The organism is Deltaproteobacteria bacterium, assembly GCA_005879795.1.
In the GTDB taxonomy this organism is placed as follows: domain Bacteria; phylum Desulfobacterota; class Binatia; order DP-6; family DP-6; genus DP-6.
Genome location: VBKJ01000130.1, coordinates 1 through 53,481, shown reverse-complemented (window position 1 = coordinate 53,481; position 53,481 = coordinate 1). Strand labels below are relative to the sequence as shown.

Sequence of the window (53,481 nt, the reverse complement as noted above, 5' to 3'; positions counted from 1 at the left end):
CTGCTCCACCACGAAGACCCGGTTGGGATCGAGCCGCGGGGCGGTGACGTGCACGGGATGGACGAGCCCCGAGGCGACGCGGACCGAGTCGAGCGCCGTGCCTGCGACGGTCGGCACGCCGGCGCAGAGGGCCGACGAGTTCTCGAGCTGGCAGGTGGCCGAGCAGCCGTCGCCGCTGTTGGTGTTGCCGTCGTCACACTCCTCGGTGCCTTCCACAATCCCGTTGCCGCAGACCGGGGCGTTACAGCCCTGGGCCTTGATGGAAGGGGGGTCGGTGAGGGCGATAGTCAGCAGGACAGCGAGGAAGAGGACGCACAAGCGCATAGAGCCTCCTTCGTCGGGCGGCAACCGGCCGAGCGCCCGATCGGTCATAACAGGGGGCAACGTCGGCGGTAAATCCCGGGAGACCCTCGGCCGGCGCGCCGCCTCGGAAGCGGACCCACTCGCTCCTCCGCCCGGAACTTCCGGAAGTGCGAGCGCGGGTGCGCCAGCGCCCTCGGATCAACCCCCGCAGGGCTTGGTCGTACTCGTCGTGCTCGACGTCGTGGTCGTCGTGCTCGGCGGCGCGAGGAAGTTCTTCACCTCGGGCGTGCCGAGCCCGGTCACCATGTCGAACCCCGCCCCCGCCATGTAGTCGCCGTTCTCGCCCGACGTCACGTCGTGGAACGCCGACGTGCCGCAGAGCCCGTAGAGCCGGGCGCCCGGGTTCCCGACTCCGCTGCCCCCGAGCTTCTGGTTCAGCAGCGCGACGAAGCCGGCCCACTGCGGCGCGGCGACAGAGGTGCCGCCGACGATGTACCAGAAGCCGCCCTTGCGGACGTAGTTGCCCGGCGAGGGGTTGGCCGCGAGCGCCACGTCGGGGACGAGCCGCTGCGTGCCGGCGGGCACGCGGCAGGCCGTCTGGAAGGCCGGGCGCGCGAACACCTGGCTCACCCCGCCGCCCGACCCGCTCCATCCCGTCTCGGAGCGGTAGCCCGCGCAGGCCGGGCTCGACGGCGTCATCCCGGCGCTGCAGGTCGGCGTCGTCCCGCCGACGCCGGTCACGTGCGGCGAGTTGGCGGGGTTGTCGACCGTGAGGACGTTGCTGCAGTCGCGGCTCCCGTTGTCCCCGGAGGCAGCGAACCAGGACTGCCCCTTCGCGTTGCCGTTCGCGAAGATGTTGTCGTCGGTGTGCTGCGTAGCCGTCGACACGCCCGCCTCGCACACGCCCCAGCTCGTCGAGACGACGTGGCCCGGATTGTCGCTGACGATGCGGTTGTACGCCACCGTGAAATCGGCGAGCGACGTGGAGGCGGCCATGTAGTTGAGGATGCGGGCGCCGCGGGCGGAGCCGTGCGCGTACTCGACGTCGAGCGCGATCTCGATGGAGTTCTGGCTGTTGAACCTGCAGCCCGACGGGTTCCCCGAGCCCGTGCAGACCTGGCCGCTGCCTGCCGGCAGCGCCGGGAGTCCCCACTGCGCGTTGAAGGTCGTGTTGTCGCTGTCCATCCACGCGTAGGCGCCCGCGATGACGATCGTCTGTCCGGTCCCAGTGTACGCGGTCGTGTTGTCGTAGAAGGTAGCCAGGTCGTTCGGACTCAGGTGGCAGCAGTTCGAGCCGAGGGCGGCGTGCGGCGCAGGAACAGGACCGCTCGCGCGGACCCGCGGCTGCCGCTCGACGAGGTCGTCGAGCCCGATCACGCCGACGACAGCGTCGGCGATGTCCGCGGGGAACGTCGGCTCCTCGAGGGCCGCGTAGTGCCGGGCGCCGCGAAACGACACGTCGTGGATCGCCACGCCGAACGCCCGTTCGATGGCCGCAACGCTGCCCCGCGCACCGACGATGAGGCGGTTCGGGGCGCGGTCCGTGATGCGGAGCCCGCTCCGCTCGAGGTGCGAGACGACGGCCGCCTCGGCCACCTCCGTCGGCCCGTAGAGCGCGTCGAACTCCTCCTGGGTGATGAATTGCGCGTACCGCGGCGACGCGGGGTCCTGCACGTCGGCCAGGAAGGCCTCGAGCGCGTCGCGGTCGCGCAGCGCGAGGCCGACCACCACCCGATGCTCCGCGGTGGATGCGGCGCGGCCGAGATCGACTGCTTCCGCGACGAGGGGGGAGACGGACCCTGCCCCCGCTTGCCTGCCCTGCGGCCACGCCCGAGGCACCGGCGCCGCGCCGACGGCCGCCACCACGCTCGCCAGGACGAGAACGCGCTGCACCGGGCCCGTCATGCGGCCGCCACCACTACCCCAACTTCCACGACTCAGGCTAGCATGTCCGGAACGGCGCCAAAAGGGCGGGGCAGAGATCACCCCGCGGACGCACTGAACCGCGCCGAACTTCGAGTTCCCGTCCCATCATGCTCGGCTCCCCGGTCGCAGGCAGGACATCTTCGTCGACGCATCATCGAGCTGCCCCCGGAGTGCCGCCGCACAGCCCGGCGAGAGGTGTTGCTGAGCGGACCCGAGGGCCGCCTCCGCCTGCCCCAGGAGGTGGAGGGCGCGCGTGATCGCGCGCCCGGCGCCGTTACCCGTCCGGCTCGCGCGCCCCAGCAGGCGGCGGGCGCGGCCGAGGCGCCTGGCAACGGACTTCGGCAACCGCTGGCCCGCGCACGCCTCGACCCTGGAGCCCCGCGTCAGCACGCGCCGCACGTCGGCGAGGACGATCGGCCGGTGATCGCATCCGCTCCTGGGGCTGCACGTGTCGACCGTGCAGGCGTCAAAGTCCTCGCAGCTCCGCGGGGCGCCGGCGCGACAGACGCCGCCGGCATCGCAGGCGTCGTCCACCGTGCACGCGTCGCCGTCGTCACAGGGGGTCGCCTCGGGACAGTCGCACACCGCGGTGGTGCACGGGCGCGGCCCCCCGGCCGCGGCGCTCCGGACGAAGAAGTCGTCCACGACACGCCCGCCGATCTCCTTGAAGTAGAAGTGCGCGACAGCGGGATCTCCCTGATAGTCGAAGACCCCGAACAGGGCACCGTAGTTCGCGCCCTGGGTCGACGTGTCGACGCTCGCCCACCAGGGTCCGTCGAGCAGCTGCGAGCGGATGCTCTTGCCTCCGAGCCCCGAGACGAAGACGAAGCTCCGCCCCTCGTCGGCCGGGGTGCTCGGGTCGTCCCGGGAGAGGATGAGCGTGCTGGCGGTGCTCGCCACCGTCTGATCGCGGCAGCTGCTGAGGAGGTAGGTGCGGGAATAAGAGTGCTCGTGGGCGGTCGCGATGATCGCGCCCCCCCGCCGCGACTGCTCGTAGACGCCCCAGCCCGTCTGGTCGTCCTTTCCGCCGACCTGCATCAACTGCATGTCCTCGTGCCAGCTACTGATGCGCCAGGTCGAATCGTCCGCCGCGAGCTCGCGGGCGATGAAGAGGTCGTAGAGCCCGTCGCCGTCGCCGAAGACGTCAGGAGCCGTCAGCACGAAGAAGATACCGCGGTACGTGAACGAGGACTGGACACCCAGATCACCACGCCACGCGATCCCCAGCCGGTTCATGCGGGCCGCCAGGAACTCCTGGTAGCCGCCCGGCCCATAGAACCGGGCCGCGTCGTGATTGCCCGCCGATGCGAAGTACGGGAAGTCGCGGCCGAGGATGCCGCTGATCTGGTCGTCCCAGGCCTTCGGGTCGTCCTGGTAGTCGAAGTCGCCGCTATGAAGCACGACGTCGGCCCCTTCGCTCCGGATCAGGGTGAGCACCGCCTGCGCGTTCGAGCCCAGGCCCTGGTCGCCGATGAAGGCGATGGTGAAGTCGACCGGCGGCGCGGCGGACTGCGCCCGGACGGACTCCGCCGCGATCACGGCGGACAACGCCAGGGCGGCCACCGCGGCTCTCATCCGGTCCCTCCGCGCGTGGGAGCGCGCCGACCCAGGCGGCCCGAAGGGCGTCGAGCCCCACGAGATCGCCCCGTGGCGGCGCCCTCTTGGGAAGCTCGCCGCCAGCGCCTGGAGCCAGCCCCACTGCATGAGTTCGTCCGGGCCCGACCGCGTGCCCCGTAAACCTGTATCATACGGGCGGGGAGCCGGGGAGGTGGCAGCGCAGCAATGGCAGGGCAGCGATCCCCATCCTCGCGCGGTCGATGCCGTCAGGCGAGGAGACGCGTCAGCCGCAGCGCCTCGCCCACCGACCACGCCTGGAACGGGCAGCCGCGCGGCGTGTGCGGCGGGTCGCCGTCGGCGATCTCCGGGAGATGCCCGAGGCCCGCGTCGTCGAGGTGCGCGAGCAGCGGCTCGAGGAAGCGCCCGCGCGCCTCGGCGCGCGCCGCCGGCGTGCCGCCCCGGACGCGCACCCAGGCCTCGACGAACCCGCCCATGAGCCACGGCCAGACCGTCCCCTGGTGGTACGCGCCGTCGCGCTCGCGCGGACCGCCCGCGTAGCGCGGCGTGTAGCCGGGCTCGCCGGGCGCGAGCGAGCGGAGGCCGAGCGGGGTCACGAGCCGCGCCTCGACCGCGTCGACGACGCGGCGGGCCCGCTCCCCTTCGAGGACCGCGAACGGCAGGCCGCCGACGGCCAGGATCTGGTTCGGCCGGAACGTCGCGTCGACCGTGCCCGGCCGGTGGTCGACGTCGACGACGTCGGCGAGATGGCCGCGCGTCTCGTCCCAGAAGCGCGCCACGAAGGCGCGCCGCGCCCGCTCGTGGAGATCGGCCCAGCGCTCGGAGAAGCCGCTCCCGATGCGGAGCGCGTTCAGCCAGAGCGCCTCGACCTCGACCGGCTTGCCGATGCGCGGCGTGACCACCCAGTCACCCACCTTGGCGTCCATCCAGGTGAGCTGGACGCCGGGCTCGCCCGCGGCGAGGAGGCCGTCGTCATCGACGTGGATGCGGTAGCGGGTCCCGGCCGCGTAGCCCGCGAGGATCGCCTCCACCGCGCCGACGAGCGTCTGCCGCTCGCGCGCCGCAACATCCCCGGTGAGCTCCAGGAACTCGTGCACGGCGACCACGTACCAGAGCGCGGCGTCGACCGCGTTGAACTCGGGCGCCTCGCCGCGGTCGGGAAAGCGGTTCGGCAGCATGCCCTCGGAGACGGCACCCGCCCACTCGACGAGGATCGCGCGCGCGTCGTCGAGGCGGCCCGTGGCGAGGCAGAGGCCGCGCATGGCGATGAACGTGTCCCGTCCCCAGTCGGTGAACCACGGATAGCCGGCGACGATCGTCTTCCCGCTCCCGCGCCGCACGAGGTACGCGTCCGCCGCCCGGTGAAGGCGCGAGGGGAAGCGCCGCCGGCGCCGCTCCTCCGCGGCGCGCACGGTGGCGAGGTCCTCCGCGGGCTCGTGCCCTTCCGCGGCGAAGACCAGGACCGCCTCGCCCCTGTTGAGGTCCCAGCGGAAGATGCCCGGCGAGGCCAGGTCCTCGACGTGGTCGAGGCCGCGGTCGCGCTCCTCGGTGTAGAGGAAGTTGCGGTACCAGTCCGGCTGGTGCACGTACGTGCCGTTCGTGCGCGCGACGATGGCGGGCAGTCCGGGATACGGCCGCCAGAGCACGCGCCCGTCGGCGACCTCGGCGTCGAAGCGGAACGCCGGGTTCTCGTGGTGGAGGGCGTGATAGTCGCGCCCCGAGACGAGCGGCCGCACGGCGAGCGTCCCGCCAGGTCTCTCGTGGAGCCGCCAGTAGAGGGCCACCGCCGCCCGCCCGGGCGCGACGAAGAGCCCGTGCTCGATCAGGGTGCCGTCGGGCAGACGGAACGTCCACCGTGGCCACGGCTCGGCCGCGAAGCTCTCGATGCGCTCGGCGCCGTCGGGGTGAATGACGTCCGGCGCGTAGCGCTGCGAGGAGAGCGCGACTGCCCCGCCCGGGGTCTCGACCCACGCCTCGAGCCCGTTCACCAGCACGACGCGGCCCGCGGGCGGGGCCGTCGCGGCGAGGAGGAGCGCGTGGTAGCGCCGCGTCCGGACGCCGCTCGCGGTGCCGGAAGCGAACCCGCCGAGGCCGTCGGCCTCGAGCCACTCCGCGCGGCTATGCGAAGGTGAGGACGTTCTTTATCCCGCGCGCCGGGCCGAGCAGCAGGTCGCGGTACGCTTCCACCGGGTAGCGGCCGGTGATCAGCGAGCGGACGGCGGCCGGCCAGCGCTGCTGGAAGAGCGTCAGGTCGCGGATCGCGGCCTCGAACGCCTCGTGCCCCGCGTTCACGGTCCCGAACACGACCTGGTTCTTCAGCACGAGGTTCCGCATGATGACGTCGGTGTCGACCTCGATCGGCGCCTTCCGCCCCGGCACGCCGGTGAACACGAAGACGCCGTTCGTGCCGATCACCTCCATCATCTGGAAGGCGATGGATGAGGCGCCGGTCGCCTCGTACACGAGGTCGATGTTGCCGACCTGCTCGGCGAGCCGCTCGATCGAGGTCTCCTCGGCCGAGTAGTAGTGCCCGCCGATCGCCGCGACCAGCTCGGCCTTCGGGTTGGGCGCCCGCTCGCGCGAGTAGACGGAGGTGTCGTAGCCGGCCGCGGCGAGCGCCATGGCGCCGAGCAGGCCGACAGGCCCGGCGCCGAGGACGACCGCGCGGTGGCAGGCCGTCCGCGGCCTGCCCGGCTCGACCGCGCAGGCCCACGGGAGCCGCTGCTGCACCTGGTCCACCTGGATGAGCGCCTTCTCGGCGATCGTGAGCGGCTCGACGAGGACCGCCACGTCGCGCAGCGACGGCGGGACGAGGTGCATGTAGCGCTCCTCATCGACCACCGTCTCGGTCATGAAGCCGTGCAGGTTCTTGATGCCGCGCTCGGAGAAGTCCCCGGTGAAGCAGAAGTCCTGCCGCCCCGCGCGGCAGGCCACGCACTCGGCGTGCGGGCAGGGACGGCGCACCATCGTGATGACGAGGTCGCCCCCCTCGAGGCGCGTCACCTCCGGCCCGACCTCGACCACCTGCCCCAGCGACTCGTGGCCGATCACGAGGTGCTCGGAGCCGGCCGGCGGGGTGCCGTACTGGAAGGCGCAGATCTCGCGGTCGGTGCCGCACACGCCGACCTCGAGCATGCGGAGTTTGACCTGGGTGGGCGAGGTGAGGCGCGGAGGCTCCTGGTCGATCAGCTGGACTTGACGCTTGCCGGGGACGACGGCGACGGCTTTCATGCGGAGCTCCTTTCGGGGCACACCACCACGTTCATGCGGGTTCGATGCGACGGCGCGGGCACGGGTTTCGGCCCGCCGATCCTACGCCGTCGCCGCGAGCGGCACACGCCACGGCGGGACGACGCGCAGCGCGGCCAGGGTGCGCTCGATGGCCTCGGGGGTGCCCCAGTCGCTCCAGCCGAGGTCGTCGGCGCGCGCGACCATCAGGTGCTCCGGGACGCGCGCCAGGAAGTCGCGCGAGAAATTCCACGAGGCGAGCCGCTCGTACGCGGCGCCGAGCGCGTCCGGCTCTGCGGGTATCGCCGCGAGGGCCGCGACGTCGGCGGGACGAACCTCGCGTACCAGCTCGAGCATGCGCGCCACCCGGCCGACCATCACGAACGAGTTCCAGAGCCCCCCGCGCCCCATGATCCGCGCCGCCTGGGCCGGAGCCGGCTTCTCGTGGAAGGCCACGACGCGGAAGGCCTCGCCGGGGCCGACGAGCGGACGCCCGGGCGCGATGTAGCCGTAGCCCGACTCGGGGCAGTCGGGACGCGCGCCGAGGAGCGCGATCCGCTCGGGATGCGCCGCGACGAGGAACGCCATGCGGGCCACGTGCCGGCGGAAGGCGGCCTCGTCGCGGAAGTCGTGATCGCTCGGGAAGACGGCGACCGTGGCCGCCGCATCGCGGCGCGCGAGCGCCAGGAGGCTCACGAGGAGACCGGGCCCGGTGTCCAGGTTCCGCGGCTGCACGACCACGTTCGATGCGGGAATGGCGGCGAGCTGCGGCCCCGCCAGCGGGAAATGCCCCCGGTTCACGATCGCGAGCGTCCGCTCCTGCGGCACGAGCGGCGCGATGCGCGCCAGGGTCGTCTCGAGGAGGGAGCGGTCGCCGAGGATCCGGCAGTACTGCTTGGGGATGGGCGCGCCGGCGATGAGCCGCGTGAGCGCCTGGAGGCGGGTGCCGTCGCCGCCCGCGAGGACGAGGGCCCAGAGGTGCTCCGTCGGCGCCATCCTGCCGCTTCGATGCAGGTAGCGGTGCCGGCGTTTCGCCGAGCCGTCGCTGTCGGGCCCACGAGAAAGGGCTTATGCCTCTGGCAGGGGGATGGACTCTGTCTCACCCGGGATCGCCGCGAAGCGACGGGCCTTCCAATCTGCCTTGGCCTGCTCGATGCGCTCGCGCGAGCTCGAGACGAAGTTCCACCAGACGTGGCGCGGCCCGTCCAACGGCTCGCCGCCGAAAAGGAGAAGACGGGCGCGCACCGGCGCCGTCACGGAAATCTCGTCGCCGGCGCGGAAGACGAGAAGCTGCCCTGCGTCGAACGATTCTCCCGCGACGTCGAGCCGTCCCTCGGCCACGTGAATGGCACGCTCCTCGTAGTCGGCGGGAAGCGACAGCCGCGCACCGGCGTCGAGGACCGCGTCCGCGTAGAACATCGGCGAGAGGGCGGGCACGGGGGAGCGCCGGCCGTACAGCGCCCCGGCGACGACGTGCACCCGCGCGCCTTCGCCCTCGACCAGCGGAAGCGCGTCGGGCCCGTGCTGGCTGAAGCCCGGCTCGCGCTCCTCGTGCGCCCGCGGCAGCGCGACCCACGCCTGGATCCCGAAGATCGGCGAGCTCGCAGCGCGAGCCTCGGGCGGCGTCCGCTCCGAGTGCACGATGCCTCGTCCCGCCGTCATCCAGTTGACCGCGCCCGGACGGATCGTCTGTACCGAGCCGAGGCTATCGCGGTGCACGATTTCGCCCGCGAAGAGATAGGTGACAGTGGCGAGGCCGATGTGCGGATGCGGTCGGACATCCACGCCGCGACCCGGCGCGAACGTGGCCGGCCCCATCTGGTCCCAGAAGACGAAGGGGCCGACCGCACGCCGCCGTGTCGAGGGGAGCGCCCGACGCACCTCGAAGCCGCCCAGGTCGCGCGTGCGCGGCGAGATGACGGTTTCCAGACCGCGGCAGGTGCCGGCGTCCGCGACGGGCTCCGGGACGGGCTGCCAGCTCATCGACCCGACGATGGCCCATCGGAGTGGGTCGATGCAACCGTGCTCCCGTGATCCATCGGGTCGGCGCCTCGCGCAGCGCACGGGGTTTTGGCTATAGGGCGGCGGGGGGGCGAAAGGAGGCACGCGATGAGCACCGACGACCGCACCGTGTGGCTGGCCGCGGGCGTGCGCACGCCGTTCGTGCACGTCGACGGGCCCCTCGCGCATCGCGATTCGCTCGCCCTGTCGGTGCCGGTGGTGCAGGCGATGGCCCAGCGGGCGAGCGGGCCGGTCGACTTCGCGGTGTGGGGGGCGGTGGTGCTGAACCTCGCCTACAACAACCTCGCGCGCGAGGTGTGGATCGAGGCCGGTCTCGATCCGCACGTCCCGACCTTCACGACCATCATGCAGTGCAGCACCAGCATGGTCGGGGTCTTCCAGGCGGCCGGCATGCTCGAACACGGCGGCGGGGCGCTCGCGCTGGCCGGCGGCGTCGAGAGCATGAGCCGGGTACAGGTGGGCATCGGGCAGAACCTCTCGGACTGGCTGCGCCGCCTGGTGCAGGCGCGTGACCTCGAGAACTGACGAGGTGAGCGCATGAAGCCCAAGTCGCGCAAGCTCGATCTCGAGGCAGCCGCACGGCTCGTGCAGCCACGCGATTCGCTGCTCTGCGGGTTCGTCGCGGGCCAGCCGGTGGGTTTCCTCGACGCGCTCGGCGCACGGACCGACCTCGAGGACGTCGCGCTCTACACGGGGCTGCTCGTCCGGCCGTTCACGCTGCTGCAGAACCCGGGAGTGCGGGTGGTGAGCGGCTTCTTCGGACCGATCGAGCGCATGGCCCGCGCCGCCGGCGCCCGGGTCAGCTACCTGCCCGCCGATTTCAACGGTCTCGAGCGCCGGGCGCTCGCCATGAAGCCGCGCGTGGCGCTCGCCGTCACCTCGCCGCCCGATCGCGAGGGGTGGCTCAGCTTCGGCGTGCAGGCCGGGGCGAGCTACCGGCCGTTCCTCCAGGCCGCGAGCGACCCCGAGCGGCTGGCGATCGCCGAGGTGAATCCGAAGATGCCCCGCATCGACGGGTTCCCCGAGCTCGGCGGCAACCGCGTGCACCTCTCCCAGGTCGACGCGTGGGTCGAGCACGAGACCGAGCTGGTGACGCTCCCCGAGGAGCAGCCGTCGCCGGAGGAGCTCGCGATCGCCCGCCAGGTGTGCGACCTGATCCAGCCCGGAGCGATCCTCCAGTTCGGCATCGGCGCCATTCCCGACGAGATCGCACGCATCCTCGCCGAGCGGCCCGCGGGCGGTTTCGGCATCCACACCGAGATGATCTCGGACGGCGTGATGCGCCTGCACGAGGCGGGCAAGGTGACGAACCGCAAGCCCGTCTACGACGGCTTCACGGTCGCCACCTTCGCGCTCGGCAGCCAGACGCTCTACCGCTGGCTCGACGGCAATCCGTCCGTGCGCATCCTGCCGGTGACCGACGTGAACGAGTCGCGGGTGCTCTGCCGGCTCCCCCGCCTGACCAGCATCAACGGGGCGCTGTCGATCGACCTCGCGGGACAGGTCGCCGCCGACTCGGTCGGCGGCCGGCAGTACTCCGGCACGGGTGGCCACGAATCGTTCGTCAGCGGCGCCGCGGAGGCGCCCGAGGGGCGGAGCTTCCTCTGCCTCAAGTCGACGGCGAAGGTCGGCGGCCAGCGCGTGTCGACCATCGTTCCCGCGTTCAGCGCGGGCACGCGCGTCACCACGCCCCGCCATCACGTGCAGTGGGTGGTCACCGAGCACGGCGCGGTCGACCTGTCCGTGCTGAGCGACACCGAGCGTCCGCCCGCGCTGATCGCGCTGGCGCATCCCGACTTTCGCGAATCGCTGCGGGCCGCGGCGCCCTGAGCTACGGTCCCGGCCGCACGAAGCGGAGCCCGCTTGCGGTGCGGGCGACCTCCTTCTCGATCGGCGTCTCCCGGGTGACGACGCGGCCTCGCGGGTCGCGGAACCGATCGCGGCGGATGAAGCGGACCCGGCGATGATGGCCCCGCGAGCGCACCTCGAGGAGCTGCACCTCCACGTCGAGGTCCCGGACCGTGGCGAAGTAGTGGCGCAGGGCCCGGGCCTGAGCCTCGCTGGCCACTTGCCCCATGCCGCGCAGCTCGTCCACGTCGTGCCGGCGCCAGGCCAGGGCGTAGCGCTGGAGCAGGGCCTCGACCTCCGGGTTCGTGATCTCCGCGCCGGCTCGCAGTGACGGCGTCGGCGGCGCCGGGACCGTCGTCGGAGGCGATGGCGGCAGCGTCGGTGGCAGCTCGGCAGTCGTCGGGGGGGCCGCCGCGATCGCGGCGGGGCGAACGTCGATCTCCCACTCGCGCGCGGTCGCGGATCCCAGGCTGCCGATCGCGAGCGCACGCGCCCGGACCCTACCCACGCGCGAGGCCGCCACGCGCAGCGTCTCCCCCTCACCCGCCGGCACGCCGTTGACCGTCCAGGAGGTGCGCACCGTCTCGCCGCCGGCCGACGGTCGCGTACGCAAGACCAGCTCCACGGTCTCGTCCGGCGCGACCTCGAGCGCCGGGGCGGCAGGACTGGCGACCACGACGGCGGGCGGCCGCGGGGGCTCGACGCGCACGGCCCACCAGCGCTCGGTGGCACCGGCACGTCCCTCGATCCGCAGCGTCACGCGGTGCGTGCCCACTTGCGCGGAGGTCGGGACGAAATCCCACTCGAGCGCCGTGGCCGGAGTGGTGTGGCCGTCCAGCCGCCAGGTGCAGCACTGTCCGCCCATCGGCGGCGCCGCGAAGCGCTGGCGCTCGCCGACGTGGAGACGCACCTTCCGCGCGCGCGGGCTCGCGTCGGCCAGCGACGGGGCTTCGGCGTGCACTCGCGCCGGCAGGAGGGCAACCGCCACGAGGGCGGCGAGCAGCAGCGACGTCAGAGACACGCGGAGGGTAGCCCGCTCGGGTGCTCCCACGCAACGGCGCACGTGGGAGCGCGGATGTCGCACCGACGGTCGCGAGCCGCACGTGGGTCGGCCCCCCGTTGCGCAGCCCGCTCGCAAGTCGACTATAGTCGGGCGGCGTGCCCGGCGGCTCGCCGTCGCTCTCGCCGCCGAGGGAACCTTCTGAGGACCCGCACACCGTACGTCGAGTTCTTCGGGCTCGGGGAGGCGCCGTTCCCGACGACGGCGGATCCCGGGCGCGTCTTCCCCGCGCCGTCGTACGCCGCCGTCCGCGCGGCGCTGATGCGCGGGATCACCGAGCGGCGCGGCCTGCTCTGCCTGCTGGGCGAACCGGGCACCGGCAAGACGCTGCTGCTGCGCGAGCTCCTCGAGGCGCCGCCGCCGGGCGTCCGACCCGTCATGCTGCTGAAGCCGCGCATCGACTTCGAGGAGCTGATCGAGTTCCTCCTCCGGCAGCTCGACCGTCCAGCCGAGACGGGGCTCGCTGCCCTGCGGACGGCGCTCGCGGCAGAGGCCGACGCCGGGCGCAGCGTGGTCCTGCTCGTCGACGAAGCGGAGGCGCTTCCGTCGGGTACGCTCGCCGCGTTGCCCGAGCTGGTCCTGCCCCTCACCAGCTCGGCCAGGAGCGCCGTGCAGGTGCTGCTGGCGGGACAGCCGCCGCTCTCGACCGCTCTAGCGGCGGCCGGGCTCCTGGACCGCATCGGGGTCCTCGCGCACCTCCGGCCGCTCGCCCGCAACGAGGTCGCCGCCTACATCCACTACCAGCTCGCGCGCGCCGGTGCCCGGCGAGAGCTCTTCACGCCGGGTGCCGTGACGACGGTCGCCCTGCTGACCCGGGGTGTGCCGCGGCTCGTGAGCGCAATCGCCGACGCCAGCCTGCTGATGGCCTTCAGGGCCCGCGCGCGCGCCGTCACCGAGCAGCACGTGAGGGCCGCGTGGAAGCGTTCCTCGCTCCTCCGAGCGACGCCCGCGCCGCGGGCCCTGCGCGAGGAATCGATGGCGCTCCCTCCGCCGACGAGCCGGACGAGGGCGCTCCACGAGCCCCCCCGCGCCCTGCCCACCCGGACCGCAGGTCCACGCGAGCACCGTCCCGCCCGGGCGCTCGCCCTTTCCGCGGGCGCGCTCGCTGCAGCGCTCCTCCTCGGGATCATCCTCGCGCGCCCGCCGTCGTGGCAGCGGGGCGGCCCGTCCGCGGCGACGCCGGCGCTTCCCCAGCCCGAGCCCGCCCGCGAGCCGCTGCCGTCGGCCGCCGAGGCCCTCGACGTCGTCGACGCCTTCCGGCGTGCCTACGAAGCGAGGGACACGGAGGCGCTCGAGCGGCTCCTCGCCGTCGATGCCGCCGCCCGCCTCGCCGCGGTCGCGCCCGACGTGCGTGCTCTCGACCGCCTCGCGGAGGTCGCCTACGTGCAGCCGGCGGCGGAGGTGGAGCCGCGAGGCCCGGCCGTGGAGGTGCGCGCGCCCTTCGTGATCCGCTACCGGGACCTGGAGGGCCACACGGGGGAGCTGCGCGGCACGGCCGTGTGGCAGGTCGCCCGCCGGGACGGGGCGGCGCGCATCGTCGGCCTGGCGCGCGAGCTGGCCCCGGGCTCCGCGCTCCCGGACGACCGGTCCTGAGGGACGTGGGCCGCCATCCTCCGCGAGCGCCCCGCGCCGGTTGGATCGCCCTGCCCTTTTCGTCTATAAGATACATGGGTGGTAAGGGGGAGGACGGCGGGGTGTACGAAGCGTTCTTCGGGCTCGCCGATGCGCCGTTTCGGCTGACACCCGACCCGCGCTACCTCTACCTCTCCCCCAAGCACGCGGAGGCCCTCGCGCACCTGCGCGCCGGGCTCATCGAGCCGGGCGGGTTCGTCTGCATCAGCGGCGACATCGGCACCGGCAAGACGACGCTGCTGCGCGCCTTCCTCGCCGACCTCGGCCCCGAGGTGGCGACGGCCTACGTCTTCAACCCGACGCTGTCCTGGCAGGACCTGCTGCAGCGGATCACGCGCGAGCTCGGGGTGCCGACGGCCGGCGAGAGCCAGATCGACGTCATGGATGCCCTGAACGCGCATCTCCTCGCGCAGTGCAAGGCGGGGCGTCTGTCCGTGGTCGTGATCGACGAGGCACAGGCCATCCCCATCGACGTGCTCGAGCAGCTCCGGCTGCTCTCGAATCTCGAGACCAGCACGGAGAAGCTCCTCCGCCTCATGCTGGTCGGCCAGCCCCAGCTCGCGGCCGTCCTCCTCGACCCGGCCCTCGCCCAGCTGAACCAGCGCATCACGCTCCGCTGGCACCTGGGACCGCTCACCTACGCCGAGACCGTCGCCTACGTCCGCCACCGCCTCGGCGTGGCGAGCGGGGGAAGGGCGAAGGGCCTGCTGACCGGACCCGCACTCGTCCTGGTGCACCGGTTCTCGAAGGGCGTGCCGCGCCTCGTGAACATGATCGGACACCGGGCGCTGCTCGCGGCCTTCGTGCGCCGCCGCCGCCGCGTGACGGCGGGCTCCGTCCTGCGTGCCTACCGCGAGATCCGCGCCGTGCCGCTGCATACGAGGGCGCCGGCGCGGCGCGCCAGGTGGGCGGTGGCGGCCGCCGCCATCGCCCTGGTCGTGACGCTCGGCGTGCCGCGGCTCGAGCGCCGGCTCCAGATGGCGGTCCAGGACGCCGCGAGCGTGCCGGCGCCGACGGAGGCGCCGGCCCCCGGGACGACGGCCGCCGAGCCGGCGGACGCACCGGCGCAGCGGACCCGAGGCGCGGCGCCGGTCGTCCCCACGGCGGAGCTCGAGCGACGCCTCGCGCAGGTCGACCCCCAGCGGAGCGCCAGGGCGGCCGTGGACGCGATGCTCTCCGCGTGGAAGGTCGCGTCGCTCCGTCCCGACGAGACGCTCTCCCCCGATCGGCTCGAGCCGATCGCCTGGGAGCGTGGTCTGGAGGACCTGGTTCTGACCAGCAACCTGAGCATGCTCCGCCTGCTCGACCTCCCGGCGCTGCTCGCGTTGCGCCTCCCCGGCACGAGCGGGCCGCGCTACGTCGCCCTCACCGGCACGGACGACGAGCGGGTGGTCCTCGCGGTCGACGGCGAGGCGCTGGCGGTCGACCCGACCCTCCTCGAACGCCTGTGGTTCGGGGAGGCCCACGTCTTCTGGCGCGACTTCGAGGGGCTCGGGCGAACCTTCGGCAACGAGGCCCGCGGCCCGCAGGTCGCCCGCATGCAGCGTCTCCTCGCCCGGGCCGGCGCCTACCAGGGGGCGACGACGGGCATGTTCGACGGCGCGACCGAGGCCGCGGTCCTCGGCTTCCAGCGCTCGCGTCTCCTGGTGCCCGACTGCCGCGTCGGGCGCCTGACGCGTATCGTCCTCTACGCGGCGGCGGGCGGCTACCAGCGGCCGACGCTCGCGGCCGTCGGCGGAGGCGCGTCATGAGCTCGATTCTCGAGGCCCTGCGCGAGCTCGAGCGTCGCCGCCCGCCGGCCACGCAGAGCGCGGCCGCCGCCGCCGAGCCGCCGAGCAACGTCAATCGTGCGGTCGCAACGCTCGGGATCGGCGCGATCGGCCTCGTCGTCGGCGCCCTGGTGCTCCTCCTCTCCATCTGGATCTCGAGCCTGGTGCGCGCGCCCGCGCTCCCGCTCGCGCCCGCGCCTCCCGCCCAGGCGCCCGCACCTCCCACCCAGGCGCCCGCGCCTCCCACCCAGGCGCCCGCGGACGACGCGCAGGCGCCCGCGCCCTCGCACCTCGCGTGGCTCGACAAGGTGGACCCGCCACGGGCGCGCATCGACCGGGGAGCACCGGCGGCACCCGAGCGGCCGGCGCGGAGCCTGGCCGGGCGGCAGGACCGGGTCATGGCCGAGCCGCCCGCGAGCGACGCCGAGACTCCGGCCTCCGCACCGGGGCAGCTCGAGGTCGCCACGATCGACTACTCACCCGACGCCGCCCGGCGCGCCGTGACTCTCCGGCTGAACGGCGCCAGCGTGGTCACGCTGCGCGAGCACGAGTCCGCGCACGGCATCGAGGTGCAGCTGATCCAGCCGGACGGCGTGTACGTGCGGCGCGGGGCGGAGGTGTTCATGCTCGCGCCGCGGCGCTGAGCTGTCTTCCGGGAACGGCCCCGCAAGCCGGGCTCAGACTCTCAGGCCGAGCGCGGGTCCCACCACCGCGAGAGGCGGCTGCGGGGCGGCCCCGGCGAGCCCGCGTAATGGGAGACGTCGTTGAACAGCATCAGGCGCGCGCGCACGGGGTCCTTGAACTCGAGGATGTTGAGACAGCACGGGAGCTGGTCGAGCCGATCGCGGTAGCCCCGCGCATCGAAGCCGAGCAGGCTGCTGACCAGCAGGCGGATCGTCGCCTTGTGCGAGACGACGAGCACCTCGGCACCGGCGTGCCGGCGCACGATCTCGTGGAGCACGGGCAGCGAGCGCGCCATGACGCTGAGACCGGTCTCACCTCCCGCCGGCGCGCAGGTGAGGGGGTCCATCTCCCACGCCGCGTACTCGTCGGGGAGGCGCTCCTCCACCTCCTGGCGACGCAGCCCTTCCCAGCGGCCGTGGCCGATCTCCCTCAGGCCGTCGCGGGCGATCGGGTCGAGGTCGTGCGGATCGGCGACGATCGCCGCCGTCTCCATCGCGCGCTGCATCGGGCTCGCGTACGCGGCCACGAGCGGCTCGTCCGCGAGACGCCGTGCGAGCCGCCTTGCCTGCTCGCGCCCCTCGTCCGACAGCGGCACGTCGGTCGAGCCGGCGAAGCGGTCCTCCGCGCCGAGGACCGTCATCCCGTGGCGAACCAGAAGGATCCGGGTCGTCTCCATCGTGTCCTCGGTCATGAGCGTGTCTCCGCGCCGGCGAGGTAGGCGGCGGCGCCGCGGAGCGCCGTCTTCGGGTCGAGGATGACCTTCACCGGCATGCGGCCGAGCAAGTCGGCGAAGCGGCCCTTGTCGGTGAACGCCCGCATGAACGTGCCGTCGGCGAGCTTCGGCAGGATCTTCGGCGCGATGCCGCCGCCCACGTAGACGCCGCCCGTGGCGAGCGCCTTCAGGGCGAGGTTACCCGCCTCGGCGCCGAAGGCCGACACGAAGATGTCGAGCGCGCGCACGCAGCGCGCCGACGCTCCCGCGAGCGCCAGCTCCGCGATGGTCGCGCTCGCGTCCTCGGCCGCCGCGATGCGGGCGGCGACCTCCGGCGCCTCGGGCGCGTCGAGCGCGCCGTAGATGCTGTGCAGCCCCGGCCCCGAGACGACGCGCTCCCAGCTCACGTGCCCGAAGCGGTCGATCAGTCGGGTGAGGATCCGGATCTGCTCGGCGTCGCGCGGCGCGAAGTCGGCGTGGCCACCCTCCGACGCGCTGACGCGGTGGCGCATCCCGTCCCAGTAGAGGACCGCCTCGCCGAGCCCGGTGCCGGCGGCGATGAGGGCGGCATTGCCGGTGGCCCGTGGGGCGCCGGGGTTGAGGACCGTGACCTGGTCGGGAGGGAGCACGGCAATCCCGTACGCCGTCGCCTCGAGGTCGTTCAGGAGCACTACCCGCTCCAGTGCGAGCCGCCGCCCGAGGTCGAGCGCGTCGATCAACCAGCCGAGGTTCGGCATTCGCGCGCGGCCGTCCGCGACCGGCCCGGCGACGCCGAAGCAGGCCGCCGCCGGCACGTACGCGCCCCGCGCGAGGAAGGTGCGCACGACGCCGTCGAGGCCCGCGTAGCCCTCGTTCACGAAGTGCGCCTCGGCGACCGGCGTGAGGACGCCGCCCGCGGCCGTGAAGAGCGCGAGGTTCGTCTTGGTGGCGCCGACGTCCCCGGCGAGGAGCAGCATCACGATGCCTCCGGCCCTTGCGCCGGCGAGTGCCAGCCGCCGACCCCGGCCGTCAAGCGCGCGGCCTCGTCCGGCCCCCAGCTGCCGGGCTCGTAGATGTGGATCGGCGTCGTGCCGCCGAGGATGGGCTGCACGATCGCCCACGCCGCCTCGACGCCGTCCTCGCGCGCGAAGAGCGTCGCGTCGCCGTGCATGGCGTCGCCGAGCAGGCGCTCGTAGGCGTCCATCTCCTCGCCATCGGGCTGGTGGACGAAGCGGAGCTCGGTCGGGTCGGTGGTCATCTGCTCGCCCGGCCGCTTCACGCGCGCGCCGATCGCGATCGTCACCTCGGGGCTCAGGCGGAAGCGCACGTAGTTCGTCTCGTGCGGGCAGAGCTTGCTGAGCGGGGGCCGCCGCAGCGTGACCAGCACCTCGGTGGTGGTGGCGGCGAGGCACTTGCCCGCCCGGATGAAGAACGGCACGCCGTCCCAGCGCCAGGAGTCGACGTGCAGGCGGACGGCGGCGAACGTCTCCACGGTCGAGTCGGGCGCGACGCCCACCTCTTTCCGGTAGCCACGGAACTGCCCCCGTACCAGGTCGGCGGCGCTGAGCGGGCGGATCATCCGGAAGACCTTCACCTGCTCGTCCCGGATCGACTCGTGGTAGGTGGTCGCCGGCGGCTCCATGGCGAGGAAGCCGACCACCTGGAGCATGTGGTTCTGGATCACGTCGCGGATCGCGCCCACCTCCTCGTAGAGCCGCCCCCGCCCCTCGACGCCGAAGCGCTCGGCCATCGTGATCTGCACGCTCTCGACGTAGTTGCGGTTCCAGATCGGCTCGAGGAAGGTGTTGGCGAAGCGGACGAGGAGGAGGTTCTGCACCGGCTCCTTGCCCAGGTAGTGGTCGATGCGGAAGATCGACGCCTCGTCGAACACCCGGTGGAGCGTCGCGTTGAGGGCCTGCGCCGAGGGCAGGTCGCGGCCGAACGGTTTCTCCAGGACCACGCGCGCGCCGCGCGCGCAGTCCGAGCTGGCCAGCCCCTGGACGACGGTCGGGAAGAGGCTCGGCGGGATGGCGAGGTAGTGGAGCGGCCGCACCGTGTCGCCCAGCGCCTGGCGGAGGGCCGTGTAGGTGGTCGCGGCGTCGTAGTCGCCCCCGACGAAGCGGAGCCGGCTCGCGAGCCGCGCGAAGGCGGTCTCGTCCACGCCCCCGCCGTGACGCTCGATGCTCTCACGGGCGCGCGCCCGCAGGCGCTCGAGCGTCCAGCCGCCCCGCGCCACCCCGACGAGGGGCACGTCGAGGTGGCCGCGGCGGGCCATCGCGTGCAGCGCCGGGAAGATCTTCTTGGCGGCGAGGTCGCCGGTCGCCCCGAAGAAGACGAGCGCGTCGGAGGGGGGCGCGCTCATGTCCGCGGGCCCTTCTCCACGTGGCCGCCGAACTCGAAGCGCATGGCGGACAGCAGCCGGTCCTGGAAGTCGGCCTCGCCGCGCGAGGCGAAGCGCTCGAGCAGCGCGGCGGCGAGGACGTGCGCGGGCACGGCTTCGTCGATGGCCGCATCCAGCGTCCAGCGCCCCTCGCCCGAGTCCGACACCCGTCCGGTGAAGCGCGCGAGCGTCTGGTCGCTCGCCAGCGCCGCGGCCGTCAGGTCCAGCAGCCACGAGGCGATCACGCTGCCGTGCCGCCAGACCTCGGCGATGCGGACGAGGTCGAAGTCGTACTGGTAGTACTCCGGGTTGCGGAGCGGCGTCGTCTCGGCGTCGGCGGCGCGGGCCCGCTTTCCGACGTTCGCGTGCCGCAGGATGTTGAGGCCCTCGGCGTAGGCCGCCATGAGCCCGTACTCGATGCCGTTGTGCACCATCTTCACGAAGTGGCCGGCCCCGTGCGGGCCGCAATGGAGATAGCCCCGCTCCGCCGTGCCGGCCGCCCGGGTGAGGCCGATCGAACCGGCGCCGGGCGCGAGCGTCGCGAAGAGCGGGTCGAGCCGCTGCACGACCTCCGGCTCCCCGCCGATCATGAGGCAGTAGCCCCGCTCCACGCCCCACACGCCGCCGCTCGTGCCGCAGTCGACGTAGCGGAGGCCTCGGGTCGCGAGCTGCTTCGCGCGCTCGATGTCGTCCCGGTAGTACGAGTTCCCGCCGTCGACGACGACGTCGCCCCCCGCGAGGCGCGAGACGAGGTCGCGGAGCGTGGCATCCACCACCGCGGCGGGCACCATCAGCCAGACGACCCGCGGCTTCGCGAGGCGCGCCGCGAGGTCGTCCAGCGAGACCGCCCCGACCGCGCCCTCGCGCGCCAGCGCCTGGACGGCCTCGGGCGAGACGTCGTGCACCACGCACTCGTGGCCGCCGCGCAGGAGACGTCGCACCATGTTGGCGCCCATCCGACCGAGACCGATCATGCCGACTTGCATCCGATCCTCCTCTCGACGACGTTCCCCGTGCGCCCCGACGTGAACGCCCTGCTCGCCCTGCGTACCTCAACCCAATCCCCAACTCCACTTAGGCTCACGCCCTTCCTTCACGCCAGTCCGCGTGCCGCTGCTCCTGGGCTCCGCAACCTCCGTGCCGCACGGAGGGCCACCGGCACCGAGACCATCGACGCAGAAATGGCGAGATCTCGGGCTCTTGGCGCGGCTGCCAACGACGCGCGAGGGGCTGCGTGCCGACGGCCCGGCACCGGTGCCGCGCCGTCGGCAGCGTCAGAGACCCTCGTTGACCAAGGTCCCCACCCCACCGATACTCGCCCACCGGTGAGCGACCCCCACGACCCCGGGTTCCGCGTCGAGCGGGTCGACCTGCAGGACGGCCGGTCCGAGCTGCGCTTCGGGGGGCAGCTTCGCTTCCGGCAGTGCTTCGCCTCGTGGCAGAGCGTGCGCCGCCTGGCTCGTCCTCCGGCCGCGCGCCTGGCGCTCGACCTCTCCGGCGTGGACACGCTCGACGGCGCCGCCACCGCGCTCCTGCTCGCGCTTCGCGACGAGGTCGCCGCGGCCGGCGGCGAGGCCGAGATCGTCGGCGCGCACGGCCGCGTCCGCGCCATGCTCGATCTCTACGGGTTGCACCCACCCCGACCGAGCCTACACCGGCCGCCGGCCCGGCTCGGCATCCTCGACGAGATCGGCCGCGAGACCCTCACGATGCTCAGCGAAAGCCATGGGCTCGACTTCATCGGCGACGTGGCGGTGGCTGGCGCAAGGGCGGTCCGCGCGCCGTTCTCCATCAACTGGGGCGACGTCCCGCGGCTCGTGGAGCGCGCCGGGGCCGACAGCCTCCCGATCGTCCTCGTGATCAACTTCCTGGTCGGTCTCGTGACGGCCTTCCAGGCCGCCGTGCAGCTCAAGCAGTTCGGGGCCAACATCTTCGTGGCCGACCTGGTGGGGCTCTCGGTCACGCGGGAGCTGGCGCCGCTCATGACGGCGATCATCGTGGCCGGCCGCTCGGGCGCAGCGTTCTCGGCCGAGCTCGGCACGATGCGGGTCTCCGAGGAGATCGATGCGCTGCGGACGCTCGGCCTCGACCCGTACGGTTTCCTCGTCTTCCCGCGCGTCGTCACCCTCGTGCTCGTGCTGCCGCTGCTCACGATCCTCGCGGACGTGATAGGAATCGCTGGCGGGCTCCTGGTCGCGATGCTCGGCCTCGACATCACGTCCAACGCGTACCTCATCGAGACGCAGAAGGCCCTGGGGCTCTGGGACGTCTTCTCGGGGTGCCTCAAGACCGTGTTCTTCGGGCTCGGCATCGCGCTCATCGCGTGCCAGCGCGGCCTCGCCGCGCGCGGCGGCGCCGAGGGCGTGGGCCGGGCGACGACCTCGGCAGTGGTGACGAGTCTCTTCGCCATCGTGGTCGTCGACGCGATCTTCACCGTGCTCTTCAATGCCTTCGGCCGCTGACCCACCCATGATCGAGGTCGAGCGCCTGACGCTCGGCTACGGCGACACGGTCGTGCTCGAGAACCTCGACTTCACCGTGCCCCGCGGCGACGTGTTCGCCATCCTGGGCGGGAGCGGGAGCGGGAAGTCGACCTTGCTCCGCGCGCTGATCGGCCTCGAGGAGCCCCTGCGCGGCACGATCCGCATCGCGGGCGCGCCCCCGCCCCGCGAGGGACCCCCGTGCTACGGCGTGCTCTTCCAGTCGGGGGCGCTCTTCGGCTCGATGACCCTCGCGGAGAACGTCACCTTGCCGCTCGCGAAATGGACCAATCTCGACCGCACCGCGATGGACACGATCGTCCGGTCGAAGCTCCGCCTGGTGGGACTCGAGGGCTTCGAGAACCACCTCCCGGCGGAGATCTCGGGTGGCATGAAGAAACGTGCAGGGATCGCGCGCGCGCTGGCGCTCGACCCGCCCCTGCTGTTCCTCGACGAGCCATCGGCGGGCCTCGATCCAGTCACCTCCGCGGAGCTCGACGACCTCATCGCGACGCTGAATGCGAGCCTCGGCATGACGACGATCGCGGTCACGCACGAGCTGCGGAGCATCTTCGCAATTGCCAGGCACTGCATCATGCTGGACGGCCAGACGCACGGTATCATCGCGCGGGGTGAGCCCGCGGCGCTCCGCGACGGGAGCGCCGATCCGCAGGTCCGCGCCTTCTTCAATCCCCGGTCGCGGGCCGCTTGAGATGGCGACCACCGCCACCAACCACTGGAAGCTCGGCCTGTTCGTGTTGCTCGCCGTCGGCGCGACGCTGGGCACGCTCTTCTGGCTCGGGGCGCGGCGGTTCCGTCGCGAGTCGTTCCCGGCGATCAGCTACTTCGACGAGTCGGTGCAGGGGCTCGACGTGGGCTCACCGGTCAAGTTCCGCGGCGTGACCGTCGGCACCGTCGCCGACATCACGATCGCGCCCGATCACCGCCACGTCCAGGTCACTTCCGATATATACGTCGACGCGCTCGCCCGCCTGGGGCTTCGGACCCGGGCACCCAGGTCCGGCGAGGAGTTCATCGATCCGAGATTGCGTGTCCAGCTCGCCTCGGCCGGCATCACCGGCGTCCGCTTCATCCAGACGGACTTCTTCGACCCCGAGCGCTATCCGCCCCCGCGCCTGCCCTTCGAGCCGCCGTGGAACTACGTGCCCTCGGCGCCGTCGACCCTGAAGAACGTGGAGGAGGCGGCCGTCGAGATCATGAACCGCCTGCCGGTGCTCGCGGACCGCGCGAAGGACGCGTTGGCCGACGTGAAGAAGACGCTCGCGTCGATCGACCGCCTGGCCGCCGACCTGGCGGGAGAGGACGGGTCCTTCAAGCAGGCGCTGCAAGAGCTGCGTACGGCGGCGGCGCGCGTCGACAAGGCGCTCGACGAAGCGAAGCTCGGCGCCACCGCGGCGTCGATCCGGGACGCGTCGGCGTCCGTCGGCCAGGCGGCGGCCAGCGTGAGCGACGCGCGCGAGGAGCTGCAGGCGAGCCTGCGGGCGGTGGGCGAGGCGCTCGAGTCAGTGCGCACGCTGGCAGACTCCCTGGAGCGCGATCCGAGCATGCTCCTGCGGGGTCCGCGGGCCGACGGCGCGGTCCCGGCAAAAAGTCGATGAGGAGCCGTCCGTGGCTCCTGGCGGGAACGGCGCTCCTCGGCGCCTGCCTCCTGCGCAATGCCGACCCGCCACGCTTCTTCCAGCCCGGCTCGGTGGCGCTGGATGCGACCGGCGAGGTCGGCGCGTCGCCTCCGGCCGCCGGTGGGGTGGCGATCCGCCTCCGCGCGGTCCGGGGCGCGCCTTTCCTCCGTCACCGCATCGTCTGGCGCGTCTCGGAGGTGGAGTACGGCCTCTACGAGCAGCGACAGTGGATCGACCTGCCGGCGCACTACGCGGAACGCGCGCTCAGGACGCGGCTCGGCGAGACGGCCGGACTGCGGCTGACGGAGGACCCCCGCGCAGCAGCGCTGCGCGTCGACCTGCTCGCATTCGACGAGGTGTTCGCGCCGGCGCACGCGGCCGATGTCACCCTCGCCGTCTCGCTGTGGGACCCGGAGCGCGGGGGCCTCCTCAACCGGACGTTCAGCGCGCGAGTCGGCATCGCCGACGATGAGCCGGCGTCGATGGCGCGGGCGATGGGCCTGGCCCTGGACGACGTCGTCGCGCGGGTGGCGGACGCCGTGGTGATCAGCGTGCGGGCGCGTTGATCGGGAAGCCGTCCGTCCCCCGCATCGCCTCGTGCGGCGGCCGCGCCGCGCGGGCCGGCGGCGCCATGAACTCGGCGCCCACGGGAGCGGTCACGGTCTCGCGCAGGAGCGCGTCGATCGCCCGCTTCGCGTCCGCGTCGAGCGACCAGCCCAACACCTCGTCGAGCGGCTCGAGCTGCTCCGGACTGCGGGCACCCCACAGCGCAACCTGGACGCCGGGCTGGTCCAGCACCCAGCGCACGGCGAGGGCGAGGACGCTTCGCGCGTACCACTGGCGCGCGACGCGCTCGAGCGCGGCAACGGCGCGCAGGTACTGCGCGTAGCGCGGGGGGCGGAACTTCGGGTCGGTCTGGCGCAGGTCGTCGCCGCCGAAGCGGGTGTCCGGCCCCATGCGCCCGGAAAGGAGCCCGCGGCAGAGCGCGCCGTAGGTCAGCGTGGTGATGCCGTGCCACTGGCAGTAGGGGAGCACCTCCTCCTCGGCCTCCCGCTCGAACAGGTTGTAGGGCGGCTGTGCGGTATGGAGCGGTGCCACCTGCCGGAACGCGTCCATCTGCTCCGGCGAGTGGTTGCTGACGCCGATGGCGCGGATGCGCCCGTCCCTGTACAGCCGGTGGAGCGCTTCCGCCGTCTCCTCGATGGGAACCAGCGGATCGGGCCAGTGGACCTGGTAGATGTCGATGTAGTCGGTGCGCAGGCGCCGCAAGGACGCGGCGATCTCCTGCATGATGCGCCCGCGGCTCGCGTTTCGGGCCACCGCGCCATCGCTCCGCCACTCGAGCCCGACCTTGGTGGCGAGGACGACGCGATCGCGGCGTCCCCAGCGCGCCAGCGCCTTGCCCACGATCTCCTCGGACTGACCCTGGCCGTACGCGGGGGCCGTGTCGATCAGCGAGATGCCGCGCTCGAGGGCCGCGCAGATGGTCTGGATCGAGCGCTCCGTGTCGGTTCCGCCCCACATCCAGCCCCCGATCGCCCAGGTGCCGAGCCCGATGCGGGACGGCGAGAGACCCGTGCCCGGAATCTTCACGTATTCCATCAATCGTCTCCCTTCGCAGCGCCGTTCGGGCCGCCGCGCTCGCGTGACTTCGTGCCGATCTCCTCCAGGATCGCCCGCGTCATGCAGCCGGAGGCCGCGAGCACCGCCCCCTGCTCGTGCATCGCCCAGAGCAGGGCCTTGCCGGCAGTGTCGATGAACGTCACGGCGTGGAGGTCGATGCGGATCGAGCGGGCGCCCGGGGCGGCCACCAGGCTTCGCCAGCACGCCCGGAGCTCGTCCACCCAGGGCCCGGCGAGTCGTCCCTCGAGCGCGACCGTCGCCCCGTCGGGGCGTGTCGTCACGGTGATTCGCAGCATCGCCCTGCCTCCCACGTCACGCGGTGCGCTTCAGCTCCGTATCGTAGAGCCGCACCTGGTGGCGTGTCCCGTTCTGGTCGCGACGAAAGGGAAGCCTTCGATCGGCCTCGGCCTCGAGCCGCGCGCGCCAGCGCGGCAGGCCGGTGCGGACGTAGGCGGGGTCGAGATTGAGCGTGTGGCAGATGCTCACGAACGCGAAGGGCCAGTCCGTGGCGTCCGACGCGAACCAGGCGTCCACTTCCGCGACGAGACGCCGCGCGCGGGAGCCATCGTTGCCCACGCATCGGTGCAAGGTGAGGACGGCATCCTGGAGCACGGCGAGCTGCAGGCGCTTCTCGGGCTGGAGCCGGGCCGTGTCGAAGAGCGCGTCGCCGAGCTGGCAGGGGAGCACGGTCTCCGGCTCGAGCTCGCCATCCGGTCGATCGGCGGGGACCCGCATGGGACTCGGCATCGTCATGGGCCGATGGAGCTTTCGGGGTCCTGCCGCGGACCAGGCGCGCCGCGCGGCCTCCTCCCGACGCCGGCGTCGGGGGCGTTCGCCGGCCCGCTCTTGCACTCGAGCCGTTCGACGTTGCAGATGCCGACGTCGCGATACCCGAGCGCCCTCGCCTCCGTGCATTCCTCGTGAAACTTCCGGCAATCGTCCTCGCTCGCTCCCGCTGCGAGCGAGCCACGGCCGGCGGCGAGGACGGCGGCACACGCAACGACGCCGAGCAGCGCCGCCCGGATTCGAGCCCGGCCTGGCCGAGGCGGTGTCGTGGCGGTGATCGGCAGCATGCCTCTCCGTGAAGGCAACTTCCGTGCCCGTGCCGCGGGGGGCGTCAGGACCGCCGAAGTCTACCCGTCGGATCGCGGGTCGGGCGTCGAGCCCGTGGGGCAATGCCGAAACGCCGGTGCCGGCATCTCGGCACGCGCCGAGATGTCGGCGGCCAGCTCACGCGTCGGGGCGGCGGATGCCGATCCTGGTCATCCGTGACTGGAGGGTCGTTCGCTTGAGCCCCAGCCGGGCGGCGGCCCCGTGTGGACCGCCGAGCACCCAGTCGGTCTCGCGCAGCGCGCGGAGGATGGCCTCGCGCTCCGTCGCCTCGAGCGTCGCGTCGCCGCGCGAGGGCACGACCGCGCCGCGGCGGAACTCCGCTACGGGCACGCGCAGGACGGGCCCGCTGGTCAGGATGACGGCGCGCTCGATGGCGTTCTCGAGCTCGCGCACGTTCCCCGGCCACGCATAGCGGCAGAGCGCCGCCATCGCCTCCGCCGGGATGGTCTCGATCGGCTTCTTCATGCGGCGCGCGAACTTCTGCACGAAGTAGCGGACGAGGGACGGGATGTCCTCCGGCCGCTCGCGCAGCGGCGGGAGCAGGATCGGGAAGACGTTCAGGCGATAGTACAGGTCGTTCCGGAACGTCCCGGCGGCGACCATCTCCTCCAGCTCCCGGTTCGTCGCCGCCACCACGCGCACGTCGACCCGCTTCGTGTGCGTGCCACCCAGACGCTCGAACTCCTGCTCCTGGAGCACGCGGAGCAGCTTCGGCTGCAGCTCGAGCGGGATGTCGCCGACCTCGTCGAGGAAGAGCGTCCCGCGGTCCGCCAGCTCGAAGCGGCCGATCCGCTGCGCGATGGCGCCGGTGAAGGCGCCGCGCTCGTGGCCGAACAGCTCGCTCTCGAGGAGGCCCGTCGGGATGGCGGCGCAGTTGATCTTGACGAACGTCCTCCCCCGGCGCGCGCTCAGGTCGTGGATGGCGCGGGCGATCAGCTCCTTGCCCGTGCCGGTCTCGCCGCCGATCAGCACCGCCGAGTCGGTCGGCGCGACCGTCTCCACCTGGCGCAGCAGCTGCTTGAGCGCCGGCGAGTCGCCGATGATCTCCTCGAAGTTGTAGTCGGTGCGGATCTCGTCCTCGAGGTAGACCTTCTCGGCCGCGAGCCTGTCCTTGAGCGCGGCGATCTCCTGGAACGCGCGCGCGTTCTCGACGGAGAAGGCGACCTGATTGGCGACCGCGGCGAGCACCTCCGCGTGCTCGGCGGTGAAGGGCTCGCTGCCGAGCCGGCCGATGTTGAGCGTCCCCAGCCGCCGGCCGTGGAGCGTCAGGGGCACGCAGCACATCGACTGGATGCCCTCGGCGAGCAGCAGGCCGGCGGCGTCGGCCGAGAGCTGCGCGAGGTCCGCTCGCTCGAGCCGCACGGGCGCGCCGGCCGTGAAGGCGGCGCCTGCAGGCGACCCCTCCACGGGGACGGACATGTGCTCTCGCACGAGGCCCCGGCCGGCGAACTCGATCGCCCACAGGTCGAACGCGTTCTGCGCGCCGTCGTAGACCGCGAGGCTCGTGTAGTCGTGCGCCACGACGCGCCGCAGGCACGCCGCGATGGCGCTGAACAGCGCCCGAGGTTCGAGGTTGGAGATGAGCGCGTTGTTCACGTCGAGCAGGAGCTGGAGCCGATCCCGTTCCCGGGCCAGCTCCTGCCGCGCCCGCTGTGCGGCTTCGTGATGAAGCGTGTTGTCGACGGCCAGCGCCACCTGGCTGGTGACCTGCTGCAGGATCTCGACGTCGGCCGCGGAGAAGGCATCTTCGTCCCGGCTCGAGAAGGTGAGCCCGCCGAGACGGCGGAGCGGCGTCGTGAGGGGAAGGACGCAGAGCGACCGCATTCCCTCGGCGCGCAGGATCCGTCTGACCTCGGCAAACCGCGTCTCGCGGTCGATGCTCGGCACGACGAGGGGCCGTTGCGTCTCCCACGCTATACCCGCGGGCGACTCCGGGACGGGCAGCTCGATTTCCGCGATGGCGGTGGGCGCGAGGGAGGCCAGGGTGTGAAGGCGCATGAGATCGCGCTCCGGATCGTGCAGCACGAGCCCGAGACGGTCGAAGCGGGCGACGCGGCCCAGGAGTCCCACCAGATCGCGGAGCAGGCTCGGCAGGTCCCGGTGCGAGGCGGTGGCGCGCGAGACATCGAGCAGGATCCGGTGGACATCGCCCGGGGCGCCTGCGCAGGCACGGTGAGGAGCGCGCGCTGCCCTCGCCGTCGCGTCTGCGATCGTCGGGAGTTCGTCCGCCATGCAGGTGTCGCCCCATGTAGCGTGGCCTTCACGCTGAATCCATGGCCCTCGGCGCCGTACGTGCGCTCGCCGGGCCGGCGCGGGACCACGTGCGTCGACGCTCGATGCCGTGTCGGCCCTGCTCACTGCACCGTGATCGTGCCCTTCGTGCCGAGGGCATCGTCCGCCCCGGGGAAGCCGACCTGCCTGACAACGAAAGTGTACTCCCCGGGGATGAGCGAGCAGACGCTCGCGAACCTTCCCGGTGGAATGGTCGCCGTCAGCTGGTTGTCCAGACCCCAGTCGTAGAGCGGCCAGCGCGCCTGGTCCGGGCCTGCGGGCCCGGGATCGGCCGGGTGGCAGCGGATCTTGTCGACCTGATCCCGCGGCTCGACGAAGGCGAGCGTCATCGCGTGGCCGGAGTTGTTCTCGAACTCCAGCACATCGTCCTTGCTCATCATCAGTGCCGCGGGGCGGATCAGCTCGCTGTCGACCACGATGATCTTGTGTGCGGTGCCAGTGCGGTTGCGCGTGTCCTCCGCTGCGGACGCGACCCCGGCCGCGAGCGCCAGGGCCAGTGCCAGGGTCACGATGCCGCTCCCTCTGATCATGGAGACCGCCCGCGCACGCATCTCGGTGCTGTCCTCACGACGTTCTTGTTCCATGTGCGACTCCCTCCTTGCGACCTTCACAATGGCCGTTGGCCGCCATTCGCAACTGCCGTGCCGCGCCCGCGCAGGGACGACGTCGCCCGCAAAACCAGGGAAACCCGCGGGCTCACGGCGTGCTCGACGATGTGGCTCCGCGAGCTGCTCGCCGACATTTCGGCACGGTGCCGACTGCTCGGCAGGATGAGCTGCGCTTGCGCTCTTCGACGAAGCCCTTCGTCGAGGCGGGAACGCGCGACGGACGATGGCGCAGATCATGCACCAGAGCGGCCACGAGGAGGTCACGCTCATGAGGCCATTCCTGCCCGGTTTGATCGCGTTCGGCCTGCTCTGCGCCGCGACCCGCGCGCCGGCGGCCTGTCGTTGGTTCGGGACCCAGCTCGAATGCGACCTCGGCGGCAACCAGCTGGTGATCGGCACGCAGACGGCGGCGGATCCCGGCTACGCCACGCCCGTGCGGCCCCAGCCCTTCGGCGGCGGCCTCTTCGACGGCCGCGCCGTCCCCGACCGGCCGCTCCGGCTCGAGCTCCAGAACGTCGGCACCGACCCCGGGCTCTGCCGGAAGTTCGGAAACGAGACCTACTGCTACTGACGTGGGGGCACGAGCCGCCGGCGTCCTCCGTGGGCGCCGGCCGCCCGGGCGCTCACGCCGTCGATCGCGTCGATCACCCGCGGCCACACGGCGCGCGGGAGGTCGTGCCCCATGCCCTCGATGACGAGGAGCTCCGCCCCGGGGACGAGCGCGGCGGTCTCGATGCCGTGCGCGACGGGAACGAGCGGATCCTCGGTGCCGTGGATCACGAGCGTCGGCACGCGCACGTGCCGGAGCGCCGGCGCGCGGCTCCCCGCGGCGAGAATGGCGAGCATCTGGCGCGCCACGCCGGCGGGGTGAAAGCAGCGGTCGTAGGAGCGTCCGGCGCGCTCGCGCACGCGCGCCTCGTCGAAGGGGAAGCCCGGGCTGCCGATGGTGCGGAAGACCTTGGCGGCGCGTGCCATCGCACCGTCGCGATCGCGCGGCGGGGGCTCGAGGAGCGCGGCCACCGCCTCGGGGCGCGCGCGCGGCAGCTCGCGGTCGCCGGTCGTCGACATGATCGAGGTGAGCGACAGCACGCGTGCCGGACGCTCGATCGCCAGCGTCTGCGCGATCATGCCGCCGAGCGAGGCGCCGACGACGTGTGCGGCCGCGATGCCGAGCGCGTCGAGCAGCCCCGCGGCGTCGGCCGCCATGTCGGAGAGGGTGTACGGCGCGGCCACCGGGCGGCCGAGCGCGGCCGCCGCCATCGCCGCGGCCAGGTCGAGCGCGCGCCAGCCGTCGATCTTCGTCGACAGCCCGACGTCGCGGTTGTCGAAGCGGATCACGCGGTGGCCGCGCGCGGCGAGGGCGGCGCAGAACTCCTCGTCCCAGAGGATCATCTGCGCGCCGAGCCCCATGATCAGGACGAGCGGCCGCCCGCCCTCGGAGCCGAAGAGCTCGTACTCGAGCTCGATGCCGTTGGCGCGGGCGCGGGGCACGGTCAGAGCCCGAGCGTGAGGCGCGCGATGCGGTCGCGCACGACGGTCGGCACGAGCTGATCGGCGAGCGCGAGGACCTGCGCGTCGTAGCCGACGAGGTAGCGGGCGCAGGGGAACCAGGCGCCGAGCGCCCGCCCGATCACCGCGGCGACGCTCGCCGGGTCGCCCATGAACGGCTGCCAGAGGCGTATGCCGGTGCGCGAGCGCCGGTAGGCGGTGGCGTAACGCGAGCCCTGCCGGCTCTCCGCCTCGCGCTCGGCCTCCTCCCAGATGCGGGTGCGGAAGCCCCCGGGCTCGACCAGGATGACCGCGATGCCGTCGCCGGCGACCTCCATGCGGAGCGCGTCGCTGAGCCCCTCGAGGGCGTGCTTGGCGCCCTGGTACCAGCCGGTGAGCGGCGTCGTCGTGCGGCCGTAGATCGAGGAGACGTTGACGATCCGCCCGCCGCCCACCGCGCGCATGTGGGGGAGCGCGAGGCGGGCGAGCCGCATCGGCGCCATGACCATCGTCTCGAGGAGCCGGCGCGCCTCCGCGTCCCCCACGTCCTCGACCGCGGCGTTGAGCGTGTAGCCGGCGTTGTTGACGAGCCCCCAGGGTCGGAGGTCGTCGATCATCCACTGGCAGCGCGCGGCGTCGGTGACATCGAGGAGCACCGTCTCCACCTCGAGGCCCGCGGCGGCCGCCGCCCGCTTGAGCGCGCGCGCCTTCGCCTCCGAGCGCACGCTGCCGACGGAGCGGAAGCCGCGCCGCGCGAGCTCGAGGGCGGTGGCGAGCCCGATGCCGGAGTTCGCGCCCGTGGTGAGGACGGTACGCGCCATGGGGGCGCGAGGGTAGCCGGCCCGGGCGGGTCGCGGCAACGGCGCCCGGGCGTCCGCTCAGTACGCTCCCGCGTGCTCGTGGCGGGCGGCGTCCGGAGCATGCGGGCCGTCAGTGGCTGAGCCCGCGACGGTGGGATTGCTTTCGTGATCGCGCTGGGAGACACGAGGTCGAGGGCGACGCCGGCCGGCTCGAGGTGATCACGACCTCGCAGAAGCTCGCACACCGGACGACTCTCAAGAAGACCTTCGGCGGCCGCGCCTCCTACGCCTGGTCGGATCGCGACGGGAGCCTCTTCGCCACCTGGGAGCGCGACGCCGACCAGGCGTGAGCGCAGGCGGCCCGGCGGGCTCGGCTTCGACGGTTGTGGCGCGTCGGCGTGCGATGCTTGCGTCCCCTGCCCCGCTCCGACATCACCGAGCTGTGACCCCCGACGAGCCGGACCCCGCTCTCGCCGACCGCGCGCCTGTAGCCACGCGCCACGACCTGCAGCTCGGACGGCGGCTCTTCCATGTCGTGAATGGGGTGTCGACTGCCACGGCCTACACCCTCTTCTTCACGCACGAGCAGGTGATCCACGTCTTCGGGACGATCGCGTGCGTCGTCTACGTCGTCGATCGCGTCCGGATCGCGTATCCGGAGGCCGTCGCGCGCCGCGCGCCGTGGGTGAACCGCCTGCTCGTGCGCGCCGAGGAGCGGGTGCGCGAATCGGCGATGATCCCCTATGCGATCGCCGTGCTGTTGACGATTCTCACCGTCCCCAAGCCGGCCGCGCTGGTCGCCATCTACACGCTCGCCGTCGCCGACCCGCTCGCCGCCGTCGTCGGCATCCGCCATGGCCGCCGACGCATCGCGCACAACCGGAGCCTCGAGGGCTCGCTCGCCTTCTTCGGGGCGACAGTCGTGATCGCGGCGCTCGTGCTCGGCCTGGGCGCCGACGCCTCGCCGCTCGCGATCGCCGGGGCATCGGGCACGATCGCGCTCACCGCCGCGGGATGCGAGCTGCTGCCGCTGCGCATCGACGACAACTTGACGATTCCGCTCTTCGTGGGCTTCACCACCTGGATCGTCGCCGCGCTGTTCGGGGTGCCGCTCGGTTGAGCGACCGCCGGGCGCCCAAGGCCGCCGGGCTCGCCACGGGCGTTGACGCTCTCACGTCCCCGCGCGCTACAATCGCGCGCGGAGGGACGAGCCATGGCGCGCATCGACGGCGGCGAGATGCTGGTCCGCGTCCTCGAAGCGCAGGGCATCCGCGAGGTGTTCACCCTGCACGGAGGCCATCTCGACGCGATCTACCAGGCGGCGCGAGGACGCGGCATCCGCTGGATCGACACCCGCCATGAGCAGGCCGCGGGCCACGCGGCCGACGGCTGGGCCCGCACCACCGGCCGCGTCGGCGTCGCGATGGTCACGGCCGGGCCGGGCGTGACCGACGTCGTCACGGCGGTCGCGAACGCGTACCTCGACTGCATCCCGACGCTGTTCATCGCCGGCGCCGCGCCGCTGCGCGACGCCGAGACGCTGCCGCTGCAGGGAGGCTTCGACCAGGTGGCGCTCCTGCGGCCGATCACCAAGTGGGCGCATCGCGTGACTCATACCCACCGCATCCCGGACCTGGTCGCTCAGGCCCTCCGCACGGCCACCACGGGCCGTCCCGGTCCCGTCTTCCTCGAGATCCCGATCGACGTGCTCTTTGGGCGCGCCGACGAGGCGAAGGCAGTCTTCCCGCAGCACGTCTGCCCCGAGGCCGCTCCCACGCCGGCGCCTGAGGCCGTGATCCGCGCGCTCGACTGGCTCGCGGCGGCCGAGCGGCCGGCGATCATGGCCGGCGGCGGGGTGTGGTTCTCCGGGGGCGGACCGGCGCTCCTCGCGTTCGCCGAGCGCGCCGGGGTGCCCGTGTTCGCGAACGGCAAGGCCCACGGCGTCGTGCCGGCGGACCATCGCCTGTGCGGCGGCGGGTTCGGGACGCTCGCGGTCCTCCTCCAGGGCGGGACGCCGCCCGACGTCGTGCTCCTCCTCGGCGCGCGGCTTGGTCTCTTCACCGGCGGCCAGGGCGGGGGATTCCTCGCCCGGACGCCCCGCCTGATCCAGGTCGACATCGAGGGCGCGGAGATCGGGCGGAACCGTGACGTCGCGCTCGGTATCGTGGCCGACTGCCGCGAAGCGCTGCGGGCCCTCGAGGCCGCCGCCGGCGAACGCCGCTGGCCGGACCGGACCGCGTGGCAGCGCGCCGCGCGCGAGGCCCGGGAAGTCCCGCGCCGTCTCTTCGCGCCTGCGCTCGAGAGCGACGCGGCTCCCATCCACCCCTTCCGGCTCGCCCACGAGGTGGCGCGTGCCGCCGGGCCCGAGGCGATCCTGGTCGCCGACGGCGGCGAGACCGCGAGCTGGCTGGAGCTCGCCGCCGACGTGCGGGGCGGCGGCCGCTGGCTCTCGCACGGCTACCTCGGCTGCCTCGGGACGGGCATGCCCTTCGCCATCGCGGCCAAGGTCGCGTACCCGGCGCGGCCCGTCGTCTGCCTGGTCGGCGACGGCAGCGTGGGGCTCAACTTCGCCGAGTTCGACACCATGGTGCGCCACCGGCTCCCGATCGTGACCGTCGTGAACAACGACCGGCAGTGGGGCATGTCGGCCCACGGCCAGGATCTCATCTATGGCGAGGGGCGGCGCGTCGTGACCGAGCTCGCCCCCACCCGCTACGACCTCGCGGCGGCTGGCTTCGGCTGCCACGCGGAGCACGTGGAAGAGCCCGGCGCGCTCGCGCCGGCGCTGGCGCGGGCGCTCGCCGCCGGCCGCCCCGCCTGCGTGAACGTCCTCACCGACCCGAGCGTCATCTCCCCGATCACGATTGCGATGGTGGGCTCGCCTCGGCCGGCGCCGGCGCCGGCCTCCGCCGAGAAGGAGCGTATCCAGGTGCCCTACTACCCGGACCTGGAGCAGGAGTAGGACGCCCGGCGGCGCCGCGGAGTCTACCCCCTCGACGATCGACACAGCATGACGCCGGGGCTATCTCGGCGGCGCGATGGCGATGGCGGCAACGAGGCCGGTCCTCATCGAAGCCGGCTCACGCACCGGCACCCGACCCCGACTCGGGTCCGTCGACCTGCTCCGCGGCCTCGTCATGGTCATCATGGCCCTGGATCACGTGCGGGATTTCTTCGGGAACGCCCATTTTCCGCTATCCACCGCTACCGCCGCTGCTGCTGCGGCTGGGCTGGCGATCAGAGGCCGCCCGAGACGATCCGCTCGGGTGGCTCTTCGGACCGGCGAAGCGGCGCCGCGCCGAGACTCGCCAGTACGCCGCGAGGGCGATCGCGAGGGACAGCATCGTCCACAGCACCAGCTCGTTCGGGGGTAGCGCGAAGACGACGACGATGAAGACGACCCAGAGGATCGCGACCACGTTGAGCGCGACGCCCCAGCGCCCGAGACTCCAGGGAGCGTTCGCGGGCTCGGTGTACTCCCCCCGGCGCCGGTGGCGGTTCCGCCAGTTCAGGTAGATGGGGATCACGTACGCGAGGTACAGCGTGATCGTGCTGATCGACGTGACCACGGAGTACGCCGCGGCATAGGCTGTCATGAGGACGGCGAGGAGGCTGGTGGCCACGATCGCCGCCGCCGGCGTCCCGTGGCGCGGACTCACTCGCTTCAGGAGGCCCGCGCCCGGCATCCCGTCGTCGCGGGCGAACGCCCACCACATCCGCCCCATCGAGGTGATCGACGCCAGACCGCAGAGCCACATGGCCCCGCCGATGACGATCGCGATCACGTTCGCGAAGACGCGCGACAGGTTGCCGTAGACGATCTGCAGCACGGGATACGCGTCGTTCGCCGTCGCCGCGATGTCGCCGCCGGGGATGCTCCACGTGAGGATCATCAGGAGCACGTAGCCGACTACCGCCGACACGGCGACGGAGAGGAACACGCCCCAGGCGGAATTCAGGCGGGCCATGACGGTCTCCTCCGCCACGTGGGCGGAGGCGTCGTACCCGGTGTAGGTCCACTGCGCCTGGAGCAGGCCAAGGACGAACACGAGCGCGAAGGGCGCGGCGGCGTACGCCGACGCGAGCGCGGGGAGCAAGGCGAAGAGCGGCGACGGCAGCTTCAGGTCCGCGATGACTAGCCCGGGCCCGGTCCGTCCGCCGCCGAGATCGGCGGAGACCGCCTCCAGCGGGCTCACGACGGTCGCCCTGTGGAGGAGGAACCCGGCGCTGTTGTGATGGGTCCCGAAGAAGGTCAGGAGCGCGGTGATCAGCACGACGCCGCCGACGTGCCACCACACGCTCAGGGCGTTGAGTCGCGCCGTCAGCCGGATGCCCACGATGTTGATGATGACCTGGGGAATCATGATGAGGACCATCACCACGAGCTGGAAGTACCAGCTGGTCGCGCTGCCGAACACCGGGACGGCGACGCCGGCGGGCACGCCGGCGATGCGGGTCGCCGCGCCGATGATGTAGGTGGCGGCGGCGACGTTGATGCCGGCGGTGATCGTGACCTGCCCGATCATGTTGAGCCAGGCGGTGACCCACGCCCACGTGCGGCCGCCGAGACGGAAGGCCCAGAAGTAGAGGCCGCCGGCCGTGGGATAGGCCGAGGCCAGCTCGGCCATCGAGGCGGCGACGCAGAGGGTGAAGAGGCTGACGACCGGCCATCCGACCGAGTTGATGATCGGCCCGGCGAACTTGAGCCCGTACCCGAAGAGCAGGACGGCGCCGGTGAGGACCGAGATGATCGAGAACGAGATCGCGAAGTTGGAGAACCCGCCCATCTCGCGGAAGAGCTGCTGCGCGTAACCGAGCCGGGCGAGGTCGCGAACGTCCTCCTCGATGATCTCCTGACGCGTGCGTCCCGACACAGAGATCAGCCCCGCGCCAGAAGAGGACGGGCGACCGGGCACGAGAAGCTCACACGGGTCGCCCGGCGGACCGATCGGTGCTCAGGGCAGGAACCGGGCCTTCTCCTCCGCGGACGGCACGCGACAGCTGTCCCGGCGCCCGAACCAGCGGTACCGGTTGCGGGCGACGAGTCGGTATGCCGGGGTCCGAATGAAGCGCGGCACGAGGCGCAGCAGGCTGAGCAGCCACCACACCCCACCGAGGCGCCGATAGACCTCGAGCGAGGCGTCCGACTCCTCGTGGACGCCCCGCTCGTCCAGGTAGATCATCGACCATTGCCGCGGGTCGCCGGCGAGGGGCGGCAGCAGCTCGCGAGCGGTCTCTCCCTGCAAGGGGGCGAAGCGGAAGACCTCCCGCCGGTCTGCCCGCAGGATGAGATCGACGAACCGGTTGCACATGGCGCATACCCCGTCGAAGAAGATGATGGGGTGCTCGAGCGCGCTCGACCGCGAGGCCCCGGCCGTCATCATGGTCGTTTGCTGCGCGCGACCCGTCACGACGTCTCACCATGCCAGATCTGCACGACGCGCGCGAGGAGCAGGAGACTCCTAGCCGACCACGTCGTAGGGTCGCATCATCTGGTTCTCTTCATGCTCCACGATGTGGCAGTGGAAGACGTACCTGAATCTGTCGCCGGGATGCACGGGAGTGCCCGACGGCAGGTCGAACTTCGCGATTATCCGCGTCACCTCTCCCGGGAACGACTGTACCGTGTCCTTGCATCAGGGACAGTTGACCGGGCACCCGCAAGCGTTGGGGATACCGTTTTCATCAACTCCACAGCTTCTCCCACCCGTGCAATCGGTGCCATCTGGACAGAAGCAGTTGCAGTTTCCACCTCCAGGTATCGTCGTAGTCGTAGTACCCGCGTTGCAGTCCCGACCACATACGCTGCCGGCGGTGCAACAGACGAGTGGGGCGCCACAGGCTACGGGTCTGTCGGCGGGACAGGGATCAGTGCACCCCCCCTGACCGCAGACACTTCCCGGTGTGCAGCAGTATCCGTCACAAGCCACCGGAAGCTGCGCAGAGCAGCACCCGGCAGTATTGCATGTGGCATCCGAAGGACAACAGAATCCCCCTTGTCGACATTCGAGGGGGAAGTCAGTCGGGCATCCAGCAGGTGGGAGTGTCGTCGTGGTTGTAGGAGGATTCGGCACGCACGTCGATGTCCCATGGTCGCAGTAGGGGCTCCCGCGTGGACAGAAGATGGTTCCACAAGCTTCCGTTGTTGGTGGCTTCGGCCGCTTTAGTGGAGGCAACGGGCACTTCACTCCCGGTGGCGGCTGTATGATGCACTGCCCTTGAGAGCACTGCTGACCACCTGGGCAGGGATTCAGTCGGCTACAAGGTCTGGCACATTGTGCGTCAGCCGGATTGCCGAGGCAGCTATACACCATTTCCTTCAGGCACCGCTTGAACAAGCACCCCTTTACGAAGACGTTGCGGCAACGGTCTCTATAGAAGGGGCACGAGGTGTAGCACATGACACGACGGACGTGGTTCTCATGGTGGACTGTCCGACGTAACGACGCGGGCGCAACGGTGGTGCTGAGGAGCAGAGCCAACGCGACGAGTACCTTCTTCATCATCCCCCTCGTGTCTTGTAGTCACCTTATCTGGGAGTCGTGGTGCTCACATCCGTGGACGGGGCCGGCGATCCTGCGCCGGCGGCGATGCCGGCGTGAACGGGCAAGGCGGCGGCAAGGGCGAGTCTCAGAACCATCGATCGCTTCGAGCGAAGACTGCGAGCTCCTCCCCCCGAGTGGTCCGAGCTACTCGCCCCGACGTGGGTCCGAAGCAGCCTGCCTACCCGATCATCTGCCCTCGGTGGCAAAACCCGTGCCGCGCGGCGCTAACGTGCTATCAGCCTAGAGGCGAGCGCGGAGGCCCCTGAGCCAGCGGCTGCTACGGCATCTTTGTGACGGGGCGGCAGCGGGTTACCGGGTGGTTCGCGCCCAGAGGCAAGACGCCTCTCCTCGTCGCCGGTATCGACCACCCCCCGATCTTGGAACCCGCAGTCCGTCGCCCGGCGAGGTCAGGGGTTTCGGGGAACACAGCTTGGTCACCGTGATCCGCGACATGGTTCGGGAACGGGTGCGGGAAGCGGTCGGCTCTCTCAGCTCGAGATCCCGGCGGGTCGAGCGGCCGCCGTCGGGAGCCCGCGCGTGCCATCGAGACCCGCAGAACGCGCGTCGCGTCGGTCGTGAGGTCGTCCCGCGAAGCGCCCTCCGCGAGGCCGACGGCCTCCTAGCTTCTCTCCTCCTCCGCCTTCGTCACGCTGGCGGCGGTCTGACCGAAGAGCATCTTGCGGGCCTCGTCGTCGAGGGGCGCGGTGCGCCGGAGCTCCTCGCCGGCGGCCCGGCCCTTCCGTACGGCCGGCCGCCCCGCGACACCGTCCCACCAGCGGGCGACGTGGGGGAAGTCGGCGAGAACCCGCTTGCCCTGGTACTCGGGAAAGACCCACGGCCAGGTCGCGATGTCCGCGATCGAGTACTCGCCCGCGAGGTAGGGCCGGTCCGCGAGGCGCCGTTCGAGGACCCCGAGCAGGCGGTTCATCTCGTTCGCGAAGCGCTCGATCGCATAGGGGATCTTCTCCGTCGCGTAGTTCGCGAAATGGTTGAGCTGCCCGGCCACGGGGCCGAGGTTCGCGACCTGCCAGGCGACCCACTGGAGCACCTCGTACCTGCCGCGGACGTCGCGCGGCATGAACCTGCCCGCCTTCTCGGCGAGGTATTGGAGAATCGCGGCGCTCTCGAAGATCGCCACCGGATCGCCGCCGCCCGGCGGATCGTGGTCGACGATCGCCGGCATGCGGTTGTTCGGAGAGAGCCTCAGGAAGGCCGGCGAGAACTGCTCGCCCCGGCCGATGTTCACCGGCTTCACGGTGTACGGGAGGCTGCACTCCTCGAGCATAATGCTGATCTTCCAGCCGTTCGGCGTGGGCCAGTAGTAGAGGTCGATCATGGGAGCGCACCTATCCCGGGCACACACCTCTGGCAAGGGTGCCAGCTCATCTGACCAGAGTCCGGCGACAAGGCGCACCGCGCAACGTCTGACAGGCGGGATTCGGTCGTCGGCCTCGCTGAGGCCGCCGCAGCGAGGACGCGGAGGGGGTTCACGCAGCGCCGACGATCGACACGAAGCTCACGCACCGCCCCGGGGCCCCGCCCAGGTTGTGGGTGAGACCGAGCTTCGGCTGCGCGATCTGACGCGGCCCGGCCTCGCCCCGGAGCTGGAGCCACATCTCGTACATCATGCGGAGCCCGCTCGCCCCGATCGGGTGGCCGAAGCTCTTGAGCCCGCCGTCCGGGTTCACCGGCTGCGGGCCCTCGCCGTCGAAGCGGCCGTCGAGGACGTCCCGCCACGCCTGGCCGCGCGGCGAGAAGCCCATGTCCTCCATGAGGACGAGCTCCGTCGGCGTGAAGCAGTCGTGCACCTCGGCCATGCTGATCTCGGCGCGCGGGTCCTTCACGCCCGCCTGCCGGTAGGCGTCCCGCGAGCTGGCGACCACCTCGGGGAAGGTCGTGAAGTCGTAGTCCTGGCTGTAGTAGCCCTCCGCTGGCCCCGCCGCGAAGGAGAGCGCCTTGATGAAGATCGGATGCTTCGCGTAGCGGTGCGCGTCCTCGGCCCGGCAGAGGATCGCCGCCGCCGAGCCGTCGCTCACGCCGGAGCAGTCGAAGATGCCGAGCATGCCGGCGACCGGGGGCGACTTGCAGATCGTCTCGATCGGCACCTCCTTCCGGAACTGGGCCTTCGGGTTCTTCGCCCCGTTCTTGTGGTTCTTCCACGCGATGCGGGCGAGCACCTGCTTGAGCGTGTCCTCCTCGACGCCGTACTTCTTGGCATACGCCGGGGCGAGCAGGGAGAACGTGGCCGGCGCGGTCATGTTCGAGAGCGTGCCGTCGTTGGGCGGGTTCGCGCCGACCAGCCCCGAGTAGCCCGAGTCCTTGAGCTTCTCCACGCCGATCGCCATCACGAGATCGTAGGCACCGCACGCGACCGCGTAGGCGGCGTTGCGGATGGCCTCGCTGCCCGTGGCGCACATGTTCTCGAGGCGCGTCACCGGCTTGTAGGGGATCTTGAGCGCCTCGGAGAGCATCAGGCCCGAGAAGCCGCTCGCCATCGTGCCGAGCCAGTAGGCGTCGACCTGCGCGGGGTCGATGCCCGCCGACCGGTACGTTTCCGTGGCGGCGTCGACGAGGAGGTCCTCGGGCCCCTTGTCCCAGTGCTCGCCGAACGGCGTGCAGCCCATGCCGACGATCGCGACGCGGTCCTTGATCCCGTTGCTGGCCATGATCCCCTCCTTCAGCGCCCTGGACGGGCCTTCCAGAAGTAGTTGTGCACACCCTGCGCGGTGAACAGGCGCCGGAACGTCATCTCCAGGTGATCGCCGATCGCGACCCGCGCGGGTTCGACGTCGGTCAGTTCGCAGGAGAAACGGCCCCCGCCCTCGTAGTCGACGAACGCCGCCACCACGGGCGGCTGCAGCGAGTAGGCGAGGTGATCGAGCGTGTAGGTCGCGACCCGGCACGAGGTGTCCGCGAAGCGCTCGTCGCGCATCCGGTCGACCGCCCCGCACTTCACGCACACCCGCTGCGGCGGCAGGTGCCCGGTCTGGCACTCGAGGCAGCGCGAGCCGACGAAGGCGAGCTTCCAGCGCTCGTGCCGGCGCATCGGAGGGGCCGCCGGCCGCTCGGGGTCGGGACGTCGCGGCGGCTCGAACGGCAGGATGCCGCGCCACTTGAGGTAGGTGTTGTACGCCAGCTCGTTGCGTTTGGACGCGATCCAGCGGTCGACCTTGCGCACGGGCCGCATGCCCTCGATCGCGTCGGTCACTTCGAGGACGAGGGCGTCGGCGCCGTCGGCCTCGCACACGACCAGGATGCGGTCGCCCGGCTTCGCCCGGTCGAGCACGCGCGCGAGGAGGAGGCCCGCGTGGGCGACGCCGGTGCGACCGACCGTCGCGGCCAGCGGGTCGGCCACCTGCTCGGGCCGGAGGCCGAGCGCCTTCGGGAGTCCCGCCATGCTGCGCGGGTTGGTCCCGTCGAGGATCACCGTGGCGAGGGCCGACGCCTCGACGCCGGCGGCCCGGAGCGCCCGTCGGGCGGTGTCGGTGATGGCCGGGGCCATCGTGTCGGCCGTGAAGCGCTCCTCCCACTGCTTCGGGAAGCGCTCCTCCGGAAGGCGCCACACGTCGAGGATCTCGAGCGTCGCCGAGGCGCGGCCGAGCATCCGGGCGATCGCCTCCCGGTGATTCCCGGTGACGAACGCCACCGCGCCGTCGCCGCCCTGGCTCTCGCGTGGGCCGCCCGGCGCCCCGACGATCACGTCGCTCGCGCACACGAGCGTGCGCCGCCCCGCGGCGGCCAGATCGAGGCCGAGCAGCAGCGCCGCGAGGCCCATGCGCGACGAGCCACCCAGCTCGACCGAGCTCACGGTCTCCGGGAGGTCGAGCGCCGCCTGGATGGTCGCGGTGTCGAGCTTCTCGGCGTAGGCGGGGCTGGTGCTGGCGAACAGCACGGTGTCGACGGCGACGTCGCCGCGGACCGCGTCCCGCGCCGCCTCGACCGCCATCGACACGGAGTCCTCGTCGTAGCTCGCGACCGCGCGCTCCCCCTTCCCCGCCCCCATGGCGGCGCGCGAGAGGCGGAAGTAGGGGACGTAGCTCCCGTAGCGAACGATCCCTGCCAACTTGGCCCCTCCTGCGGCCCTCCCGGCCGCACGCGGCGACATTGCCACAGGCGGCGGGCCAGAACCATACGACCTCTTCTCAGATCCTGATCGTCAGATCAGGCCCGGCCGGTGAGCCGGGCACGCTCGAGGACGGCCTCGAAGATACGCACCGAGGCGGCGTCCACCAGGATGCCGCCCGTGCCCGCCGCGCCGGCGCCGCCCCGGGAGGCCCCCTCGTAAGCCTCGCACATGCGCCGCGCGAGCGCGATCTCCTGCTCCGTCGGCGCGAAGACGTCGTTGGCGATCTCGATCTGGCTCGGGTGGATCGCCCACTTGCCGACGAAGCCGAGCGTCGAGGCCCAGGCGGCCTCGCGGCGATAGCTCTCCGGATCGTGGTAGTTCGCGAACGGGCCGTCGATGGCGTCGAGGCCGTGGGCCCGCGCCGCGACGACGACGCGTGCGCGGGCGTAGTGCCAGAGGTCGCCCGGGTAGCCCGAGGCGAGCGCCAGGCGCACCCCCTGGCTCGCCGACAGGTCGCCGAAGCCGAGGATCAGCGCCTCGAGCCGGGGCGAGCAGGCGGCGATGTCCTCGACCCGAGCCAGCGCTGCCGTCTCCTCGATCAGCGCTTCGAGGCCGATCCGCTTCCCGAGGCCGAGCTTGGCCTCGAGCTGCTCGAGGAGCGTCTCGAAGAACCACACGTCGCGCGGCGCCTTCACCTTGGGGAGGATGAGAAGGTCGAGCTGTGCCCCGGCTCCCTCGACCACGGCGATGACGTCGTCGTGCGCCCAGCGCGTGTCGGCGCCGTTCACGCGCACGGCGCGGAGCGTCCTGCCCCAGTCGAGCTCGCGCAGCGCGCGCACCACGTTGTCGCGCGCGGCCTCCTTCTGCGGGGGGGCCACCGCGTCCTCGAGGTCGAGGAAGACGAGGTCCGCCTCGCTCCGCGCGGCCTTTTCGATCATCTTCTGGCTCGAGGCCGGGGTGGCGAGCTCGGATCGTCGGAGCCTCGCACTCATGGCTCCTCCTTGCCGGGCCCGGCGGGGCGACGGCGCGGAGCCCCCGTCGGCACGGCGTCGATGCCCGCCTCGGCGAGCACCTCGGCGGTGTGCTCGCCCAGGCGTGGCGGGCGGCGGTAGACCGCCGCCGGTGTGGCAGCGAGCTTGATCGCCGGACCGGCGAGCACGACGGGCGCGTTCTTTCCGGGCTGCTCGACTTCGACGAGCATGCCGCGAGCCCTCGCGTGCGGGTCCTCGAAGATGTCCTTCGCGGTGTTCACCGGCCCGACGGGCACCTTCCCGCCGAGGGCCGCCACCACCTCGCGCCTGGTGTGACGCCCGGTCCACGCCGTGATCAGGCGGCGCACCTCGTCGGCGCTGGCGACGCGCTTGTCGTTATGGTCGTAGCGGGCGTCGGCGGTGAGCTCGGGCCGCCCGATCGCCTCGCACAAGAGCTTCCAGTGCTTGTCGGTTGGCGCGGCGATCGCGACCGCGCCGTCGCTGGTCGCGAAGACGTCGAACGGGCAGAGCGAGGGGTGCCCGGTGCTCCGGGGCCCGAGCACCCGCTGCTCGTACGAGTAGTAATAGATGACGCTTTCGCAGAGGCTCAGGAGGGCGTCGTACATCGCGACGTCGAGGAACTGCCCGACGCCGCTGCGGCGTGCGGCGTGGATCGCCGCGACGATCCCCAGGGCGGCGAGCGTCGCGGGAAAGAGGTCGCCGATGCTCGCGCCGCACGGGACGCCGCCCGTGCCCGCCGCCCCGGTCGTCCCCACGATGCCGCCCATGCACTGCGCGACGATATCGAAGGCCGGCCACTCGGCGTAGGGACTGGCCCCCGTGCGGGGATCGCCGAAGCCGCGGATGGCCGCGTAGACCAGGCGCGGGTTCCGCTCGCGCAGCCGCTCGCAGCCGACCCCGAGGCGGTCCATCACGCCGACGCGGGCGTTCTCCACCACGGCGTCGGCCCGGTCGACGAGCCGGAGGAGGATGTCGCGATCGCCCGCCCCGCGCAGGTCGAGGACCACGGAGCGCTTGTTCCGGTTGATGCTCGCGAAGTAGCCACCGTAGTCGCAGCCCTCGCGGTCGGCGGGATGGGGCGGCATGGTCCGGGTCATGTCGCCCTGTGGCGGCTCGATCTTCACCACGTCGGCACCGAGGTCGGCGAGCAGCATGGTGCAGAAGGGCCCGGCGAGCGCCTGCGTCAGGTCGAGGATGCGGACGTCCGCAAGCGGTCCCGTGCGGGCGGCGATCATCGCGGCGTCGCCTCGCCCCGCGCCCAGTGGCTCCGCCGCTTGAGGAGGACCTCGCGCTCGCCCTCGAAGACGATCGTCCCGTCGTGCTTCACGCCCCAGTGCCGGAAGCGGACGACGCCCGCATCGTCGCGGTCGGCGTCACGCTTCGCGATCACCTCGCTGTAGGCCGTGAGGGTGTCACCGTGGAACACCGGGGCGCGGAAGCGGAGCCGGTCGAGGCCCAGCTCCGCGATCGCGTGCTCCGCGGTATCCTGCGTCGCGAGGCCGATCACGATCGAGCCGGTGACGAGGCCGAAGACGAGCCGCTGCCCGAAGGGCGTGGCGCGCATCTTGTGCTCGTTGTAGTGCGCGTCGGCGGTGTTCATCACGAGCTTCGTGACGAGCTGGTTCTCGACCTCGCCGATCGTCGTGCCGCGCGCGTGATGCATCTTCTGGCCGACCTCGAAGTCCTCGAAGTAGGTGCGCTCCGTGCTCATCCCTTCGGCCTCGGGAGGAAGGCGTCCGAAATGATCCGCTGCTGGATCTCGGAGGTGCCCTCGAAGATCCTGGTCAGACGCGCGTCGCGCCAGTAGCGCTCGAGCGGGTACTCGCTCGTGTAGCCGGCGCCGCCGTGGATCTGGATGCCCTCGCTGGTCACCTTCTCGGTCATCTCGCTCGCGAAGAGCTTCGCCATGGACGCCTGCACGTCGGCGCGCCGCCCGCGGTCGAAGTCGTCGGCGGCGGCGTAGGTGAGCGCGCGCGCCGCCTCGATCTCGGTCGCCATGCAGGCCAGCTTGAACCGGATCGCCTGGAAGTCGCCGATCGGCCGGCCGAACTGCACGCGCGTCTGCGCGTAGGCGACCGAGTCCTCGAGCGCCCCGCGGGCGAGACCGACCGAGCGCGCGGCGGTGTGGATGCGTGCGACCGAGAGCCCCATCGCCGTCCGCTTGAAGCCTTCCGAGGAGCCGCTGCGCGCGGAGTGGATGAGGATGTTCTCCTTCGGGATGCGGAAGTTGTCGAAGGAGAGCTCCCACGTCTTCCAGCCGTGGTAGCCGATCTTCCGCATCGCCGTACCCTCGATTCCCGGCGGGAACTTGCCGCGCTCCTTCTCGATCAGGAACTGGGCGATGCCGGCGTGACGGTTCTCCGGGTCGTAGGGCGTGGCCCGGGCGACCAGGATGATGAAGTCGGCGCCGTCGGCGAACGTGCACCACATCTTCTGGCCGTTCACCACCCACTCGTCGCCGGCCAGCTCCGCGCGGCACCGGATCGAGGCGACGTCGGAGCCCGCGCCGGGCTCGGAGAGCGCGAAGGCGCCCAGCCACTCGCCGCGCGCCATTCTCGGAAGCATCTCCCTTCGCTTGTCCTCGCTGAAGCCCGCGCCGATGCCGTTGCCGCGCGCGATGATGCTCGCGACGCTCATCCACGCCCGCGCCAGCTCCTCGGTGACGAGCACGTACTCGAAGATGCCGAGTCCGAGGCCGCCGTACTCCTGCGGGATCAGGATGCCGAAGTAGCCGAGTTCGGCCATCTTCTGCCGGAGCTCCATCGGGATCTCGCCCTGCACCGGGTCGAGCCGGTTCGCGACCGGCAGGACCTCCCTCATCGCGAACTCGCGCGCCGTCTCGAGGATCGCCTGGCGCTCGTCGCTGTAGTACGCCGCGGGGACGCGCTCGACGATGCCGGTGAGCAGGCTCATCACGCCCTCCGCTTCGCGACCAGGTTCGTGCGCCGGCAGCTGACGACGACCTCGCCCCGCTGGTTTCGACCCTGCGTCTCCCAGGTGACGACGCCGAAGGCGGGGCGACTCTCCGACTCGCGCTTCGCGACGACGCGGCTCCGGGCGGTGACCGTGTCTCCCGGATAGACCGGGCGGAGGAACGCGACGTCCTCGACGCCGAGGAACGGGCCGCCCGCCTCGGAGAGGTCCTCCACCGAGAGACCGATCACCGTGCACAGCACGAGGAGCGGATCGACCACCACGCCCGGGTGGCCGTGCGCGCGCGCGTACTCCGCGTTGAAGTAGAGCGGGAGGAAGCGCAGCGCCATGGTCGCGAACAGCGAGTTGTCGCCTTCGTTGAGCGTCCGCCCCCAGTGGTGTTCGAAGACCTGGCCGTCGTGAAAGTCCTCGAAGGCGTGGCCCTTGGGGACGAGTGCGAACGCGGCGAAATCGGGGTCCGCCATGGAGGCGGCCTCCCGCTAGCACAAACTTATGGGTTGATCAATAAGTAAATTTCCGCTACAGGGCGGCCATGACGGTAACGGACGAGGGCCGCCCCCGCACCGCGCGCGAGGGCTGACGATGGCGCGGACGGCCCCGACTGCCGCCGCAACCCGGCGCCCGGGGAAGCCGCCCCGCCGGCGCACCCAGGCCGAGCGGTCGGCGCTCTCGGAGAAGCTCATGCTGCGCGCGGCGGTCAAGCTGATCGCCCGCCAGGGCTACAGCCGCACCACGCTGGCCGAGATCGGCAAGGTGGCGGGCTACAGCGGCGGGCTCGTGAGCCACCGCTTCGGCTCGAAGCAGGACCTGCTCCGCGCCCTCGTCGAGAGGATGACGACCCGCTTCGCACACGACCAGATGATCCCGGCCATCGAGGGCCGCGCCGGGCTCGACGCGCTCTGCGAAATGGGCGACACCTACCTGCGCGAGCTCGCTGCCCGCGAGGAGCGGCTGCGTGCCCTCTACGTCCTCATGGGCGAGGCGCTGGGACCGGTACCCGAGCTGCGCAGCGTCTTTGCCGAGCTGAACGAGTCCATCCGCTCGGCGGCCGGCGGCTGCATCCGCCGGGGCATCGAGGAGGGGCGGATTCGAGCCGATGTCGATCCCGGAGCCGGGGCCGCCATGTTCCTCGCTCTGCTGCGGGGGGTGGCAATGCAGTGGCTCGTCGACCCGGGGGCCGTCGACCTGGCGGCCCTGCGCGAGTCCGTCAAGGAGACGATACGACGGAGCCTCGCGAGATGAGTGCAGGTGCCACCCTGGCGCTCGTCCGCGCCGTGCGGGGCATCCGCCACGACGCGATCCCCGCGGACGCGCTCGAGGTGGCCCGCCACTGCCTGCTCGACTTCCTCGGCTGCGCGCTCGCCGGGTCGCGCGAGCCGCTGACGGAGATTCTCGTCGAGTCCGTCGCGCGGACCGAGGACGGCGCACGGGCGACGCTGATCGGCCGGTCCGAGCGCGCCGGGCGGCTCAGCGCGGCACTCGTCAACGGGGCGGCGGGGCACGCCCTCGACTTCGACGATACCCACACGGTGATGAGCGGCCACCCCTCGGTGCCGCTCCTGCCGGCGCTCCTCGCGCTCGCGGAGAGCGAGGGCGCCGACGGCCCGCGGCTCCTCGCCGCGCTCGTGGCCGGCATCGAGCTCGAGTGCCGCCTGGGCGCGCTCCTCGGGCCCGGGCACTACGCGGCGGGCTTCCACGCGACCGCCACCGTCGGAGCGTTCGGTGCTGCGGCCGCCTGCGCGCATCTCCTCGGGCTCGACGAGGAACGGTGGCTCCACGCCCTCGGCATCGCCGGGACGCAGGCGGCCGGCCTCAAGTCGGCGTTCGGCTCGATGGCCAAGCCGCTTCACGCCGGCCGGGCCGCCGAGACGGGGCTGCTCGCGACGCTCCTCGCGCGGGGTGGCTTCACCGCCAGCCCGTCCGTCCTCGAAGCGCCGCAGGGCTTCGCCGCCACCCACGCGGGCGCGGAGCCGAGGAGCGACGCGCTCGATCGCTGGGCGGGCCGATTCCTCGTCCGCGATACGCTCTTCAAGTACCACGCGGCCTGCTACCTCACGCACGCCGCGATCGAGGCGGCGGGCGCGCTGCGTACGCGCCACGCCCTCGCGCCGGAACGGATCGCCGGCGTCGAGGTTCGTGTCGATCCCTCGCTCCTCGCCGTGTGCAACATCGTCGAGCCGCGCACCGGGCTCGAAGGGAAGTTCAGCCTGCGCGCGACCACGGCAATGGCACTCCTCGGCGCCGACACCGCCGATCCCGAGACGTTCACCGACGCGCGCATGTGCGACCCGGGCCTGGTGCGCCTCCGCGACCGGGTGACCGTGGTCCCGGTGGCCGGCACGCGGGCCACCCGCACGACCGTGACCGTCCACACGGAGAGCGGGCAGCTCGAGGGCGAGGCCGACGTCGGCATTCCAGCGTCCGATGTCGGAGCGCAGCGCGAGCGCCTGAGGACGAAGTTCCTCGCCCTCGCGACCCCGGTCCTCGGCCGCGCCGGGGCGGAGGCCCTCGGCGCCGCAGCCCTCGGCGCGCACGAGCTCCGCGACGCGGCGGAACTTCTTCGTCTGGCGCGGACGGGCTGAGTTGCGCTACATCTCACGCACGAGTTCGGCGATTCCGTGCTGATCGAGAGCCGGTCGCGAGTCTCGGCCTGCGCGCCGGTCTTCTCTCGTCGGGCTACCGCCTAACTGGCCAGGTCCTACGACGCGTCCGCCGCCGCCTTTTGCGCTCTCCCGGGGCCGGCTGCCCGCTGCTCGACGAGGGAGCGGGTCTTGAACGCCTGCGGGGTGAGCCCGATGTCCATGGCGCCCCTCTCGAGCCACACCTGCTCGCCCTGCATCACGCTGGCCGCCACGCCGTTCTTGCGGATGTCCTCGTTGGCCCACAGATCGCGGAACAGCCGCCGCACCTTGCGGCGGGCCGTGCGGCAGAAGAGGTCGGCCAGCTCCAGCGCCCGCTCCGCATCGGGGTCGCGGTCATCGACCATCTGCCGAGCCCGGGAGATGGTCGCCGCCATCGCGAAGAGCTCCATGACGACGTCCACGCAGCGGAAGAGGAAGCCCTGCTTTCGCTCCATCTTCCCCTGGTAGACCGTCATGCCGTGAAAGCTCTCGCGCGCGAGCTTGCGGCAGCTCCGCTCGACGAAGCGCAGGTGCGGCGCGAGCCGTCCCCAGTCGCGGTAGCGAAGCGGACCGGCAAGGCCCCGCAGCCAGAGGGGCGGGTACCATTTCGCGTAGTAGCCGAAGATCCCCGGAAGCGCGCGGAGCTTCTCGCCCCTGCCCTTCTTCGCGTCGATCAGCGCACCCGCCACCTGCAGGTGTTTGTCCACCGCCTCGCGCGCCATGAAGAGGTGCATGATCTCGCTCGAACCCTCGAAGATGAGGTTGATGCGCACGTCCCGCATGAGCCGCTCGACGGGAATCGGGAACTCGCCGCGCCCCTCGAGCGAGCGCTCGGTCTCGTAGCCGCGGCCCCCGCGGATCTGCAGGGTCACGTCGACGATCTCCCAGGCGCGGACCGTGTTCCACTCCTTCGCCGCCGCGGCCTCGAGGCGGATGTCATACCCTCCGCGATCCGACATCGCGCTCGCCAGCTTGGAGACCGAGTCCATGGCGAAGGTCGTCGCGGCCACGTCCGCGATGCGGTGGGCGACGGCTTCATGCTTCCAGATCGGGACGCCCCATTGTTTGCGCTCGTTGGACCAGCCTCGGCAGATCTCGAGACACTGCTTGGCGACGCCTGCGCAGGTGGCGGGCAGAGTCAGCCGTCCGGTGTTGAGGGTGACGAGCGCGATCTTGAGCCCCTTCCCCTCCTCGCCGATCAGGTTCTCGCGCGGCACCTGCACATCCTGGAAACTGATGATGCCGTTGGCGAGCGCCTTGAGGCCCATGAAGCGGCAGCGGTACTCGACCTTCACGCCCGGCCAGTCGGTCTCGACGATGAAGCAGCTGATCCTCTTCGTCTTGGGGTCGCGCGCCATCACGACGAGCAGCTCGGCCATCGTGCCGTTCGTGCACCAGAGCTTCTCGCCGTTCAGAACGAAGGTGTCGCCGTGCAGCTCCGCCGTGGTCGACAGGCTCGCCGGGTCCGAGCCGACGTGCGGCTCCGTCAGGGCGAAGGCCGAGATGGCGCCGGCCGCGCACCGGGGGAGGTACTTCTTCTTCTGCTCCGGCGTGCCGAAGAGCTTGAGCGGCTGTGGGACGCCGATCGACTGGTGCGCGGAGAGGAGCGCGCTGATGTTCGAATCGTAGCTCCCCACCAGCTGCATGACGGTCGTGTACTCGCTCACGCTGAAGCCGAGGCCGCCGTACTCCTTGGGGATCTTGATCCCGAAGGCGCCGAGCCGTCTGAGACCGTCCACCACCTCTTCGGGGTACTCGCCGGTCTCGTCGATGGCCACCGGGTCGACCTTCTCGCGCAGGAACCGCTGTACGTCGTCGTAGAACTTCTTGAACTCCGGCCGCTCCCCCCGCAGCACGGGGAACGGGTGGATGTGATCGAGGAGGAAGTTCCCGAGGAAGAGCTCCCGGAGGAAGGTCCGCCCCGCCCACTCCTTCTCGCGGGACTCCTCCGCGATCTTCCGAGACTCCTGCTCGCTCGTGAGCTTTGCGTCGGTTGCGCTCAAGACGGTCCCTCCTTGTCGGGCCTGGCTCTTTACCAGCCGCGGCGCGGCAAACACCAGCTTACCATCGGTGGCCGGGAGGAAGGTACCGGGCGGCGGGCCTTACCGTCCCCCCTCGGCGCCGTGGGCTCTCACCGCGAGCTCGATGAGACGGAGGGCCCGCTTCGGTCCCGGCCCCGGCCTGGTGGCAGGAAGAAGCGGACCGGGAGGACGCGCTCTCTGCGGCGCTCGGCCTCGAGGGTGCGCATGCGGGCCGCCAGGAGATCGAAGAGAGCGATCATGCCGACCAGCTTCCCGCCCTCGCGCTCGATGACCGGGAACCGGGTGAGGCCGGTCTCTGCCATCCGGTACACGACCGCCCGGAGCGGCTCGTCGGGGTAGGCGACGGTCGGGTTGGGCTCGATCAGCGGCGAGAGCGGAGGACCGTCGGCGTTGGCGCGGTGCCCGTCGAGGAGCTGCTGGAGGTCGGTGCGGGTCACCACGCCGACCAGGCGGCTCTCGGGGTCGATCACCGGATAGAGAAGCTGGTGGCGCCGCGCGCCGCCGGCCCGCAACGAGTGGCGGAGGGCCTCGAGCCCGATGTCGGCCGGCAATGCCACGATGTTCCGCCGCATCACCTCGCGCACGAACAGGATCTCGAGCGGATCGATCGCGTACTCGCGGGTCAGGTGATACCCGCGCCGGCTCACCTTCTCGGTCAGGATCGACCGGCGGAGCGCGAGGACCGTGACGCCGTGCGCGATGGTGACTGCGACCAGCAGCGGCAAGAGCGCGTTCACGTCGTGCGTCAGCTCGAGGGCAAAGACGACGCCGGTGAAGGGCGACCGCATCGTGCCGCCCAGGATGGCCCCCATGCTGACCAGCGGCCAGAACCCAGTCCCCTCGTTCGGCAGGAACATCGCCTCGACGCCGCCCAGCGCACCCCCCATCAGGAGCAGCGGGGCGAGGACGCCACCCGACGTGCCGGATCCCAGTGACACGCTCCAGATGACGGATTTGACGAGCAAGGTGCCGACGATCACGCGGGCCGGTACGTCGCCCTGCAGCAACGCGCCGATGACGTCGTACCCGACGCCGAGCGCCTGGGGAAAGACGAGGCCGCCCACGCCCACCACCAGGCCGCCGAGCGCGGGCCACCACATCCAGTGGATCGGGAGCAGCCGGAAGGCGTCCTCCGCCGCGTACACCGCCAGCGTGAGGAGGGCCGACAGCGCCCCCGCCAGCAATCCCACCACGGCGCAGCCAACCAGCCCCGCCGGTCCGATGAACACCGGGTGCGGGGGTACGGGGAAGAGCGGTCCCAGCCCGATGATGTAGCGGCGCGTGGCTGCGGCCGTCGCGCTCGCCAGCGCCACAGGGATCATGCTGCGCGGCTTCCACTCGAAGAGGAGGAGCTCGACGGCGAGCAGGACCGCGGCCACGGGCGACGCGAAGGTGGCCGACATCCCGCCGGCGGCCCCGGCGACCAGCAGGGTCTTCCGCTCGGCGCTGGTGAGCTTGAAGAATTGGGCCAGCATCGAGCCGAAGGCTCCGCCGGTCATGATGATCGGGCCCTCCGCCCCGAAGGGGCCGCCGGTGCCGATCGAGATGGCGGCGGAGAGCGGTTTCAGGAAGGCGACCCGCGGCTCCACGCGGCTCCCCCCGATGAGGATGGACTCGAGGGCTTCCGGAATACCGTGGCCGCGGATGCGCTCCGACCCGTAGCGGGCCATGAAGCCGATGATGAGCGATCCGGCGACCGGGACCAGGACCTCGAGCCAGCCGAGCGCGTTGCCCGCCGGGGAGACGAGCGCGACGTCCCAGCGCTGGAAGAAGGCGAGGTTCGTGACCAGGCCGATCAGCCGGAGCAGCGCCAGGGCGACCCAGGCACTCAGGAACCCGATCCCGATTGCCGCCGCGGACATCGGCACGAGCCGCCAGCTCGTCGTGAAGTCGCCGAGGTGGTCCGAGCCGTCGTGCTCGAGCCGGCTGAGCGCCCCCGTCATCTTCTGCCAGAGTCCACTCCAAACCACGTTGACCCCCGCGCTCCGCATCCCGCTCGCGCGCGCGGCCGGCTCGCCCGGCGTCACCCGATCGCGGACGCCCGCGCGGTGGTGGCGCCCGGGACGAAGGCGTCGAGCATCCGGCGGAGCCCCGGCGCCACCGAGCGCAGCTCGGTGCGATGGGTGTGTGACAGCCGCGGGAGTACCGCCTCGGCGCGCCGCGTGAGGTGCACGAACACCCGCCGCCGGTCGGCCCCGGCCCGCGACCGGCGGACCAGGCCTCGGGCCTGCATGCGGTCGACCAGCTCGACTGCGGTGTGGTGCTGGACCTGCAGCCGCTCGGCGAGGAGCCCGATCGTGGCGTGCACCCCCGCGGGCATGCCCTTCACCGCGAGCAAGAGCTGGTGTTGCTGCGGCTCGAGACCGACCGCTCGGGCCGCGCGTTCGCTGAAGCGATCGAACCGCCGTAACTGATAACGGAACTCCGCCAGCGCTCGGTAGTCCGTCATCGTGAGCCGGTCAGTCGGCACACGGTAACTATATCGTGCTACGATAGGACTGTAAAGTTACCGACTCGCTCGGAACGTCGCACCGATTCCGGAATCGCCTGTCCGCTTCCGTCCGGACGACTCCTTTGACGCGGCGGCACCGTTGGGGCGAAGATTGGCGCACCCAACCACCTGGACGATCGCCCGGGGACGCGCCCTCCCGGAGGCTTACGGGAGCCTCCGTCCCCTGGCGTCTTTAGGCTCGAGGAGACGACGATGAGCGACAAGAAGAAGACCCTTTACGAACGCCTTGGTGGTTACAACGCGATCGCGGCCTTTGCAGATGACCTGCTGCCCCGGCTCCGGGCGGATCCGCAGCTCGGCCGCTTCTGGGCGCATCGCGGCGAAGACGGTGTCAAGCGCGAGAAGCAGCTTCTGATCGACTTCCTCTGCTCGAGCGCGGGCGGACCGGTGTACTACCGCGGCAGGGACATGTTGCTCTGCCACCGCGGCATGCGCATCAGCGAGGGTGACTGGAACGTCTTCCTAGGTCATGCCGGCGCGGCCCTGGCGAAGCTGCAAGTGCCCGAGGCCGAGCAGCGCGAGGTGGCCGCGTTCGTCCAGAGTCTCAAGCAAGAGATCGTCGAGTAGCGGACACGCCAGATAGCTGTTCTCGACGCAGCCCCAAGGC

Annotated in this window: 48 protein-coding genes and 1 pseudogene; 15 read left to right on the top strand and 34 right to left on the bottom strand. The window is 71.9% G+C overall.

Annotation, left to right across the window (positions count from 1 at the left end; translation table 11 throughout):
• The 7 genes and pseudogenes from E6J59_08315 to E6J59_08285 all read right to left on the bottom strand — a co-directional run.
• The coding region (locus tag E6J59_08315) for a DUF4215 domain-containing protein (protein ID TMB20585.1) at window positions 1-372 on the bottom strand (372 nt) is incomplete at its 3' end.
• Between the two features lie 129 nt (window positions 373-501).
• Window positions 502-2,208 carry a hypothetical protein gene (locus E6J59_08310; GenBank protein ID TMB20584.1) on the bottom strand — a complete coding sequence of 569 codons (1,707 nt, stop codon included), beginning with the start codon at window positions 2,206-2,208 and terminating at the stop codon, window positions 502-504.
• A gap of 126 nt (window positions 2,209-2,334) precedes the next feature.
• Complete coding sequence (locus E6J59_08305) at window positions 2,335-3,804, bottom strand: hypothetical protein (protein ID TMB20583.1); 1,470 nt, start codon at window positions 3,802-3,804, stop codon at window positions 2,335-2,337.
• A gap of 248 nt (window positions 3,805-4,052) precedes the next feature.
• Window positions 4,053-5,915: pseudogene (locus E6J59_08300) on the bottom strand (glycogen debranching protein).
• Window positions 5,916-5,922: 7 nt separating this feature from the next.
• The gene (locus E6J59_08295; protein TMB20582.1) at window positions 5,923-7,035 is read right to left on the bottom strand and encodes a zinc-binding dehydrogenase; all 1,113 of its coding nucleotides are present in this window, start codon (window positions 7,033-7,035) and stop codon (window positions 5,923-5,925) included.
• 81 nt (window positions 7,036-7,116) lie between these two features.
• Window positions 7,117-8,028, bottom strand: coding sequence for a hypothetical protein (locus E6J59_08290; GenBank protein TMB20581.1), 912 nt, complete (start codon window positions 8,026-8,028; stop codon window positions 7,117-7,119).
• A 72-nt stretch (window positions 8,029-8,100) separates the two neighbouring features.
• Window positions 8,101-9,015, bottom strand: a complete 915-nt coding sequence (locus E6J59_08285) for a pirin family protein (protein ID TMB20580.1) — start codon at window positions 9,013-9,015, stop codon at window positions 8,101-8,103.
• A 126-nt stretch (window positions 9,016-9,141) separates the two neighbouring features.
• On the opposite strand from E6J59_08285, the gene E6J59_08280 reads away from it, so the two are divergent.
• Entirely contained in the window at window positions 9,142-9,579 is a 438-nt protein-coding gene (locus tag E6J59_08280) for a hypothetical protein (protein TMB20579.1), read from the top strand.
• A 12-nt stretch (window positions 9,580-9,591) separates the two neighbouring features.
• Window positions 9,592-10,884: an acetyl-CoA hydrolase/transferase family protein gene (locus E6J59_08275; protein TMB20578.1), complete on the top strand. Its 1,293-nt coding sequence runs from the start codon at window positions 9,592-9,594 to the stop codon at window positions 10,882-10,884.
• Window position 10,885: 1 nt separating this feature from the next.
• Here E6J59_08275 and E6J59_08270 read toward each other — a convergent pair whose 3' ends face one another.
• A complete protein-coding gene (locus E6J59_08270) occupies window positions 10,886-11,923 on the bottom strand; it encodes a hypothetical protein (protein TMB20577.1) in 1,038 nt (345 codons plus the stop codon).
• A 54-nt stretch (window positions 11,924-11,977) separates the two neighbouring features.
• On the opposite strand from E6J59_08270, the gene E6J59_08265 reads away from it, so the two are divergent.
• Together E6J59_08265 and E6J59_08260 are read left to right on the top strand one after the other, a co-directional pair.
• A complete protein-coding gene (locus E6J59_08265) occupies window positions 11,978-13,555 on the top strand; it encodes a hypothetical protein (protein TMB20576.1) in 1,578 nt (525 codons plus the stop codon).
• 74 nt (window positions 13,556-13,629) lie between these two features.
• On the top strand, window positions 13,630-15,345 hold the full coding sequence (locus E6J59_08260; protein TMB20575.1) for a peptidoglycan-binding protein: 1,716 nt from the start codon (window positions 13,630-13,632) through the stop codon (window positions 15,343-15,345).
• Between the two features lie 90 nt (window positions 15,346-15,435).
• On the opposite strand, the gene E6J59_08255 is transcribed toward E6J59_08260, so the two are convergent.
• Entirely contained in the window at window positions 15,436-15,684 is a 249-nt protein-coding gene (locus E6J59_08255; GenBank protein TMB20574.1) for a hypothetical protein, read from the bottom strand.
• On the opposite strand from E6J59_08255, the gene E6J59_08250 reads away from it, so the two are divergent.
• A complete protein-coding gene (locus tag E6J59_08250) occupies window positions 15,672-16,007 on the top strand; it encodes a hypothetical protein (protein ID TMB20573.1) in 336 nt (111 codons plus the stop codon). The genes E6J59_08255 and E6J59_08250 overlap by 13 nt on opposite strands.
• Window positions 16,008-16,048: 41 nt before the next feature.
• Here E6J59_08250 and E6J59_08245 read toward each other — a convergent pair whose 3' ends face one another.
• The 4 genes from E6J59_08245 to gnd are packed head-to-tail and all read right to left on the bottom strand — an operon-like array spanning window position 16,049 to window position 20,104.
• Window positions 16,049-16,723, bottom strand: coding sequence for a histidine phosphatase family protein (locus E6J59_08245; protein TMB20589.1), 675 nt, complete (start codon window positions 16,721-16,723; stop codon window positions 16,049-16,051).
• Window positions 16,724-16,734: 11 nt separating this feature from the next.
• Window positions 16,735-17,712 carry a glucokinase gene (glk, locus tag E6J59_08240; protein TMB20588.1) on the bottom strand — a complete coding sequence of 326 codons (978 nt, stop codon included), beginning with the start codon at window positions 17,710-17,712 and terminating at the stop codon, window positions 16,735-16,737.
• A gap of 2 nt (window positions 17,713-17,714) precedes the next feature.
• Window positions 17,715-19,100: a glucose-6-phosphate dehydrogenase gene (zwf, locus tag E6J59_08235; protein ID TMB20572.1), complete on the bottom strand. Its 1,386-nt coding sequence runs from the start codon at window positions 19,098-19,100 to the stop codon at window positions 17,715-17,717.
• Window positions 19,097-20,104 (bottom strand): decarboxylating 6-phosphogluconate dehydrogenase, encoded by a 1,008-nt coding sequence (gene gnd / locus E6J59_08230; GenBank protein ID TMB20571.1) that lies wholly within the window; start codon window positions 20,102-20,104, stop codon window positions 19,097-19,099. The genes zwf and gnd overlap by 4 nt, the downstream gene beginning before the upstream one ends.
• A gap of 195 nt (window positions 20,105-20,299) precedes the next feature.
• Between gnd and E6J59_08225 the strand changes: the two genes are divergently transcribed.
• Genes E6J59_08225 through E6J59_08210 form a run of 4 tightly spaced genes read left to right on the top strand, consistent with a single transcriptional unit; the run spans window position 20,300 to window position 23,804 of the window.
• Window positions 20,300-21,580 carry an MlaE family lipid ABC transporter permease subunit gene (locus E6J59_08225; protein TMB20570.1) on the top strand — a complete coding sequence of 427 codons (1,281 nt, stop codon included), beginning with the start codon at window positions 20,300-20,302 and terminating at the stop codon, window positions 21,578-21,580.
• On the top strand, window positions 21,564-22,310 hold the full coding sequence (locus E6J59_08220) for an ATP-binding cassette domain-containing protein (GenBank protein TMB20569.1): 747 nt from the start codon (window positions 21,564-21,566) through the stop codon (window positions 22,308-22,310). Before E6J59_08225 ends, E6J59_08220 begins: the two co-directional genes overlap by 17 nt.
• 1 nt (window position 22,311) lies before the next feature.
• On the top strand, window positions 22,312-23,217 hold the full coding sequence (locus tag E6J59_08215; protein TMB20568.1) for an MCE family protein: 906 nt from the start codon (window positions 22,312-22,314) through the stop codon (window positions 23,215-23,217).
• Entirely contained in the window at window positions 23,214-23,804 is a 591-nt protein-coding gene (locus E6J59_08210) for a hypothetical protein (GenBank protein ID TMB20567.1), read from the top strand. Before E6J59_08215 ends, E6J59_08210 begins: the two co-directional genes overlap by 4 nt.
• Here the strand turns inward: E6J59_08210 and E6J59_08205 are convergent.
• The 5 genes from E6J59_08205 to E6J59_08185 form a co-directional block, all read right to left on the bottom strand.
• Window positions 23,785-24,840: an aldo/keto reductase gene (locus tag E6J59_08205; protein TMB20566.1), complete on the bottom strand. Its 1,056-nt coding sequence runs from the start codon at window positions 24,838-24,840 to the stop codon at window positions 23,785-23,787. The two genes, E6J59_08210 and E6J59_08205, sit on opposite strands and share 20 nt — an antisense overlap.
• Entirely contained in the window at window positions 24,840-25,157 is a 318-nt protein-coding gene (locus E6J59_08200; GenBank protein ID TMB20565.1) for an STAS domain-containing protein, read from the bottom strand. The genes E6J59_08205 and E6J59_08200 overlap by 1 nt, the downstream gene beginning before the upstream one ends.
• A gap of 16 nt (window positions 25,158-25,173) precedes the next feature.
• Window positions 25,174-25,614, bottom strand: a complete 441-nt coding sequence (locus tag E6J59_08195) for a hypothetical protein (GenBank protein TMB20564.1) — start codon at window positions 25,612-25,614, stop codon at window positions 25,174-25,176.
• 477 nt (window positions 25,615-26,091) lie between these two features.
• Window positions 26,092-28,206 carry a GAF domain-containing protein gene (locus E6J59_08190; GenBank protein TMB20563.1) on the bottom strand — a complete coding sequence of 705 codons (2,115 nt, stop codon included), beginning with the start codon at window positions 28,204-28,206 and terminating at the stop codon, window positions 26,092-26,094.
• A 122-nt stretch (window positions 28,207-28,328) separates the two neighbouring features.
• Window positions 28,329-28,817: a hypothetical protein gene (locus tag E6J59_08185; protein ID TMB20562.1), complete on the bottom strand. Its 489-nt coding sequence runs from the start codon at window positions 28,815-28,817 to the stop codon at window positions 28,329-28,331.
• 280 nt (window positions 28,818-29,097) lie between these two features.
• On the opposite strand from E6J59_08185, the gene E6J59_08180 reads away from it, so the two are divergent.
• Entirely contained in the window at window positions 29,098-29,445 is a 348-nt protein-coding gene (locus E6J59_08180) for a hypothetical protein (GenBank protein TMB20561.1), read from the top strand.
• On the opposite strand, the gene E6J59_08175 is transcribed toward E6J59_08180, so the two are convergent.
• Window positions 29,439-30,365 carry an alpha/beta fold hydrolase gene (locus E6J59_08175; protein ID TMB20560.1) on the bottom strand — a complete coding sequence of 309 codons (927 nt, stop codon included), beginning with the start codon at window positions 30,363-30,365 and terminating at the stop codon, window positions 29,439-29,441. The two genes, E6J59_08180 and E6J59_08175, sit on opposite strands and share 7 nt — an antisense overlap.
• 2 nt (window positions 30,366-30,367) lie before the next feature.
• A complete protein-coding gene (locus E6J59_08170; protein TMB20559.1) occupies window positions 30,368-31,183 on the bottom strand; it encodes an SDR family NAD(P)-dependent oxidoreductase in 816 nt (271 codons plus the stop codon).
• Between the two features lie 421 nt (window positions 31,184-31,604).
• Between E6J59_08170 and E6J59_08165 the strand changes: the two genes are divergently transcribed.
• Window positions 31,605-32,282: a hypothetical protein gene (locus tag E6J59_08165; protein TMB20558.1), complete on the top strand. Its 678-nt coding sequence runs from the start codon at window positions 31,605-31,607 to the stop codon at window positions 32,280-32,282.
• A gap of 93 nt (window positions 32,283-32,375) precedes the next feature.
• Window positions 32,376-34,124, top strand: a complete 1,749-nt coding sequence (locus tag E6J59_08160; GenBank protein ID TMB20557.1) for a thiamine pyrophosphate-binding protein — start codon at window positions 32,376-32,378, stop codon at window positions 34,122-34,124.
• A gap of 232 nt (window positions 34,125-34,356) precedes the next feature.
• On the opposite strand, the gene E6J59_08155 is transcribed toward E6J59_08160, so the two are convergent.
• From E6J59_08155 to E6J59_08105, 11 genes are all read right to left on the bottom strand, one after another.
• Window positions 34,357-36,036: an amino acid permease gene (locus tag E6J59_08155; protein TMB20556.1), complete on the bottom strand. Its 1,680-nt coding sequence runs from the start codon at window positions 36,034-36,036 to the stop codon at window positions 34,357-34,359.
• Window positions 36,037-36,117: 81 nt separating this feature from the next.
• Window positions 36,118-36,543, bottom strand: a complete 426-nt coding sequence (locus tag E6J59_08150; GenBank protein TMB20587.1) for a DUF393 domain-containing protein — start codon at window positions 36,541-36,543, stop codon at window positions 36,118-36,120.
• An 81-nt stretch (window positions 36,544-36,624) separates the two neighbouring features.
• Window positions 36,625-36,765, bottom strand: coding sequence for a hypothetical protein (locus tag E6J59_08145; GenBank protein TMB20555.1), 141 nt, complete (start codon window positions 36,763-36,765; stop codon window positions 36,625-36,627).
• A gap of 1,561 nt (window positions 36,766-38,326) precedes the next feature.
• Window positions 38,327-39,043, bottom strand: a complete 717-nt coding sequence (locus tag E6J59_08140; GenBank protein TMB20554.1) for a thiol:disulfide oxidoreductase — start codon at window positions 39,041-39,043, stop codon at window positions 38,327-38,329.
• Between the two features lie 151 nt (window positions 39,044-39,194).
• Window positions 39,195-40,373: an acetyl-CoA acetyltransferase gene (locus E6J59_08135; protein TMB20553.1), complete on the bottom strand. Its 1,179-nt coding sequence runs from the start codon at window positions 40,371-40,373 to the stop codon at window positions 39,195-39,197.
• A gap of 11 nt (window positions 40,374-40,384) precedes the next feature.
• Window positions 40,385-41,812: a hydroxymethylglutaryl-CoA synthase gene (locus E6J59_08130; GenBank protein ID TMB20552.1), complete on the bottom strand. Its 1,428-nt coding sequence runs from the start codon at window positions 41,810-41,812 to the stop codon at window positions 40,385-40,387.
• A gap of 56 nt (window positions 41,813-41,868) precedes the next feature.
• Window positions 41,869-42,765 carry a CoA ester lyase gene (locus E6J59_08125; GenBank protein ID TMB20551.1) on the bottom strand — a complete coding sequence of 299 codons (897 nt, stop codon included), beginning with the start codon at window positions 42,763-42,765 and terminating at the stop codon, window positions 41,869-41,871.
• Window positions 42,762-44,000, bottom strand: a complete 1,239-nt coding sequence (locus tag E6J59_08120; protein ID TMB20550.1) for a CoA transferase — start codon at window positions 43,998-44,000, stop codon at window positions 42,762-42,764. The genes E6J59_08125 and E6J59_08120 overlap by 4 nt, the downstream gene beginning before the upstream one ends.
• Window positions 43,997-44,476, bottom strand: coding sequence for a MaoC family dehydratase (locus tag E6J59_08115; GenBank protein ID TMB20549.1), 480 nt, complete (start codon window positions 44,474-44,476; stop codon window positions 43,997-43,999). The genes E6J59_08120 and E6J59_08115 overlap by 4 nt, the downstream gene beginning before the upstream one ends.
• A complete protein-coding gene (locus E6J59_08110; GenBank protein TMB20548.1) occupies window positions 44,473-45,678 on the bottom strand; it encodes an acyl-CoA dehydrogenase in 1,206 nt (401 codons plus the stop codon). Before E6J59_08110 ends, E6J59_08115 begins: the two co-directional genes overlap by 4 nt.
• Window positions 45,678-46,163, bottom strand: coding sequence for a MaoC family dehydratase (locus E6J59_08105; protein TMB20547.1), 486 nt, complete (start codon window positions 46,161-46,163; stop codon window positions 45,678-45,680). Before E6J59_08105 ends, E6J59_08110 begins: the two co-directional genes overlap by 1 nt.
• A 118-nt stretch (window positions 46,164-46,281) precedes the next feature.
• Here E6J59_08105 and E6J59_08100 point away from each other — a divergent pair, with 118 nt between their 5' ends.
• A complete protein-coding gene (locus tag E6J59_08100; protein TMB20546.1) occupies window positions 46,282-46,941 on the top strand; it encodes a TetR/AcrR family transcriptional regulator in 660 nt (219 codons plus the stop codon).
• On the top strand, window positions 46,938-48,281 hold the full coding sequence (locus E6J59_08095; protein ID TMB20545.1) for an MmgE/PrpD family protein: 1,344 nt from the start codon (window positions 46,938-46,940) through the stop codon (window positions 48,279-48,281). Before E6J59_08100 ends, E6J59_08095 begins: the two co-directional genes overlap by 4 nt.
• 116 nt (window positions 48,282-48,397) lie before the next feature.
• Here the strand turns inward: E6J59_08095 and E6J59_08090 are convergent, their stop codons facing one another.
• The 3 genes from E6J59_08090 to E6J59_08080 form a co-directional block, all read right to left on the bottom strand.
• A complete protein-coding gene (locus E6J59_08090; protein TMB20544.1) occupies window positions 48,398-50,323 on the bottom strand; it encodes an acyl-CoA dehydrogenase in 1,926 nt (641 codons plus the stop codon).
• A 128-nt stretch (window positions 50,324-50,451) separates the two neighbouring features.
• Complete coding sequence (locus E6J59_08085) at window positions 50,452-52,305, bottom strand: chloride channel protein (GenBank protein TMB20586.1); 1,854 nt, start codon at window positions 52,303-52,305, stop codon at window positions 50,452-50,454.
• A gap of 80 nt (window positions 52,306-52,385) precedes the next feature.
• Window positions 52,386-52,811 (bottom strand): MarR family transcriptional regulator, encoded by a 426-nt coding sequence (locus tag E6J59_08080; protein ID TMB20543.1) that lies wholly within the window; start codon window positions 52,809-52,811, stop codon window positions 52,386-52,388.
• A gap of 255 nt (window positions 52,812-53,066) precedes the next feature.
• Between E6J59_08080 and E6J59_08075 the strand changes: the two genes are divergently transcribed.
• Window positions 53,067-53,441, top strand: coding sequence for a group 1 truncated hemoglobin (locus E6J59_08075; protein ID TMB20542.1), 375 nt, complete (start codon window positions 53,067-53,069; stop codon window positions 53,439-53,441).
• Window positions 53,442-53,481: the final 40 nt, after the last annotated feature.

Bases quoted from the DNA above. Each gene is read 5' to 3' on its own strand.
- E6J59_08310 (TMB20584.1), bottom strand. From the start codon at position 2,208: ATGACGGGCCCGGTGCAGCGCGTTCTCGTCCTGGCGAGCGTGGTGGCG.
- E6J59_08305 (TMB20583.1), bottom strand. From the start codon at position 3,804: ATGAGAGCCGCGGTGGCCGCCCTGGCGTTGTCCGCCGTGATCGCGGCG.
- E6J59_08295 (TMB20582.1), bottom strand. From the start codon at position 7,035: ATGAAAGCCGTCGCCGTCGTCCCCGGCAAGCGTCAAGTCCAGCTGATC.
- E6J59_08290 (TMB20581.1), bottom strand. From the start codon at position 8,028: ATGGCGCCGACGGAGCACCTCTGGGCCCTCGTCCTCGCGGGCGGCGAC.
- E6J59_08285 (TMB20580.1), bottom strand. From the start codon at position 9,015: ATGAGCTGGCAGCCCGTCCCGGAGCCCGTCGCGGACGCCGGCACCTGC.
- E6J59_08280 (TMB20579.1), top strand. From the start codon at position 9,142: ATGAGCACCGACGACCGCACCGTGTGGCTGGCCGCGGGCGTGCGCACG.
- E6J59_08275 (TMB20578.1), top strand. From the start codon at position 9,592: ATGAAGCCCAAGTCGCGCAAGCTCGATCTCGAGGCAGCCGCACGGCTC.
- E6J59_08265 (TMB20576.1), top strand. From the start codon at position 11,978: ATGTCGCACCGACGGTCGCGAGCCGCACGTGGGTCGGCCCCCCGTTGC.
- E6J59_08260 (TMB20575.1), top strand. From the start codon at position 13,630: ATGGGTGGTAAGGGGGAGGACGGCGGGGTGTACGAAGCGTTCTTCGGG.
- E6J59_08245 (TMB20589.1), bottom strand. From the start codon at position 16,723: ATGGAGACGACCCGGATCCTTCTGGTTCGCCACGGGATGACGGTCCTC.
- zwf (TMB20572.1), bottom strand. From the start codon at position 19,100: ATGAGCGCGCCCCCCTCCGACGCGCTCGTCTTCTTCGGGGCGACCGGC.
- gnd (TMB20571.1), bottom strand. From the start codon at position 20,104: ATGCAAGTCGGCATGATCGGTCTCGGTCGGATGGGCGCCAACATGGTG.
- E6J59_08225 (TMB20570.1), top strand. From the start codon at position 20,300: ATGGCGAGATCTCGGGCTCTTGGCGCGGCTGCCAACGACGCGCGAGGG.
- E6J59_08220 (TMB20569.1), top strand. From the start codon at position 21,564: ATGCCTTCGGCCGCTGACCCACCCATGATCGAGGTCGAGCGCCTGACG.
- E6J59_08215 (TMB20568.1), top strand. From the start codon at position 22,312: ATGGCGACCACCGCCACCAACCACTGGAAGCTCGGCCTGTTCGTGTTG.
- E6J59_08210 (TMB20567.1), top strand. From the start codon at position 23,214: ATGAGGAGCCGTCCGTGGCTCCTGGCGGGAACGGCGCTCCTCGGCGCC.
- E6J59_08205 (TMB20566.1), bottom strand. From the start codon at position 24,840: ATGGAATACGTGAAGATTCCGGGCACGGGTCTCTCGCCGTCCCGCATC.
- E6J59_08200 (TMB20565.1), bottom strand. From the start codon at position 25,157: ATGCTGCGAATCACCGTGACGACACGCCCCGACGGGGCGACGGTCGCG.
- E6J59_08195 (TMB20564.1), bottom strand. From the start codon at position 25,614: ATGACGATGCCGAGTCCCATGCGGGTCCCCGCCGATCGACCGGATGGC.
- E6J59_08190 (TMB20563.1), bottom strand. From the start codon at position 28,206: ATGGCGGACGAACTCCCGACGATCGCAGACGCGACGGCGAGGGCAGCG.
- E6J59_08185 (TMB20562.1), bottom strand. From the start codon at position 28,817: ATGCGTGCGCGGGCGGTCTCCATGATCAGAGGGAGCGGCATCGTGACC.
- E6J59_08180 (TMB20561.1), top strand. From the start codon at position 29,098: ATGGCGCAGATCATGCACCAGAGCGGCCACGAGGAGGTCACGCTCATG.
- E6J59_08170 (TMB20559.1), bottom strand. From the start codon at position 31,183: ATGGCGCGTACCGTCCTCACCACGGGCGCGAACTCCGGCATCGGGCTC.
- E6J59_08160 (TMB20557.1), top strand. From the start codon at position 32,376: ATGGCGCGCATCGACGGCGGCGAGATGCTGGTCCGCGTCCTCGAAGCG.
- E6J59_08150 (TMB20587.1), bottom strand. From the start codon at position 36,543: ATGACGGCCGGGGCCTCGCGGTCGAGCGCGCTCGAGCACCCCATCATC.
- E6J59_08140 (TMB20554.1), bottom strand. From the start codon at position 39,043: ATGATCGACCTCTACTACTGGCCCACGCCGAACGGCTGGAAGATCAGC.
- E6J59_08135 (TMB20553.1), bottom strand. From the start codon at position 40,373: ATGGCCAGCAACGGGATCAAGGACCGCGTCGCGATCGTCGGCATGGGC.
- E6J59_08130 (TMB20552.1), bottom strand. From the start codon at position 41,812: ATGTCGCCGCGTGCGGCCGGGAGGGCCGCAGGAGGGGCCAAGTTGGCA.
- E6J59_08125 (TMB20551.1), bottom strand. From the start codon at position 42,765: ATGAGTGCGAGGCTCCGACGATCCGAGCTCGCCACCCCGGCCTCGAGC.
- E6J59_08120 (TMB20550.1), bottom strand. From the start codon at position 44,000: ATGATCGCCGCCCGCACGGGACCGCTTGCGGACGTCCGCATCCTCGAC.
- E6J59_08115 (TMB20549.1), bottom strand. From the start codon at position 44,476: ATGAGCACGGAGCGCACCTACTTCGAGGACTTCGAGGTCGGCCAGAAG.
- E6J59_08110 (TMB20548.1), bottom strand. From the start codon at position 45,678: ATGAGCCTGCTCACCGGCATCGTCGAGCGCGTCCCCGCGGCGTACTAC.
- E6J59_08105 (TMB20547.1), bottom strand. From the start codon at position 46,163: ATGGCGGACCCCGATTTCGCCGCGTTCGCACTCGTCCCCAAGGGCCAC.
- E6J59_08100 (TMB20546.1), top strand. From the start codon at position 46,282: ATGGCGCGGACGGCCCCGACTGCCGCCGCAACCCGGCGCCCGGGGAAG.
- E6J59_08095 (TMB20545.1), top strand. From the start codon at position 46,938: ATGAGTGCAGGTGCCACCCTGGCGCTCGTCCGCGCCGTGCGGGGCATC.
- E6J59_08085 (TMB20586.1), bottom strand. From the start codon at position 52,305: ATGACGGGGGCGCTCAGCCGGCTCGAGCACGACGGCTCGGACCACCTC.
- E6J59_08080 (TMB20543.1), bottom strand. From the start codon at position 52,811: ATGACGGACTACCGAGCGCTGGCGGAGTTCCGTTATCAGTTACGGCGG.
- E6J59_08075 (TMB20542.1), top strand. From the start codon at position 53,067: ATGAGCGACAAGAAGAAGACCCTTTACGAACGCCTTGGTGGTTACAAC.